Annotated in this window: 34 protein-coding genes and 8 pseudogenes; 16 read left to right on the plus strand and 26 right to left on the minus strand. The window is 70.6% G+C overall.

Annotated elements, in window-relative coordinates; translation table 11 throughout:
* Window positions 1-367: 367 nt before the first annotated feature.
* The 5 genes from AB0D08_RS21975 to AB0D08_RS21995 form a co-directional block, all read right to left on the minus strand.
* Window positions 368-712: a hypothetical protein gene (locus AB0D08_RS21975; RefSeq protein WP_359890847.1), complete on the minus strand. Its 345-nt coding sequence runs from the start codon at window positions 710-712 to the stop codon at window positions 368-370.
* 226 nt (window positions 713-938) lie between these two features.
* Window positions 939-1910, minus strand: a complete 972-nt coding sequence (yjfF, locus tag AB0D08_RS21980) for a galactofuranose ABC transporter, permease protein YjfF (protein WP_359890849.1) — start codon at window positions 1908-1910, stop codon at window positions 939-941.
* A complete protein-coding gene (locus AB0D08_RS21985) occupies window positions 1907-2992 on the minus strand; it encodes an ABC transporter permease (RefSeq protein ID WP_359890852.1) in 1086 nt (361 codons plus the stop codon). Before AB0D08_RS21985 ends, yjfF begins: the two co-directional genes overlap by 4 nt.
* A complete protein-coding gene (locus AB0D08_RS21990) occupies window positions 2989-4512 on the minus strand; it encodes a sugar ABC transporter ATP-binding protein (RefSeq protein WP_359890854.1) in 1524 nt (507 codons plus the stop codon). The genes AB0D08_RS21985 and AB0D08_RS21990 overlap by 4 nt, the downstream gene beginning before the upstream one ends.
* A gap of 78 nt (window positions 4513-4590) precedes the next feature.
* Window positions 4591-5574 (minus strand): ABC transporter substrate-binding protein, encoded by a 984-nt coding sequence (locus AB0D08_RS21995; protein WP_359890856.1) that lies wholly within the window; start codon window positions 5572-5574, stop codon window positions 4591-4593.
* A gap of 440 nt (window positions 5575-6014) precedes the next feature.
* On the opposite strand from AB0D08_RS21995, the gene AB0D08_RS22000 reads away from it, so the two are divergent.
* From AB0D08_RS22000 to AB0D08_RS22010, 3 genes and pseudogenes are all read left to right on the plus strand, one after another.
* On the plus strand, window positions 6015-6833 hold the full coding sequence (locus AB0D08_RS22000; RefSeq protein WP_359890859.1) for a glycoside hydrolase family 36 N-terminal domain-containing protein: 819 nt from the start codon (window positions 6015-6017) through the stop codon (window positions 6831-6833).
* Window positions 6722-7645: an alpha-galactosidase gene (locus tag AB0D08_RS22005; RefSeq protein ID WP_359890861.1), complete on the plus strand. Its 924-nt coding sequence runs from the start codon at window positions 6722-6724 to the stop codon at window positions 7643-7645. The genes AB0D08_RS22000 and AB0D08_RS22005 overlap by 112 nt, the downstream gene beginning before the upstream one ends.
* Before the next feature lie 314 nt (window positions 7646-7959).
* A pseudogene (locus AB0D08_RS22010) lies at window positions 7960-8208 on the plus strand (universal stress protein); the annotation flags it as partial.
* Window positions 8209-8350: 142 nt separating this feature from the next.
* Here AB0D08_RS22010 and AB0D08_RS22015 read toward each other — a convergent pair.
* The 3 genes and pseudogenes from AB0D08_RS22015 to AB0D08_RS22025 all read right to left on the minus strand — a co-directional run.
* Window positions 8351-8734, minus strand: a pseudogene (locus tag AB0D08_RS22015) (glycoside hydrolase family 3 N-terminal domain-containing protein); the annotation flags it as partial.
* Between the two features lie 188 nt (window positions 8735-8922).
* Window positions 8923-10476, minus strand: coding sequence for an alpha-L-arabinofuranosidase B (locus tag AB0D08_RS22020; RefSeq protein WP_359890864.1), 1554 nt, complete (start codon window positions 10474-10476; stop codon window positions 8923-8925).
* Between the two features lie 147 nt (window positions 10477-10623).
* Entirely contained in the window at window positions 10624-12177 is a 1554-nt protein-coding gene (locus AB0D08_RS22025) for an alpha-L-arabinofuranosidase B (RefSeq protein WP_359890867.1), read from the minus strand.
* Between the two features lie 282 nt (window positions 12178-12459).
* Here AB0D08_RS22025 and AB0D08_RS22030 point away from each other — a divergent pair.
* Window positions 12460-13544, plus strand: a pseudogene (locus AB0D08_RS22030) (beta-galactosidase); the annotation flags it as partial.
* 121 nt (window positions 13545-13665) lie between these two features.
* Here the strand turns inward: AB0D08_RS22030 and AB0D08_RS22035 are convergent.
* The 5 genes from AB0D08_RS22035 to AB0D08_RS22055 form a co-directional block, all read right to left on the minus strand.
* Window positions 13666-14754, minus strand: coding sequence for an aldose epimerase family protein (locus tag AB0D08_RS22035; protein WP_359890870.1), 1089 nt, complete (start codon window positions 14752-14754; stop codon window positions 13666-13668).
* Window positions 14755-14880: 126 nt separating this feature from the next.
* Window positions 14881-16389, minus strand: coding sequence for an L-arabinose isomerase (gene araA, locus AB0D08_RS22040; RefSeq protein WP_359890873.1), 1509 nt, complete (start codon window positions 16387-16389; stop codon window positions 14881-14883).
* 11 nt (window positions 16390-16400) lie between these two features.
* Window positions 16401-17069 carry an L-ribulose-5-phosphate 4-epimerase gene (locus tag AB0D08_RS22045; RefSeq protein WP_359890876.1) on the minus strand — a complete coding sequence of 223 codons (669 nt, stop codon included), beginning with the start codon at window positions 17067-17069 and terminating at the stop codon, window positions 16401-16403.
* The gene (locus AB0D08_RS22050) at window positions 17066-18763 is read right to left on the minus strand and encodes a ribulokinase (RefSeq protein ID WP_359890879.1); all 1698 of its coding nucleotides are present in this window, start codon (window positions 18761-18763) and stop codon (window positions 17066-17068) included. Before AB0D08_RS22050 ends, AB0D08_RS22045 begins: the two co-directional genes overlap by 4 nt.
* Before the next feature lie 334 nt (window positions 18764-19097).
* Entirely contained in the window at window positions 19098-20129 is a 1032-nt protein-coding gene (locus tag AB0D08_RS22055) for a LacI family DNA-binding transcriptional regulator (RefSeq protein WP_359890882.1), read from the minus strand.
* A gap of 731 nt (window positions 20130-20860) precedes the next feature.
* Between AB0D08_RS22055 and chvE the strand changes: the two genes are divergently transcribed.
* The 3 genes from chvE to mmsB all read left to right on the plus strand — a co-directional run bounded on the left by chvE (window position 20861) and on the right by mmsB (window position 24858).
* The gene (gene chvE, locus AB0D08_RS22060) at window positions 20861-21955 is read left to right on the plus strand and encodes a multiple monosaccharide ABC transporter substrate-binding protein (protein WP_359890884.1); all 1095 of its coding nucleotides are present in this window, start codon (window positions 20861-20863) and stop codon (window positions 21953-21955) included.
* Between the two features lie 116 nt (window positions 21956-22071).
* Window positions 22072-23619 (plus strand): multiple monosaccharide ABC transporter ATP-binding protein, encoded by a 1548-nt coding sequence (mmsA, locus tag AB0D08_RS22065; RefSeq protein ID WP_359890887.1) that lies wholly within the window; start codon window positions 22072-22074, stop codon window positions 23617-23619.
* Between the two features lie 3 nt (window positions 23620-23622).
* Window positions 23623-24858 (plus strand): multiple monosaccharide ABC transporter permease, encoded by a 1236-nt coding sequence (gene mmsB / locus AB0D08_RS22070; RefSeq protein WP_359890889.1) that lies wholly within the window; start codon window positions 23623-23625, stop codon window positions 24856-24858.
* A gap of 84 nt (window positions 24859-24942) precedes the next feature.
* On the opposite strand, the pseudogene AB0D08_RS22075 reads toward mmsB, so the two are convergent.
* Window positions 24943-25309 (minus strand): annotated as a pseudogene (locus AB0D08_RS22075) (DUF1304 domain-containing protein).
* Window positions 25310-25515: 206 nt separating this feature from the next.
* Between AB0D08_RS22075 and AB0D08_RS22080 the strand changes: the two are divergent.
* The 3 genes from AB0D08_RS22080 to AB0D08_RS22090 all read left to right on the plus strand — a co-directional run bounded on the left by AB0D08_RS22080 (window position 25516) and on the right by AB0D08_RS22090 (window position 27934).
* A complete protein-coding gene (locus AB0D08_RS22080) occupies window positions 25516-26487 on the plus strand; it encodes an expansin EXLX1 family cellulose-binding protein (protein WP_359890892.1) in 972 nt (323 codons plus the stop codon).
* A 131-nt stretch (window positions 26488-26618) separates the two neighbouring features.
* Window positions 26619-27152, plus strand: coding sequence for a SigE family RNA polymerase sigma factor (locus tag AB0D08_RS22085; protein ID WP_359890894.1), 534 nt, complete (start codon window positions 26619-26621; stop codon window positions 27150-27152).
* Window positions 27149-27934 (plus strand): hypothetical protein, encoded by a 786-nt coding sequence (locus AB0D08_RS22090; protein WP_359890897.1) that lies wholly within the window; start codon window positions 27149-27151, stop codon window positions 27932-27934. Before AB0D08_RS22085 ends, AB0D08_RS22090 begins: the two co-directional genes overlap by 4 nt.
* Before the next feature lie 292 nt (window positions 27935-28226).
* Here AB0D08_RS22090 and AB0D08_RS22095 read toward each other — a convergent pair whose 3' ends face one another.
* Complete coding sequence (locus tag AB0D08_RS22095) at window positions 28227-30332, minus strand: alpha-L-fucosidase (protein ID WP_359890900.1); 2106 nt, start codon at window positions 30330-30332, stop codon at window positions 28227-28229.
* 38 nt (window positions 30333-30370) lie between these two features.
* Between AB0D08_RS22095 and AB0D08_RS22100 the strand changes: the two genes are divergently transcribed.
* Window positions 30371-30622: a hypothetical protein gene (locus tag AB0D08_RS22100; RefSeq protein ID WP_359890903.1), complete on the plus strand. Its 252-nt coding sequence runs from the start codon at window positions 30371-30373 to the stop codon at window positions 30620-30622.
* A gap of 86 nt (window positions 30623-30708) precedes the next feature.
* Here the strand turns inward: AB0D08_RS22100 and AB0D08_RS22105 are convergent, their stop codons facing one another.
* Both AB0D08_RS22105 and AB0D08_RS22110 read right to left on the minus strand, forming a co-directional pair.
* Complete coding sequence (locus AB0D08_RS22105; RefSeq protein ID WP_359890905.1) at window positions 30709-32073, minus strand: RICIN domain-containing protein; 1365 nt, start codon at window positions 32071-32073, stop codon at window positions 30709-30711.
* A gap of 577 nt (window positions 32074-32650) precedes the next feature.
* Window positions 32651-33124 carry a hypothetical protein gene (locus tag AB0D08_RS22110; protein ID WP_359890908.1) on the minus strand — a complete coding sequence of 158 codons (474 nt, stop codon included), beginning with the start codon at window positions 33122-33124 and terminating at the stop codon, window positions 32651-32653.
* A 388-nt stretch (window positions 33125-33512) separates the two neighbouring features.
* Between AB0D08_RS22110 and AB0D08_RS22115 the strand changes: the two genes are divergently transcribed.
* Complete coding sequence (locus tag AB0D08_RS22115) at window positions 33513-36236, plus strand: beta-L-arabinofuranosidase domain-containing protein (protein WP_359890911.1); 2724 nt, start codon at window positions 33513-33515, stop codon at window positions 36234-36236.
* Window positions 36237-36542: 306 nt separating this feature from the next.
* Entirely contained in the window at window positions 36543-37961 is a 1419-nt protein-coding gene (locus tag AB0D08_RS22120; RefSeq protein WP_359890914.1) for a non-reducing end alpha-L-arabinofuranosidase family hydrolase, read from the plus strand.
* Between the two features lie 195 nt (window positions 37962-38156).
* Here the strand turns inward: AB0D08_RS22120 and AB0D08_RS22125 are convergent.
* The 4 genes and pseudogenes from AB0D08_RS22125 to AB0D08_RS22140 form a co-directional block, all read right to left on the minus strand.
* Window positions 38157-39663: pseudogene (locus tag AB0D08_RS22125) on the minus strand (ISL3 family transposase).
* A gap of 212 nt (window positions 39664-39875) precedes the next feature.
* Complete coding sequence (locus AB0D08_RS22130; protein WP_359890917.1) at window positions 39876-40730, minus strand: hypothetical protein; 855 nt, start codon at window positions 40728-40730, stop codon at window positions 39876-39878.
* 432 nt (window positions 40731-41162) lie between these two features.
* Complete coding sequence (locus AB0D08_RS22135; protein WP_359890920.1) at window positions 41163-41555, minus strand: Imm7 family immunity protein; 393 nt, start codon at window positions 41553-41555, stop codon at window positions 41163-41165.
* A 272-nt stretch (window positions 41556-41827) separates the two neighbouring features.
* Window positions 41828-41922: pseudogene (locus AB0D08_RS22140) on the minus strand.
* A 347-nt stretch (window positions 41923-42269) separates the two neighbouring features.
* Here AB0D08_RS22140 and AB0D08_RS22145 point away from each other — a divergent pair.
* Entirely contained in the window at window positions 42270-43610 is a 1341-nt protein-coding gene (locus AB0D08_RS22145) for a hypothetical protein (protein ID WP_359890922.1), read from the plus strand.
* A gap of 108 nt (window positions 43611-43718) precedes the next feature.
* Here the strand turns inward: AB0D08_RS22145 and AB0D08_RS22150 are convergent, their stop codons facing one another.
* On the minus strand, window positions 43719-44042 hold the full coding sequence (locus AB0D08_RS22150; protein ID WP_033822627.1) for a hypothetical protein: 324 nt from the start codon (window positions 44040-44042) through the stop codon (window positions 43719-43721).
* Window positions 44043-44643: 601 nt separating this feature from the next.
* On the opposite strand from AB0D08_RS22150, the gene AB0D08_RS22155 reads away from it, so the two are divergent.
* Complete coding sequence (locus tag AB0D08_RS22155; RefSeq protein ID WP_033822626.1) at window positions 44644-45924, plus strand: GNAT family N-acetyltransferase; 1281 nt, start codon at window positions 44644-44646, stop codon at window positions 45922-45924.
* Between the two features lie 165 nt (window positions 45925-46089).
* Here the strand turns inward: AB0D08_RS22155 and AB0D08_RS22160 are convergent, their stop codons facing one another.
* From AB0D08_RS22160 to AB0D08_RS22175, 4 genes and pseudogenes are all read right to left on the minus strand, one after another.
* The gene (locus AB0D08_RS22160) at window positions 46090-46653 is read right to left on the minus strand and encodes a M12 family metallopeptidase (protein WP_082526828.1); all 564 of its coding nucleotides are present in this window, start codon (window positions 46651-46653) and stop codon (window positions 46090-46092) included.
* 1290 nt (window positions 46654-47943) lie between these two features.
* On the minus strand, window positions 47944-49794 hold the full coding sequence (locus AB0D08_RS22165; protein ID WP_149038375.1) for a hypothetical protein: 1851 nt from the start codon (window positions 49792-49794) through the stop codon (window positions 47944-47946).
* Window positions 49795-50083: 289 nt separating this feature from the next.
* Window positions 50084-50713 (minus strand): hypothetical protein, encoded by a 630-nt coding sequence (locus AB0D08_RS22170; protein ID WP_359890926.1) that lies wholly within the window; start codon window positions 50711-50713, stop codon window positions 50084-50086.
* A 26-nt stretch (window positions 50714-50739) separates the two neighbouring features.
* Window positions 50740-50886: pseudogene (locus AB0D08_RS22175) on the minus strand (SMI1/KNR4 family protein); the annotation flags it as partial.
* A 186-nt stretch (window positions 50887-51072) separates the two neighbouring features.
* Between AB0D08_RS22175 and AB0D08_RS22180 the strand changes: the two are divergent.
* Window positions 51073-51546, plus strand: a pseudogene (locus tag AB0D08_RS22180) (transposase); the annotation flags it as partial.
* Between the last annotated feature and the right edge of the window lie 94 nt (window positions 51547-51640).

Raw genomic sequence — 51640 nt, forward strand, 5'->3', positions numbered from 1 at the left:
ACCTCGTCGGCGGTGCCCGTCAGCCCGGCCCGAAGCGCGGTGACCGTCGTCTCGTTCAGGACCAGCTCGCTGGCCCTCCGGATTACATGGCTCACGTTCTTGTTCCCTGCGAACAATTCGGCCGACCAGATTCACGTCCTACGGTCAGGACTTTACGCCCTGAGGCGCAGCAACCACGGAAACCGCGCGAGCACGCGGCCCGGCCCGCGACGCTCACCCGGTTTCCCTTCCCGGCGGGCCGGAGCCGGGCCGTCAGCCGGGAGGACGGTGCCGTGGCGCGATGCCCGGGGGTCGGCACCGGGCCAGTGCGCGGTGCCGGGTTCGAGTGACTGCCGTCGCGGCCCGGACCGGGCTCGGTCCGCGGGCACTATTCCCAGGGACCATGTCGAACCCCGATGCGCAGCTCCGGGGCGACGTGGGCTCGCGCCGGGTCGTCCGGGGTGAGGGTGCGCGCGGAATGCAGGTGCGCGGTGACGTCGTGCGTGCCCTTCTTGTCCTGCCACCGGCTGACCGAGTCGAGCTGTTCGAAGACTCCCTCCGTGCCGAAGTAGCGGAAACGGGCCTCCTTGCTCCGGGCCGCGGCCCCGCACCAGTTGGTGTCGAGCCGGGCGAGCCACGTCCACTGGCTGCACGTGCCCTTCGACCGGTTCCGGGGCTGGGGGTTGCCCCAATCGCTCCTCACCCGGGTGCTCTCGGGCACGCCGGTGGTCACTCCCGCGGACCGTGCCGACGCGAGCGATCCGGCGAAGTCCACCCAGGGGGCAACGGATCTGGCCGCGGGCGACGACGACCGACAGGAGCCCGTTCGTCGAGGCGGCGGGGGCGCACAGCCGGGCGATGCCGGACTCCCGGCGGCCGAGTGATTCCGCCGCCGGCGGTCCGACACGAAGCTCGCCCCGGCACGGCCCGGGCGGGCCGTGCCGGGGCGGCGCGGTGCGCTACCGACGGCGGGCGGTGATCAGGCGCTGCAGGACGATGAAGACGAACAGCAGCCCGCCGATCACGATCCTGGTCCACCACGAGCTGAGGGTGCCCTGGAAGCTGATGACGGTCTGGATCAGGCCCAGCACGAGCACGCCCAGCAAGGTGCCCAGCAGGTAGCCGGAGCCGCCGGTGAGCAGGGTGCCGCCGATCACCACGGCGGCGATCGCGTCCAGTTCCAGGCCGACCGCGTGCAGGCCGTAGCCGGAGAGCATGTAGAAGGTGAGCAGCACACCGCCGAGCGCCGAGCAGAAGCCGCTGATCGCGTACACGGTGGTCTTGGTCCGCCCCACCGGCAGGCCCATCAGCAGAGCGGACTGCTCGCTGCCGCCGAGCGCGTACACGTTCCGCCCGAGCCGGGTGTAGTGCAGCACGACGAACCCGGCTGCCAGCACCAGCAGCGCGATCAGCACACTCGGCGAGACGAACAGGTCGCCGAGCGGGATCCGGGTCTGGGCCATCGCGGTGTACGACGGATCCGTGATGGAGATCGACTCGATGCTGATCGTGTAGCACAGGCCCCGGGCCAGGAACATGCCCGCCAGGGTCACGATGAAGGGCTGGATCTCGAAGACGTGGATCACCCACCCCATCACCCAGCCGCCGGCCGTGCCCATCAGCAGCACCAGCGGGATGACCACCAGCGGCGGCCAGCCGTGCCGCTCCACCAGCCAGGCGGAGACCATGGTGGACAGCGCCACCACCGCACCGACCGACAGGTCGATGCCACCGGTCAGCACGACGAAGGTCATCCCGACCGCGACCACGAGCAGGAAGGCGTTGTCGATCAGCAGGTTGAGCAGCACCTGCCCGGAGAAAAACCCGTCGTACTGCACCGAGCCGACGGTGAACATCGACACCAGCAGGACGGAGGTGACCAGCAGCGGGATCTGCTCGCGGACTCTGGTCAGCAGGGTGTTGGCGTTCACGCGCCGACCTCCCGGTTGGTCGTGGCGGCGGCGGGACTCGGCCGGACACCGCTCCGGCGACCGGCGCCGCGCCGGACGAGCTTGGCACGGAAGTTCGGCGACTGGACCAGGCAGACCGTGATCACCACGAAGGCCTTGAAGACCAGCGTGGTCTCCGGCGGAATGCCCATGGTGTAGACGGTGGTGGAGAGGGTCTGGATGATCAGCGCGCCGAGGACGGTGCCGCCGATCGAGAACCGGCCGCCGTTGAGCGAGGTCCCGCCGATCACCACCGCGAGAATGGCATCGAGTTCGATCCACAGCCCGGCGTTGTTGCCGTCCGCCGCCGAGACGTTCGAGGAGACCATCAGTCCGGCGACCGCCGCGCACAGCGCACTGAACACGTACACCAGGCCGACCAGGCGCATCGCCCGGATCCCGACCAGCCGGCTGGCCACGGGATTGCCGCCGACCGACTCCAGCAGCAGGCCGAGCGCGGTGGAGCGGGTGAGCAGCGCGGTGAGCAGCGCGACGAGTCCGCTGAGCAGGATCGCGAACGGCATCGCCAGCCAGTAGCCGCCGCCGATCAGCTTGTACGGCTCGCTGGTGATCGTGATGATCTGGCCGTCGGTGATCAGCTGGGCGACGCCGCGGCCGGCGACCATCAGGATCAGGGTGGCGATGATCGGCTGCACCCCGACCCGGGCCACCAGCACCCCGTTCGCGATGCCCAGCAGTACCGCCGTACCGAGCGCGAGACCGACCGCGCCGAGCACCGTGCCAAGGCTCCCCGGGTCGGTGGCCTCACTGATGTGCAGGCAGGCCAGCGCACCGGCGATGGCGACCGTGGAGCCGACCGAGAGGTCGATCCCACCGGTGGCGATCACCAGAGTCATGCCGAGCGACACCAGGATCAGCGGCGCGCCGAAGTGCAGGATGTCGATCGTACTGCCGTACAAGTGACCGCCCTTGAGGTGGAGGGCGAAGAAGTCCGAGGTGAAGGCGAGGTTGGCGAGCAGCAGCACGGCCAGCACCGCGGCCGGCCAGAACAGCCGGTGCCGGGTCACCGCCCTGATCCTCGGGGTGGTCGGCGCCGTGGTCATTGTTCCGCTCCGCTCGCGATGGTGGCCAGGACGCGCTCCGGGGTGAGCTCGCCGTCGTTGTCGAGTTGGGCGACCATCCGGCGGTCGCGCAGCACGCCGACGCGATGGCTGAGCCGCAGCACCTCCTCCAGTTCGGCGGAGATGAACAGCACCGCCATGCCCTTCTCGGCGAGGTCCGCGACCAGCTTCTGGATCTCGGCCTTGGCACCGATGTCGATTCCGCGGGTGGGCTCGTCCAGGATCAGCAGCTTGGGGTCGGTGATCAGCCAGCGGGCCAGCAGCACCTTCTGCTGGTTCCCGCCGCTGAGGTTGCGGACCAGCGCCTCCGGGTCGCCCGGGCGGATGTCCAGGGCACGGATCCAGCGCAGCGCCAGCGCGTCCTGCGTGGTGCGCGACAGCGGACGGGCCCAGCCGCGGGCCGCCTGTAGCGCCAGCACGATGTTCTCCCGGACGGTCAGCTCGCCGACCAGGCCCTCGGTCTTGCGGTTCTCCGAGCAGAACGCGACGCCGTGGGCGATCGCGTCGCGCGGGCTGCGCAGGTCCGTCTCGGTGCCGTTGATCCGCACGGTGCCGCGGTCCTTGTGGTCGGCGCCGAACAGCAGCCGGGCGGCCTCGGTCCGGCCGGAACCCAACAGGCCTGCGAGGCCGATCACTTCACCGGGACCGATGGCGAGGTCGTACGGTTCGACACCGCCCTGCCGGGCCAGGCCCTCGGCCTGCAGGAAGGGCCGGTCGGTGGCCGGTGCGGAGCGCTCGTGCCGTGTGCCGCCGACGAGTTGGTCGAGTCCGGCGAGTTCGGAGCCGATCATCCGGGAGACCAGCTCGACCTGGTTGAGCTCACTGGTCAGGTACTCGCCCTCCAACCGGCCGTTGCGCAGGACGGTCATCCGGTCGCAGATCTCGTAGATCTGGTCGAGGAAGTGCGAGACGAACAGGATGGCGACCCCCTGGTCGCGCAACCGTCGCATCACGGTGAAGAGCTGGCGCACCTCGTCGCGGTCCAGGCTGGAGGTCGGCTCGTCCAGGATCAGCGCCTTGGCCGAGACGTCCACGGCGCGGACGATGGCCACCAGCTGCTGGACGGCGATGGAGTGGCTGCCCAGCGGCGCGCTTACGTCGATGTCGAGCTCCAGCGTGCGGACCAACTCGGCGGCCCGGCGGCGCGTTTCGGCCCAGTCGATCAGACCCAGGCGCCGCGGTTCGCGGCCGATGAAGATGTTCTCCGCGACCGACAGGTTCGGGCAGAGGTTCACCTCCTGGTAGACAGTGCTGATGCCCGCCTGCTGGGCCTGCAGCGGCCCGGCGATCCGCACCCGCCGGCCGGCCAGCACCACCTCGCCGCCGTCCGCCGGGTGCACCCCGGTCAGCACCTTGATCAGCGTGGACTTGCCGGCGCCGTTCTCCCCCATCAGGGCGTGCACCTCGCCGGGGAAGAGCCGGAAGTCGACCCCGTCCAGCGCCACCACCCCGGGGAACTCCTTGCGGATCCCCCGCACTTCCAGGACCGGTTGCTGACGCACCCCGGTTCTCCTCTCCTTTTGCGACCCGGCCCGCCCGGGGAGCGGTCCGCCGATCGCTCCCCGTGCGGGCGGGCCCGTTCAGTACTGGCGGGTCGGCAGCGCTGCGGCGGCCTGGTCCTGGGTGAAGACGCTCTCCTGCGTCTTGATCCGCTTCGGCACCTGCTCGCCGGCCTTGACCTTCTTCGCCAGGTCCATCAGCTGGTCGCCGAGGAGCGGGTTGCACTCCACATCGACGTTGATCTTGCCCTGGCTCATGGCGGTGAAGGCGTCCTTGACGCCGTCCACCGAGATGATCTTGATGTCGGTGCCCGGCTTCTTGCCGGCCTCCTCGATGGCCTGGATCGCACCCAGTGCCATGTCATCGTTGTGCGCGTACAGCACGTCGACCTTCGATTGGGCCTTCAGGAAGGCCTGCATGACCTCCTTGCCCTTCGCGCGGGTGAAGTCACCGGTCTGCGAGGCCACCACCTTGAACTTCGCGTCAGCCTTGATCACGTCACCGAAGCCCGCCTTGCGGTCGTTGGCCGGCGCCGAACCGGTGGTGCCCTGCAGTTCGACGATGTTCACCTCGTCGGACTTGCCCTGGTACTCCTTCACCAGCCAGTCGCCGGCCTTCTTGCCCTCCTCGACGAAGTCCGAGCCCAGGAAGGAGACGTAGAGCGAGTCGTCCTTGGAGTCCACCGCGCGGTCGGTGAGGATCACCGGGATCTTGGCGTCCTTCGCTTCCTTCAGCACGGTGTCCCAACCCGACTCCACCACCGGCGAGAAGGCGATCACGTCCACCTTCTGCTGGATGAACGAGCGGATCGCCTTGATCTGGTTCTCCTGCTTCTGCTGCGCGTCGGAGAACTTCAGCTCGATGCCCGCCTTCTTCGCGGAGTCCTGGATCGACTTCGTGTTCGCGGTGCGCCAGCCACTCTCCGCGCCGACCTGCGAGAAGCCCACCACAAGCTTGTGGCCGGCCCCCTTGTCGGCCGAGCCCCCACCTCCGCCGGAACCGCACGCGGTGAGGACGGTGACCATCGCACCGGCGACCAGGACCGACGCAACTCTCTTGGACATGTGGGGACTTCCTCTCGGGATCGTCGATCGCGCGAACGGCACCGGCTGCGTGAACGTGAGGTATCGACGCCGTTTCGCTCGAGACCGATTGTTAACGCTAACAATTGACACCGGCAAGGCCCTCGCGCCGCGTTACCCAATCTTGACCAGCCCGCCGCCAGCGCCGGAGGTGCCGTCAGTCCAGCTGTGCGAGGGCCAGTTGACGCGCTCGGAAAGGGCCACGTGCCATCCCTAGGGGTGCACTCCGTCGGCCGGGGGCCCGGAACCAACGCGCCGACGGGGGAGCCCGCACCGGCGAAGGCGCCCGGCAAGGGGCATTTCGTGAGCGCTGACAGATCCACCCCCGGACAGAACCACACGGGCCTGTGGCCGTGCCGCCTCGGTTTCGGCCCGGCGCCCGCCGGACAGACTGGACCAAGCCACCCCTGAACGAGGACGAAATGACTGGGGCGAACCTCGTCGTGGTGTCGGCCGGTGACGCGGCCGTCGCGCTCGACGCCATGGGCCGAACCCCGCGCCACCAGGCCGGGAGCCTGATGCCCTCCCAGGGGCAGGGCTGGGGCTGGTTCGGACGTCCGGCCCTGGCCGGGCACCGCGACGGCCGGGTCCGCCCCCTGCGGTTCGAACTCGCCGAGCCGGTCGCCGTGCGCGCCCAGGACGGCCGGGGCGGCACCGTCCACGTCCGGGCCCTGGACCCCGGCGCTGGGCTCGTGCTGGACACCGAGCTGCAGATGACGGAGCAGGGCGTGGTGCTGCTGCGCCACACCCTGACCAACACGGCGCCGGACACCTACACCCTGGACGCGCTGGCATGCGTACTGCCGGTACCCGCCCACGCCGCGGAACTGCTGGACTTCACCAGCCGCTGGGCCCGTGAGCGCTCCCCGCAACGCTCCCCGCTGCGGCACGGCGTCTGGTCGAGGGAGAACCGCCGCGGCCGCACCGGCTTCGACGCCGGCCTGCTGCTCACCGGCACCGAGGGCTTCGGCTTCCGGCACGGCGAGGTCTGGGGCGTGCACCCCGCCTGGAGCGGCAACCACGTCCAGTACGCGGAGCGGCTGGCCGCCGGGACGACGGTCCTCGGCGGCGGCGAGCTGCTGGACGCCGGTGAGATCCGGCTGGCGCAGGGCGAGTTCTACCGGACCCCGTGGGTGTACTTCGCGACCTCCGGCACGGGTCTGGACGGGATCAGCCGCGGATTCCACGACATGCTCCGAGCCCGGCCGCAGCACCCGAACACCGCCGGCCCGTCACCCTGAACATCTGGGAGGCGGTCTACTTCGACCACGGCGCCGAGCGGGTACGCGCCCTCGCGAACACCGCGGCGGCGGTCGGCGTGGAACGGTTCGTCGTGGACGACGGCTGGTTCCGCCACCGCCGCCACGACCGGGCCGGCCTCGGCGACTGGTACGTCGACGAGAAGGTGTGGCCCGAGGGACTCCGCCCGCTCGCCGACCACGTCCACGGGCTCGGCATGCAGTTCGGCCTCTGGTTCGAGCCCGAGATGGTCAACCCCGACTCCGACCTGGCCCGCGCCCATCCCGACTGGCTCCTCGCCGACCCCGAACGCCTCCCGTTCGAGCAGCGCAGCCAGCACGTCCTGGACGTCGCGCACCCCGACGCCCACGCCTACCTGCTGCAGCGGATCAGCACCCTCGTCCGGGAGGTGGGCATCGACTACATCAAGTGGGATCACAACCGCGACCTCGCCGACGCCGTCCACGACGGCCGACCCGGCGTGCACACCCAGACGACGGCGGTCTACCGACTCCTGGACGAACTGCGCAGCCGCCACCCCGGGCTGGAGATCGAGTCCTGCTCCTCCGGCGGGGCCCGCGCCGACCTCGGCATCCTCGAACGCACCGACCGGATCTGGGGATCGGACAACATCGACCCGATCGAACACCAGGCCATCCAGCGCTGGACCAGCCTGCTCCTGCCCCACGAGCTGATCGGCTCCCACGTCGGCTCCGCCCCCGCCCACATCAGCCACCGCCACACCGCGCTCGTCCTCCGCTGCGCCACCGTCCTGTTCGGACACGCCGGCACGGCCTCGCAGCCCCGGGCCTGACCAACCGCCCCGGCCACGCGCTGGTGGTCGAGGCACGGGCGCAGCCGTCGGCCTCGCAGGAGTGACCTCCCGCCCTGACCGCGGCGCTCCCCGCTTCGCCTCGGGAGCGGGGCCCTGCGGCCGGGGCCCCGGGGCGCCGGTCTGTGCGGTGGTACGGCCGTGGGGGAAGCCGGAAGAGGTGGTCACCGTCCCCGCCGCGGGGTGGTGGTCGGCACCGGTGCAATCTCCTCCGCCCACGCGGCGGCCGAGGCCGAACGGCTCGGACCGTGATCGGGTTCCTGGCGGCCGTGCTGGTACCGGCACAGCTGTGCAACGCCGAGGCCGCGCTACGGCTCGGATGGCCCTGCACCCGCCCGGGGCGCACCGGCCGTACCGAGCACGAGGTCGTCTCGGCGGCGGAGGGGGCCGAGTTGCTCGTGCCCGCCCGCGACGGTGCCCGCACCCGGTTCGGGCCGCACAGACTCGGCCCCGCCACCCGCTTCGTCGTCGACCCCGCTCCCTGCTCCGTGCTGCTGGTCTGGCCGGACCCCGAGCCGGGCACCGACTCCCTCCCTGCCCCGTGACGTGTCGGCGGGTCAGTGGGCCACGTCCGGCTGGGGACAGCCGAGCCGAAGGCGGCTGCCCGCCGCCAGACTCAGCCGCAGACGCCATGCGGCGCCCGCGACCAGGTTGTCCTCCTCGTCTCGGGGGCCGGGCCCGCCGGACCTCCTCGGCCACGCCGTGCAGGGTCTTGAGGAAGGCGATGCCGAAGTAGTCGGCGACGACCGTTCCGGTGAATCCCCAGGTGTCCCGGAGCAGTCCGGTGAGCAGGTTCTGGTCGGCGGAGGAGGGCAGGCCGTCGGTGTCGGTGCAGCCGGGCATGACCGAGCGGGGGCGCCCTTCGCGCACGGCCATCTCGAAGGGCGGCAGGATGACGTCAGCGCGCTCACGCGGGCCCATGGAGACGGGGGCGAGGTTGCGGCCGGCGCGGGAGGCGGAGTACCCGGCGAAGTGCTTGAGGGTGGCGACGACCCCGGCCGGCTCCAGGCCCTGGACGTAGGCGGTGGCGACGGTGCCGACCGGGTACGGGTCTTCGCCGATCGTCTCCTCCCCCGAGCCAGAGATTCCATCCGGCGCTTGGCCCAGCGAGACGCCGGCGGCCTCGTGCAGGCCCCGGCCGCGCTGGCTGCCCGAGCTCAGGGGCGGTCTCGCCCCTGAGCTCGGCACCCGTCAGGACCATCGGCACCATGACCCGCCCGCAGCATCGCACTGCGGCCGAGCGCTGGTGCGCCGACGGCTCAGCCCCAGGGCTGGGCGACCAGCCAGCTGGTGTCGGCAGCCCAATTGGTGGGGCTGTCCCAGCTGTTGGAGCCGCCGTTGCTGGCTATGTAGGCCGTGTAGTTGTAGTGGCGGAGGTACTTCGTCGGGAAGTTGACGGACTGGAAGGAGGTGCCGACCCCGTTGTTGCCCCTGGTGGGGCAGAAGGTGGCGTCCTGTGCGAAGGGGCCGGCGCCGCTGTCGAAGTCCAGGTAGAGCTCGTAGTTGTAGTGGTGCAGGAACTGCCCGGGGTTGTTGGCGGACTCGAAGGACAGGCAGGAGCTGTTGGCCAGGCCGGCGCGGACGATCCAGGTGGCGTCGGCCTTGTCGGTGGCCGAGCTGGAGGAGGTGGTGTCGGAGATGACGACCTTGGAGTCGGTGTCGTTGTGGCGGAGGTAGTGGGAGGTGCAGCAGGGCGCGGTGGTGGCCTGCAGGGAGATCCGGGAGCCGGGGGTCAGCATGCCGGTGCCGGTGGAGCCGCCGTTGTAGCCGACGGCGGTGATGTTGGCCTGGACGGCGTTCTCGGTGACGTCCGACGGGTAGCCCTGGGTCATGACCCCTTCGTAGAAGGTGCCTTGGGCCCACTTGCTGTTGTCACCGCCGATGCCGAGGATGATCGCGCCTTCCTTGTGCATCGGGTTGTAGCCGGTGGCGTTGGGGCGTACGCCGTTGTAGAAGGTGGACAGGCCGCCCGACTGGGCGTCGCCGCCGCGGAGGGCCCACTGGTTCGGGCCACCCTTGAGCATGGCGGTCAGGAAACGGTTGTTGATGCTGGGGTCATTGGCGTTGAATCCGCGGTTGACCCCGGAGAACAGGCCGTTCTCCAGGTCGGCCATGACCCAGGGGCCGTTGCCGCTGCCCGAGCCCCAGCTCTTGTTGTTGCCGAAGTAGAGGGCCTCCATGTGGCCGTTGCCGGTGTCAAGGTTGTTGGTCTCGGCGTTGCCGTAGTCGAAGCAGCAGCCACCGTTGAAGTGCGTGCCGTCGAAGATGGCGTACATGCCCTCGGGCTGGTCGCCGGTGGCGATGCCGTTGGTGTTGTTGTTGCGGTAGCCGGTCCCGGGGGCCACGTAAACGCCGTATGCCTTGTGGCCGGCGACGGTGACCGGCGCCTCGAAGGCGTTGGCGAGGTTGTCCGGCCCGCCGGCCGCGCCGCCGGCGGGCGCCTGGGTGAGGTGGTTCCCCTTGCCGGACTGGTCGTAGAGGACGGTGATGACGCAGCTGGTGCCGGCGCAGAAGGAGTCCTGTGCGGCGGCGTCGGCGTATCCGCCGGTGCTGAGCAGGCCGATGTCCCTGGTCGCGTTGTCGGAGGCGCGCCTGACTTGGTACAGCGGGCCGTTGTACGTCCCGTACAGGGCTCGGGTGGTGCTGTGCGCGGCGACGCACGGGGTGCTGCCCGCGGCGTAGATGTCGCACGGCCCCTGGGTGGCGGCCTGCGAGGTGGTGGCCGTGGCGGTGAGCAGGCCGGCGGCGAGCGCAGCGGTGGTACCGGCTGCGAGGAACGCGTGTCGGAGGCGGTGCATCCACGGTTTGATCATGAGGAGTTCCTTCACTGGGTGGGATGGGATGGGCGCCGACGACCCTCCCGGCGTCCGGCTGTGCGGACGGCGCGGGTGGCGCCGACGCCCCCGGGTCCGGTACGGCTTCGGCCCTCTTCGGAACGGGACCCGGCACGGGGCTGCTGGTCAGCTCCAGGGGACGGCGGCGAGCCAGCTGGTGTCCTGGGCCCACGACGAGGGGTTGTCCCAGGCGTTGGCGCCGCCGTTGGTCGCGATGTAGCCGGCGAAGCGGTAGTGACGGACGTACCTCTCCGGGGAGTTGGAGGACCGGAGGGAGTAGCCGGTGCCGCTGTTCCCGGGCTGCGCACAGAAGGTGGCGTCGGCGGCGAACTGGCTGGTGCCCGCATTGGACTGGAGGTGGAGCTGGAACGCGTAGTGCCTGAGGTAACTGCCGGGCGAGTTGGCCGACTCGAAGGAGACGCAGCCGCTGTCGGCCAGGCCGGCGCGGACGATCCAGGTGGCGTTGCCCTTGTCGGTGGCGGAACTGCCGGAGGTCACCGGCGCGATCACGACCCTGTCGTCGCTCGTGTCGTGCTGCAGGTAGTCGTTGGTGCAGCAGGAGGTGGTGGCCCGCAGCGACACCTTCGCGCCTGGGGTGAAAGGGGTGGTGACGCCGGTGCGGTAGCCGGCCGCGGCGATGTCGGCCTGGACCGCGGCGTCGGTGGCGTCGGAGGGGTAGCCCCTCACCATGGCGCCCTCGTAGAAGGTGCCGGCGCTCGCGTTGCGGTTGGTCTGGCAGCAGTCGCCGCCGCTGCCGAGGATGACGGCGCCCTGCTTGTGCATCGGGCTCCATCCACCGGGAAGTGAGCCGCTGTAGAGCTCGGTCAGGCTGCCGGACTGGGCGTCGGCACCCTTGAGTGCCATCTGGCTGGTGCCGTTGTTCTTGAGCATCGCGGTGACGAAACGGCTGGTCTGCGGGACCTGGTGGGGGTTCCACGTCTTGCTGCCGCCGGAGAACAGGCCGTTCTCCAGGTCCGCCTGCACCCACGGCCCGGTTACGCTGCAGCCGCCGAACCAGCATTCCGTGCTGAAGTTGATCGCGTCCATGGCGCCGTTGCCGTCGGCCTTGTGGTCGATCTCCGTGTTGCCGTAGTCGAAGCAGCAGCCCTGGTTGACGTGGGTGCCGCTGGTGACCATGTACTCGCCCTCGGGCAAGCTGCCGGTCGGCACGCCCCCGGCGGAGTTGTGGGCGAAATAGCTGTTGCCGGGGTTGATGTGGAGCGCGTACGCCTTGCGGCCGCCCACGCTCAGCGGCTCCGCGTTCGCGACGGCCGCCGTGTCGGCGCCGCCGGTCCCGCCGAGCCCTTGGTAGACCAGGGTGTTGCCGCCCCCGGTCTGGTCGTAGACGCGGGTGATGGTGCAGGTGGTGGCCGCGCAGAAGGAGTCCTGCGCCGCGGCGTCGGCGACGCCCCCGGCGGACAGCACCCCGACGTCCTGCAGCGTGCCGTCCGAGACCCGCTGCACCTGGTACAGCGGGCCCCCATAGGTAGCGAACAGCGCGCGGGTGGTGCTGTGCGCCGCGACGCACGGCGTTCCGCCGCCGGCGTAGATGTCGCACGGCCCCTCGGCGGCGGCCTGAGCGGTGCCCGTGCCGGTGAGCAGACCGGCGGCGAGCACCGCGGTCGTTCCGACCGCCGTCAACGCCCGCCGGGCGCGGCACAGCCACGATCGCATGGTCATGAACGAACTCCTTCGCGGGTGGGGAAGGAAGAAAGCGTCCAATATTGTTAGCGCTAACAATTATGGGCCGAGAATTGGCGCACCCAGGGCGGCGAGGAAACTCCCGGCCGGGCTGCACCGACCATCACTATGACCAGACGCTGAGGCAGCGTCAAGACGTCCGAATGTTAACGCACACATTGCGCACACTGCCCGTCCTGCTTGCCCGGTCAGCGCCCACCCGTGAACCGTCGGGACCGCGACGTTGCGGCGCTCGGGCATCGGACGACGGCGCCGTCGGGCGTCATCCGGGTCGGCGAGTCGGTCTGGCCCACCTGGGAGCCTACGAGCGGCAGGTTCGAGCTGGACTGGCTCACCTCGGTGCTCGACGGCGCCCACGAGGGCGGCATCGCGGTCGTCCTCGGCACGCCCACCTACGCCGTGCCGCCGTGGATGGCCCGGCAGTACCCGGAGATCGCCACCGACCGGGCAACCGGCCGCCGGATGGGCTGGGGCGCCCGGCGCCGACCGGATCTTCTCCTCCCGCCAGGAGCCGTTCCTGGTCACCGAGACCAACGCCCAGGCCATCAGCGGCACTTCGGAGAACCGGCCCGCCTTCGACGGCCAGTGGCGGCAGGCCGCCTGGGCCCTGGTCTCGCGCGGCGCGCGGATGATCGAGTACTGGCACTGGCACACCCTGCACATCGGCGCCGAGACGTACTGGGGTGGCGTCCTGCCGCACAGTGGCAGGCCCGGCCGGGTGTACGCCGAACTCGCCTGGCTGGGAGCCGAGTTCGAGACCGCGGGCGGGCCGGTCGCCGGCATCGATCCCGATGCCGACCTCGCGATGGTCTACTCGATGCCCAGCAAGTGGCTGGTGCAGAAGTACCCGCCGCTGGCGAAGCCGGACGGCGGCCCGGATCCGGCCTCCTACCACCGCGTCTTCGACCCGTTCTACCGCGGCGCCTTCGAGACCGGCCGCCAGGTGCGGATCCTGCACGCCCGCCAACTGCACGACGCCCGCGGCATGGGGGGTCCCCCCGGCCGGAGGCTGAGGGAGCGAGGGTCTGGTGTCCGAGGCGGCCGCCCGACGCCACCCGGTGCTGGTCGTCCCCGCGCTCTACCTCGCCGAGGACTCCCTGCTCGACTGGCTGGAGGCCTACGCCGAGGCCGGTGGCCACCTCGTGCTCGGCCCCCGCACCGGCTACGCCGATCAGGAGGCCCGGGCGCGCCACGAGACCGCTCCGCCACGGCTCGCCACCGCCGCGGGCGCCTGGTACGACGAGTTCAGCAACCTGCCCTCGGACCTCCCACTGCGTAGCGTCCCGGGCAGCCCGCTGGACCTTCCGGCGGGCGCGACCGCGACCCGCTGGGTCGAGGGCCTCACCGCCACCGACGGACCGTGCTGGCCTGGGACGTGCGGATCTTCGCCGCCGCTGAGGAACGATGTGAAGGGGGCGGCGGGCCCCTGCCGGCCCACCGCCCCCGTTCCCCTCAGTGGAACGTCCGCTACTCCGCCGAGAAGCAGTAGACCGTCATCGAGTGGAACTCCTCACCGGGGAGCAGGACGGTGGAGGGGTACTCGGAACGGTTCGGCGAGTCCGGGAAGTGCTGCGTCTCCAACGCGATGCCCGCGTACGCGTGGTAGGGACGGCCGGAGCGGCCGGTCAGCGAGCCGTCGAAGTGGTTGCCGGTGTAGACCTGGAGCCCCGGTTCCGTCGTCAGGCACTCGACGCGCCGGCCGCTGCCCGGATGGCTCAGCACGGCTACCCTGCGGAACCCGTTCCCGCCGAGCACCCAGTTGTGGTCGAAGCCCGCACCGGCCCGGCGGATCTGCGGGTCCGCGAAGGCGACGCGCTCGCCGATCACCGCCGCCTCGCGCAGGTCGAAGGGCGTGTCGGCGACCCGGGCGATCGGGCCGATCGGGATCAGCTCCCCGTCGACTGGCAGGTACTCGGGGGCCTCGACCCGGAGCAGGTGGTCGAGCACCGTCCCGCTGCCCTCGCCGGCCAGGTTGAAGTACGCGTGGTTGGCGAGGTTGACCACCGTCGGGGCGTCCGTGGTCGCCCGGTAACCGATCCACAGTGCACCGGCCGGGTCGAGCAGGTACGTCATCTCGGCGGTGAGCGCCCCCGGGAACCCCTGGTCGCCGGCGGGACTGTGCACGCGCAGGCGCACTCCGGCCCGCCTTCCCTCCCGGACGGGAACACCGTCCCAGAGCCGGGTGGCGAAGCCGTCCGGTCCCCCGTGCAGGGTGTGGCCGTCGGGCTGGGTCGCCAGCCGGTGCGTCGTGCCGTCGAGCGGCAGCAGGCCGTCGGCGATCCGGTTGGCGTACCGGCCGACCGTGGCACCGAGGTAGGCGGCCTCGCCGAGCAGGTCCTCGACGCCCTCGCAGCCGAGGACGACGTTCGCCCGCCGACCGTGCCGGTCCGGCGCGTGCAGAGCCTGGAGGCGGGCGCCCAGGTCTAGCACCTCCGCCGTCACGCCCTCCGGCGAGCTGATGGTCCAGCGGGTGACGGGCCGCCCGTCCGGGAGGGTGGCGGCGCCCTCCTGGCAGACCGTCAGCTTGCTCTGTGAAACGACTGTGTCTTTCGGCACGGGGCTACTCCGTTCCTTGCAACACTGCGGGACTGCGGGACTGCGGGACTGCGGGAGTCGGGCGAGTGGGAAGGCGGTGACGCCCGCCCGGGGGGGCGGGCGTCACCGATGCCGCCGGCGGTGGGGTCAGAATCCCTGAGCCAGCCGGTGGTAGGCCTGGTTCCAGCGCAGTTCCTTGGTGAACCGGCGGATGTTCGTGTCGTCGTCGATCACCAGCAGCTCCACGCCGAGCATCTCGGCGAGGTCCTCGAGTTCCTCGGTGCCGAGCGCGCCGGAGAGCACGGTGTGGTGCGGCGCGCCGGCCGTCAGCCAGGCCTCGGTGGAGGTGGGCAGGTCCGGACGCGGCTTCCAGACGGCGCGGGCGACGGGCAGGTGGGGCAGCGGGGCCGGCGGCTCGACCACGTCGACCTCGTTGGCGACCAGCCGGAAGCGGTCGCCCAGATCGGCGAGGCCGACCACCACCGCAGGGCCGGGCTCGGCGTCGAAGACCAGACGGACCGGGTCCTCGCGCCCGCCGATGGCGAGCGGATGGATCTCGCAGGAGGGCGTGGCGGCCGCGATGCTGGGGCAGACCTCCAGCATGTGCGCGCCGAGGATCAGCTCGCGGCCGAACTCCAGGTGGTACGTGTAGTCCTCCATGAAGGAGGTGCCGCCGGGCAGTCCGGTGGCGGCCACCTTGAGGGTGCGCAGCAGGGTGGCGGTCTTCCAGTCGCCCTCGCCGCCGAAGCCGTAGCCGTCGGCCATCAGCCGCTGCACGGCGAGGCCGGGCAGCTGGCGCAGTCCGCCGAGGTCCTCGAAGTTGGTGGTGAAGGCCTTGAAACCGCCCTGATCCAGGAAGCCCCGCAGGCCGAGTTCGATCCGCGCCGCGTAGCGCAGCGACTCGTGCCGCTCCCCGCCGGCCCGCAGCTCGGCCGCGAGGCGGTAGCCGTCCTCGTACTCCTTGACCAGCGCGGTGACGTCGCTCTCCGCCGCCGCGTCCACGGCGGCGACGAGGTCGTTGACGCCGTAGGTGTTGACGGAGACGCCGAAGCGGAGTTGGGCCTCGACCTTGTCGCCCTCGGTGACGGCGACGTCGCGCATGTTGTCGCCGAAGCGGGCGAGCTTCAGCCCGCGCAGCTCGGCGCGGCCGGCGGCGGCGCGGGCCCAGGTGGCGACCCTGGCGGAGACGGCCGGGTCGCTGACGTGTCCGGCGACGGTCTTGCGCGGGACGCCGAGGCGGGACTGGATGTAGCCGAACTCGCGGTCGCCGTGGGCGGCCTGGTTCAGGTTCATGAAGTCCATGTCGATGGTCTGCCAGGGCAGTTCGACGTTGGCCTGGGTGTGCAGGTGGAGCAGCGGCTTCTGCAGCGCGTCCAGACCCGCGATCCACATCTTCGCCGGGGAGAAGGTGTGCATCCAGGCGATCAGGCCGATGCAGTCGTCGGTGGAGTTGGCTTCCAGGCAGATCCGGCGGATCGCGGCGGCGTCGGTGAGGACCGGCTTCCAGACGACCTCGACCGGCAGGAGGAGGTTACGGTTCAGTGCTTCGGCGATCCGCTGGGACTGTTCCGCGACCTGGCGCAGCGTGTCCTCGCCGTAGAGCCCTTGGCTGCCGGTCAGGAACCAGACCTGGCGGTCCTCCAGTGGCTTCTTCATGGGGTGGCTCCTCACCGGGCCTGGGGCTGGCCGTAGACGTTCTGGTAGCGGAAGTTGAGACTGTCGATGTCCGTCTGCGCGATCGGCAGGGGCTCGCCGAGCTGGCGGGAGAGGTGGACGGTGCGGGCGACGTCCTCGCACATCACGGCGGCCTTGACGGCCGCCTTGGCGTCCTTGCCGATGGTGAAGACGCCGTGGTTCTGCATCAGGACGGCGGGCGAGCGGTGGCTCTGGAGGGTGTCCACGATGCCCCGGCCGATCGAGTCGTCGCCGATCAGGGCGAAGGGGCCGACAGGGATCTCGGCGCCGAACTCGTCGGCCATCGCGGTGAGGACGCAGGGGACGGCCTCGCCGCGGGCGGCCCAGGCGCAGGCGTAGGTGGAGTGGGTGTGGACCACCCCGCCGACCTCGGGGAGGTGGCGGTAGACGTAGGCGTGCGCGGCGGTGTCGGAGGACGGTGCGTGGCCGCCTTCGACGACGTTGCCGTCCAGATCGCAGACGATCATGTTCTGCGGCGTGAGCTCCTCGTAGGAGACGCCGCTGGGCTTGATGACCAGCAGGTCCGCGCCGGGGACGCGGGCGGAGACGTTGCCGGCGGTCCAGACCACCAGGTTGTAGCGGACCAGTTCCTGGTGCAGGTCGCTGACCTGGCGGCGGACGGCGTCGATGGTCGGATTCACAAGGCCTCGTTCGGTGTGGTGAGGGCGGCGTTCCGGATGTCGCGCAGGCGGTGCAGGAGCTTGTCGGCCCCGAGACCGAAGTGGTCGTGCAGGGCGCGGTACTCGGCGAAGAGCCGGTCGTACACGTCGGCGGCGGCCGGGTCCGGCCGGTAGGCGCCCCTCTGCACCCGGCCCATGGCGTCGGCCGCGGTCCGTACGTCCGGGTACGCCCCGGCGGCGACCGCGGCATGGATCGCCGAGCCGAGCGCGGGACCCTGCTCCGACTCGGCCACCGAGACCGGCCGACGCAGCACGTCGGCGTAGATCTGCATCAGCAGGGCGTTCTTCTTGAGGCCGCCGGTGACGATGAACTCGGCCACCGGGACCCCGCCTCGTTCCAAGGCCTCGACGATGACCCGGGTGCCGAAGGCGGTGGCCTCCAGCAGGGCCCGGTAGATCTCCTCGGGGCGGGTGGCGAGGGTGAGTCCGACGATCACGCCGGACAGGTGGTGGTCGACCAGGGTGGAGCGGTTGCCGTTCATCCAGTCGAGCGCCACCAGGCCGTGGGCGCCGACGGGTTGGGCGGCGGCCTTGCGGCTGAGCAGCCGGTGCAGGTCCTCGCCGTCGGCCTCGGCCTCGGCCAGGTAGTCGGCGGGCACGCCCTGGCGCAGCCACCAGGCGAAGATGTCGCCGACGGCGCTCTGGCCGGCCTCGTAGCCGTAGGAGCCGGCGACGATGCCGTTCTCGACCACGCCGCAGATGCCGGGGACCTCGGCGAGGGACGCGCCGTTGACGACGTGACAGGTGGACGTGCCCATGATGGCGAGGAGCCGGCCGTTGTCGACGGCGCGGGCGGCCGGGGCGGCGACGTGGGCGTCGACGTTACCGGCGGCGACCGCGATGCCCTCGTGCAGGCCGGTCCACTGCGCCGCCCGTGCGGTGAGGGAACCGACCCGGGAGCCGAGCGGAGAGAGCGGGTGCTCCAGTCGGGTGCGGGCGAAGTCCGCGAAGTCCGGGTGGAGCGCGGCGAGGTAGTCCTCGCTCGGGTAACTCCCGTCTTGGTGGATGCCCTTGTAGCCGGCTGTGCAGGCGTTGCGGCTCTCGGCGCCGGTCAGCTGCCAGACGATCCAGTCGGCGGCCTCGATCCAGCGGGCGGTCGCGGCGTAGACGGCCGGGTCCTCCTCCAGGACCTGGAGCGCCTTGGCGTACTGCCACTCGGCGGAGATCCGGCCACCGTAGCGGGAGATCCACTTCTCGCCCCGGGCGTGGGCCAGGGCGTTGATCCGGTCGGCCTGGCCCTGGGCGGCGTGGTGCTTCCAGAGCTTGGGCCAGGCATGCGGGCGGGTCGCCCACGCGGACGTCTCGGCGAGCGGGGTGCCGTCGGCGAGTACCGGCAGGACGGTGCAGGCCGTGAAGTCGGTGGCGATCCCGATGACGTGCGCCGGGTCGACCCCGGCGGCGGCGAGTGCGGCCGGGACGGCGGTGTGCAGCACCTCGCGCCAGTCACCGGGGTGCTGCAGCGCCCAGTCGGGCGGGAGCGGCCGGCCGGCGCCGGGCAGTTCGCGCTCGATGACGGCGTGCGGGTAGTCGTGGACGGCGGCTCCCACCTCCTCGCCGTCCCGCACCCGGACGACCACGGCGCGGCCGGAGAGAGTGCCGAAGTCGATTCCGACCACGTAGCGGTCCGGATCTGGAACGGCGGGATTGACGGTCACGTGTGCTCATCCTTCGTACGGGGGGAACGGCGTTGGCGCCGTGAGCAACTGTTGTCGCCTGTCGCCGGTGCGGTCCATGACCGGGGCGGGGGGGGGAGCGCACCGGCGACAGGCGCCGTTCCGCTACCTCTCCCTCATAAAGGGCGGAACGCGGGGCCACCGGCCGAGCACTCAGAAGCGGGATGTCAGTGCTCGGCCGGTGGAGCTGGAGGCGCCTGTTAACGCTCACAGGAATTGTGAACGCTAACAAAATCCGTGTCAAGAGAAGTTCCCTGGTCGGCAGCTACGTGCGGAACGAGAGAAACGGGGGCGTTACAGCGAACCTGTCAGCGCTTCAACGCCGGGCAGCGGGGCCCACACTGCGGCGCAGCACCAGCTCCGGGGAGATCTGCACATGGGCCGGAGAGGGCGTGGTGCCCTCCAGCTCCTCGACGAGCAGTTCCAGGGCCCGCCTGCCGAGTTCGCCGAAGTCCTGCCGCACGGTGGTCAGCGGCGGGATGAAGTAGGCGGCCTCCGGGATGTCGTCGAAGCCGACCACGCTGATCTCCGCCGGGACCGACCGGCCGGCCTCGTTCAGGGCGCGCAGCAGGCCGAGGGCCATGTGATCGTTGGCGCAGAAGACGGCGGTGACATCGGACAGTTCGGCGATCCGCAGCCCCGCCTGGTAGCCCGAGCGGGCACTCCAGTCGCCACGCTCCACGTCCGGCACGGGGGCTCCCGCCGCCTGCAGCGTGAGGCGCCACCCTTCCTCTCGGTCCTGGCTCTCCAGCCAGTTGGCCGGTCCCGCCACGTGGTGCACGGTGCGGTGGCCCAGGTCGAGCAGGTGCCCGGTGGCCTCTCCGGCACCGAAGCGGTTGCCCACCGACACCATCGGCACCTGCGTCTGCTTGCCCGATCCGACCGCGACGACCGGCACCGAGCTGGAGAGCCGGGCCACCGCGCTGACGGCGGAGGTCTGCGGCGCGATCACCACGACGCCCTCCACCCCCTGATGGCGCAGCCGGTCGACGGCCTCCTGGACCGATCGGCCGTCCAGCGAGTGCAGGCTGGTCACGCTGACGAAGTACCCGGCGCTGCGTGCGGCCTGCTCGATTCCGTCCAGCATCGAGGCGGGCCCGTAGAGCGTCGAGTCGAAGCTGACGACGCCAAGGGTCTGCGAGCGACGGGTGACCAGGGCGCGGGCGGCGGAGTTGGGCCGGTAGTCCAGCTCCCGGATGGCCGCCAGCACCCGGTCCCGGGTGTCCGGCCGGACGTGCGGGGCACCGTTGAGCACCCGGGACACCGTCTGGTGGGACACACCCGCCAGTTTCGCCACGTCCGCCATCACGGGCTGGCGCTGTTCCGTCCCGGCACTCTCGGTTCCCACTCGCAGTCCCCTCCTCGGCTGTTACCACAGTACGCGACCGGGTCCACCCCGATCCGTCACCCTCGGTCCATCGGGCGGCTCTCTTCTTACCAGCCGCGCGGGCCGCCCACGTGTGGCCCGCGGAGGGTGGGCGTTCACGGCTTCACCCCAACCGCAGCGCCCGATCGGGCGCGGCGAGGCGGACGGGATCCAGGCACCCGGACGCCTTCCCGGTGCGCGGTCGAGTCACACATCCGACCGTCCGGGCCGAGGAACCGCCGCCATCGTCGGGCGCCGTCCCGGGGCGCCACCCGGAACGCGAGCCGGGCCGGGGCTCCGTCCTGGGAGCCCGGGCCCAGGTCACCACCTTGGTGGTGACCTGGCCCTAGCCATCACGGGCCGACCGACTGCGTGCCCGGCGGGTGGGCGATGATGTCCTGACCCTGCACGAGGAGCGGCAGCTCACCGACAATTCACCGAACCCTCACTCTTCGAACTCCGGTGGGACCGCCCGCTCCAGTGGAGCGCGTCCAGCCCGGACCTGGCGGCGGCGCACCGCGATCCAACGGTGATCCCATGCCCCTTGACGCCACCGTTGTGAGCGTTAACACTTCATTTCACGCCAGGCCAGAGCCATTGCCACCCCGACGTTCCACAGCGCGAGGGACCGCTCCGGCCGGCCCCGCTCGACCGCTCCCAGTCGCCCAGCAGGGGCGCCCTGTGCCCGGTCGCGGAACATCACTGGAGGAACTGTGCGGAAGATTTCGGCGGGTCTGGTCGCCGCGGGCCTGGTGCTCTCGCTGGCGGCCTGCGGCCAGAGCGCCAACGGTGCCGGTGACGCCCCCGCCAAGGGCGACGCCAAGGGGGGCCTGGTCGGCATCGCGATGCCGACCAAGTCGTCGGAACGCTGGATCAACGACGGCAACAACATGGTCAAGGAGTTCCAGGCCAAGGGCTACAAGACCGACCTGCAGTACGGCGACAACGTGGTGGAGAACCAGGTCTCCCAGGTCGAGAACATGATCACCAAGGGTGCCAAGCTGCTGGTGATCGCCGCCATCGACGGCTCCTCCCTCACCAACGTGCTGCAGAAAGCCGCCGACGCCCACATCCCGGTGATCTCCTACGACCGGCTGATCCGCGGCACGGCGAACGTCGACTACTACGCGACCTTCGACAACACGAAGGTCGGTGTCCTCCAGGGCAGCTACATCGTCGACAAGCTCGGCCTCAAGGACGGCAAGGGGCCGTTCAACATCGAGCTGTTCGCCGGTTCGCCGGACGACAACAACGCCACCTTCTTCTTCAACGGCGCGATGAGCGTCCTCAAGCCGTACATCGACCAGAAGAAGCTGGTCGTGCAGAGCGGCCAGACCGACTTCAACCAGGTCGCAACGCTGCGCTGGGACGGCGGTGTCGCCCAGTCCCGGATGGACAACCTGCTGAGCAAGGCCTACACCTCCGCCCACGTCGACGCCGTGCTCTCGCCGTACGACGGCATCTCGATCGGTATCCTGTCCTCCCTCAAGGGCGTCGGCTACGGCACCGCCAAGTCGCTGCCCGTCGTCACGGGCCAGGACGGCGAGCTGGCCTCGGTGAAGTCGATCATCGCGGGCGAGCAGACCCAGACCGTCTACAAGGACACCCGCCAGCTAGCCAAGGCCGCCGTCCAGATGGGCGACGCACTGCTGACCGGCGGAAAGCCCGAGGTCAACGACACCAGCCAGTACAACAACGGCGTGAAGACCGTCCCGGCCCAGCTGCTCCAGCCGGTCAGTGTCGACAAGGACAACTACCAGAAGGTCCTGGTCGACAGCGGTCAGTACACCGCGGACCAGCTCAAGTAGCCCGCGGGGCCCGGCCGAACGGGCCCCACCGAAACCGGCGGTGCGGGACCCGGGCTCCCCGGGGCCCGGGCCCTCCTCCCCCACCGCACCGCCCCGAACGATACGGACGCATACCCATGGCTGGACCCGTTCTCGAGATGCGGTCGATCAGCAAGTCGTTCCCCGGCGTCAAGGCGCTCTCCGAGGTCAACCTCAGCGTCGCCGCCGGCGAGGTGCACGCCATCTGCGGCGAGAACGGCGCTGGCAAGTCCACCCTGATGAAGGTGCTCAGCGGCGTCTACCCGCACGGCGCCTACGAGGGCGAGATCCTCTTCGAGGGCGAGCCCTGCCGGTTCAGGGACATCCGGGCCAGCGAGCAGCGCGGCATCGTCATCATCCACCAGGAACTGGCGCTGGTGCCGTACCTCTCCATCGCCGAGAACGTCTTCCTCGGCAACGAGCACGCCTCCCGCGGCATCATCAGCTGGCACCGGACGCTCACCCACGCCGCCGAACTGCTCCGCCAGGTCGGCCTCGACGAGAGCCCGCACACCCGGATCGCCGACCTCGGCGTGGGCAAGCAGCAGCTGGTCGAGATCGCCAAGGCGCTGGCCAAGAAGGTCAAGCTGCTCATCCTGGACGAGCCGACCGCGGCGCTGAACGACGAGGACAGCCGCAAGCTGCTCGACCTGATCCTCGAACTCAAGGCGCAGGGCATCTCCTGCATCATCATCTCGCACAAGCTGAACGAGATCGCCCGGGTCGCGGACGCCGTGACCATCCTGCGCGACGGGCAGACCATCGAGACCATCGCGATCGGCCCCGGGGGCATCTCCGAAGACCGGATCATCCGCGGCATGGTCGGCCGCGACCTGGAGCACCGCTACCCCGAGCGCACCCCCGACATCGGCGAGGTCGCCTTCGAGGTCGAGGATTGGAGCGTCCGACACCCGATCGACCAGCAGCGCATGGTGGTGGACGGCGCCTCGCTGAAGGTGCGGCGCGGTGAGATCGTCGGCATCGCCGGCCTGATGGGCGCCGGCCGTACCGAGCTGGCGATGAGCGTCTTCGGCCGCTCGTACGGGCGGTGGGCCGCCGGCCGGGTGCGGCTGCACGGCCGGGAGATCCGCACCCGGACGGTGCCCGAGGCGATCGGGCACGGCATCGCGTACGTCACCGAGGACCGCAAGCAGCTCGGCCTCAATCTCATCGACGACATCAGCCGGAACATCTCGCTGAGCGCGCTCGGCAAGGTCGCCCGGCACGGCCGGGTCGACCGGCACGAGGAGGCCAAGGTCGCCGAGTCCTTCCGGCGCACCATGAACATCAAGGCCCCGACGGTGTTCACCCGGACCGGCACGCTCAGCGGCGGCAACCAGCAGAAGGTCGTCCTCAGCAAGTGGATCTTCGCCGAGCCGGAGGTGCTGATCCTCGACGAGCCCACCCGCGGCATCGACATCGGCGCGAAGGCGGAGATCTACACGGTTATCGCCGAGTTGGCCGCCCAGGGCAAGGCCGTGCTCGTCATTTCGTCCGAACTCCCCGAACTCCTGGGCCTGTGCGACCGGATCTACACCATGGCCGAAGGCCGGATCACCGGCGAGGTGGCCCGTGCCGACGCCACCCAGGAATCCCTCATGCGGCTCATGACCATGAGCGCCGCATCCAGCAACGAGCAGGTGTGAGGCATGGCCCAGACCGAGATCATCCCGGATTCGTCCCCGAAGGCACCGCAGGCCGGCCCCGGCCCCTCGCTCGGCGGCGTGCTGGCCCGCGCGCTGCGCGGCAACGTGCGCCAGTACGGCATGCTGCTCGCCCTCGCGCTGATCGTGCTGCTGTTCCAGGTCTGGACGGACGGCATCCTGCTCCAGCCGCTCAACATCACCAACCTGATCCAGCAGAACGGCTACATCCTCATTCTGGCGATCGGGATGATGATCGTCATCATCGCCGGGCACATCGACCTCTCGGTCGGCTCGCTGGCCGCCTTCGTGGGGGCCGCCGCCGCGGTGATGATGGTCAAGCACCACCTGCCGTGGCCCGTGGCGGTGCTGGCCGCGCTGGTGATCGGCGCCCTCGCCGGCGCCTGGCAGGGCTTCTGGATCGCCTACCTGGGGATCCCGTCCTTCATCGTCACCCTGGCGGGCATGCTGCTGTTCCGTGGCGGCACCCAGATCCTGCTCCAGGGCCAGTCGGTGGCGCCGTTCCCCAAGGGCTTCCAGAGCATCAGCAGCGGCTTCCTCCCCGAAGTCGGACCGCGCACCAACTACCACAACCTCACCCTGCTGCTGGGCCTCGCGGTGCTGGCCGTCGCGATCCTGCAGGAGGTGCGCGGCCGGCGGCAGACCGTCTCGTACGGGCTGGATCCGCTCCCCCTCGCGCTGTTCCTGGCCAAGCTCGCCGTGATCACCGCGGCCGTGGTCGTCTTCACCCTGCTGCTGGCCAGCTACCACGGCGTGCCGATCGTGCTGCTGATCCTCGGCGCGCTGCTGGTCGGCTTCGGCTACCTGATGCGCAACTCCATCATCGGGCGGCACACCTACGCCATCGGCGGCAACGAGCCGGCGGCCAAGCTGTCCGGGGTGAAGAGCAAGCGGGTCGTCTTCCTCGCCTTCACCAACATGGGCGTCCTCGCGGCGCTGGCCGGGCTGGTCTTCGCCGCACGCCTCAACGCCGGCACCCCGCAGGCCGGCATCAACTTCGAGCTGGAGGCCATCGCCGCCGCGTTCATCGGCGGCGCCTCGGCCAGCGGCGGCGTGGGCACCGTCCTCGGCGCGATCATCGGCGGCCTGGTGCTCGGCGTGCTGAACAACGGCATGTCACTGGTCGGCGTCGGCACCGACTACCAGCAGGTCATCAAGGGCCTGGTACTGCTCGCGGCCGTCGGCTTCGACGTCTACAACAAACGCCGGGCCGGTTCCTGACCCCGGAACCACCCCGAACGCCCTCGCCCTCGGCCGTCCTCCATCGGACGGCCGAGGGCGACATGCGTTCGCTCCCCGGCGGACTCAACGGGCCAGAAGCACCAAGGCGAGTACGCAAGGGCGGGCACGGTCTGCACGAAGAGGATCTTGCGGGAGGACGCCACGGCGCCGAACAGGCCGGCGGCGGCGACGCAGGACGCGAAGAAGACCCGCGCCGGGAACCCGACCGGGTCGGAGGCGAGAGCGCCCCAGAGGAGACCCGCCGCCAGGAAGCCGTTGTACAGGCCCTGGTTGGCGGCCATCGCCTTGGTCGAGACCGCGAACTCCTCGGACGTGCCGAAGGAGGCCCGGCCCGGGCCCGAGGAGTGGTCCACAGGAACATCTCCAGGACCAGGATGTAGACGTGCAGGAGGGCGAGAACGACGACCGCGATCACGGCAACTGTGGACATTCCGGGCATGTTACGCCGCAGCCGGGGCCCCGACCGGCCGTGGCGTGACCTGCCGTGACCAGGTGAACCGGGCATTTGTTCAGGCCCGTGCCCGATCGTCAAGGCCGGGCGTGGGCCACGAGAATCTTCGACTGGGCGGCAACCTTTTCGCTCCCCGGCGCCCACTGCGCAGTGCAACGTCGAGTCGATCTACCGAATGGATGGGAATGAGGGCAACGAAGCACGCCGCCCCGCAGTCGAACCGCGGGCGTGGGCTGGTCATGGGCATTCCGTTGGCGCTGGCGGCGGTCGGTGTGCTGGTGTGCCTGGCCTTCGCACTCCTGCCGGGCCGCGGGGGTGCCGCCGACTCCGCGGCGGCCACCGAGTCGAGCGCTCCGCCCTCCTCCGGCGTCCCGACCGGTTCCACGCCCTCGGCGGCGGCGCCGTCGGTGACCAGCCCCGCGCCCGCGGCCAGTCCCACGCCGCGGCCGTCGGCCACCACGGCCACCCCCGTCTCGGCCGCCCCGTCACCGTCGGCCGCCACCAGCGGTACCGGCGCCGCACCGGCCGCGGCGTCGCCGGCCGGGCGGATCAAGCCCGGGACGAGCTACCAGGGCGTCGCGACCTCCTACGACGCCGCCGACGGCAACGGCGCCTGCTCGTTCGGTCCGTCCGGCGATCTCATGATCGCGGCGATGAACCACACCGACTACGAGTCGTCCAAGGCGTGCGGGGCGTCGGTGCTCGTCCGCGCCGCCAACGGGGCCAGCATCACGGTGCGGATCGTCAACGAGTGCCCCTTGCCCTGCGCGCCCGGGCAGCTCGACCTCAGCCACGAGGCCTTCGCCAAGCTCGCCGAACTCTCGGTGGGCCGCCTACCGATCACCTGGACGGTGCTGAGCCCCGGCACGGCGCCGGACACGATGTCGATCCGGTACAAGAGCGGGTCCAGCCAGTGGTGGTGCGGGATCCAGGTAATCGGCCACCGGAACCCGGTGGCGGCACTGGAGGTCAGGACTGCCACCGGCTGGCGGCAGCTCGCCCGCACCGACTACAACTACTTCCTCTCCCCCGACGGTAGCGGGTGCGGCGGGCCGATCAGGGTCACCGACGTCTACGGGGAGCAACTGACCGTCGACGGGATCGCGGTGAAGCCGGACGTCGTCCAGCCGACCCGAGTCCAGTTCGCCCGGCATTGACCGCGCCGCTCGCCCGCCGGCCGGCGGTGGTCCCCCGCCGGGGCGACCACCGCCCCGGCCTGGAGACGGGCACTGCTAGGCTAACGCCTGTTGTTAGCGCTCACATTGCAGGGAGAGGGCGACCGGGGGAAATGCTCCTCGATGCCGCATCCGCGGAGTTCCACGACTTCTTCGAACGCCACTACGCCGAACTCGCCCGTCTCGCCCACCTCCTGACCGGCGAGACGGACGCGGCCGACGACCTCGCCGCAGACGCCCTGCTCGCCCTGTGGCAGCGCTGGGACCGGCTCCGCACCGCCGACCACCCGCTCGCCTACGCGCGAGGGGTGGTCGCCAACATGGCCCGGGCCCGGATTCGCAGCGCGGTCCGCGAGCGGCGCCGGGTCCTGCTGTTCTGGTCCCGCGCCCCGGAAAGAACGGACGGCCCGGACATGGCTGCCGTGCTGGACGTCCGTTCGGCGCTCGCCCGGCTGCCGTTCCGCAAGCGGGCGTGCGTGGTGCTGCGCCACGCCTTCGACCTGTCGGAGAAGGACACCGCCGCGGCCCTGGGCGTCTCGGTCGGTACGGTGAAGAGCCAGACCTCGAAGGGCATGGCCGAGCTGGAACGCGCACTCGGCGCACGAGCGGTCGGCGAACTGGCGACAGGAAGGAGGAACGAACGGTGAACGACCACATCACCCGACGGCTGCGCGAGGCCGCCGAAGCCCACCAGCCCGACCGCGCACGGATCCTGGCCCGCGTCGAACGCGGCGCGGCCGGCCCTCCCGCCCGCCACCGAACACCGCCGTTCGCGAGGTCGTGGCCCAAGGCCTCCCTCGCAGGCCTCGCCGTCGCCGGCATCCTGGCGACCGGCGGCCTCGCCGTCGCCGGCATCGTCCGGACGCCACCGCCGTCGGACACCGCCACCACCGCTCCGGCCGCCCCGTCTCCGACGGTCACCCCTTCGCCGATGCCATCGGCCGCCCCGGGCAGCGTCGCCGCGGCACCCGCGCCGGCCCCGGCCACCATCACACCGACCGGTCCGCGGCCGACCCCCTCGGCGAGCAGCCACCCCCAGGACGGATCGCTGTGGTCGGAGGGATCGGTCGACTCGCACAGCACGGTCTACTGGGCCCAGAACAATCTCGTCCTCAAGACCGCCCAGCCGCTCACCTCACTCACCGTCGAGCTGCGCATCGCCCAGACCGGCGGCGTACGGGACACCGGCAACTGGCGGACCCTGCCGAGCGAGGACTTCACCGTCACCGCTCAGGAGTCCGGCGGCGTGCTGGTCTACCGCTGGGTCCTGAAGCCGGGCCGCACGGTGCCGGCCGGACAACACGAGTTCGCCGGCCAGTTCAACCACGCCACCGGCACGCGCAGCGCCGCGAACGACAGCTACCGGGTCGAAGCCCAGTCGTCCAGCGGGCCCACCTCGGTCTGGGGAGGGTTCGGCCCGGCACGGTGAAGGCAGGCCAGCCTCCCCAAAGGCCGGAACCACTGGCCCTGGCCCCGCGGTACCCGCCGGTTTGCGCCCCGGACCCGCGATTCGCCGGGCGGTGGCCGGAGGCGCGGCAGGGGCCCGTCCCGAGCCCCCGTACTGACGTCACGGGGTGCCCGCTCGAACGAGCGGGCACCCCGCCCGGCGGCAGCAGCATCCTCGCCCCGCCATCCGGTCGGGGTGGGCGGATAGCACCCCGACGGCCGAACGGGCCGGGCGGGGCGGAGCCGTCGTTGTACTCCGAGGCCGGGAGAGCCGGTCACATGGGGATTCGTCGTCGACCACGCACCCTGTCCCGTGCTGCTGGTCTGGCCGGGACCGGCACCGCGACGATCCCGCCCCCACCCGAGCTTCCTCGCTGCCCCTGCGCCACCGCGCCCCCGTTCAGTGCCCGATGTCCGGGCCCAGGTAGGAGAGCCGGTACCGGCCGCCCGCCGACAGCCGGACCCGGAAGCGCCGCGCGTCGCCGGGGGGGTGCGGCGGCCGCGACCAGCCGGCCGTCGTGGTCGGTCAGGACGGGCCCGCCTTCGCGCGCGGGCAGGCGCAGGTCGACCGTCACGTCCCGGGCGGCCCGCAGTTCGGCCCCGGTCAGCAGGCCCCGGCGCCAGCTCAGGCCGACGGTGAGCCCGCCCCGGGCGCGCAGGCCGCGGACGTCACCGGAGGGCCAGGACGGGGGTAGGGCGGGCAGCAGCCGTAGGACACTGTTGTGGCTCTGGAGCAGTGCCTCGGCGATGGCGGCGGTGATGCCGAAGTTGCCGTCGATCTGGAAGAGCTGCAGGGGGTGCAGGTCGAGAAGGTTGGGGGCGCTCGACGGCCTGCCCGGCGAGGGCGCCGTCGCCTGGACCTGGCTGGTGCCGGTCATCGCGGTGAGGTCGGCCAACCTGGTCCAGCCGGCGTTGTCGGTGGAGCCCTCGATCTTGTACCGGTAATTGGTCTTGTCCAGCTCCCAGGCGATCCGGGTGCCGGTCAGGGAGCGGGTCGAGCCGAGGTCGACGTTCAGCCAGTGGCCGGTACTGCCGTCGTTCGCGCACCAGCGGGTGGCGGTGGCCCCGTCGATCGCCTTGGCCGCGGTGTTGCCCTTGGAGCTCTCCTCGCTGTCGGCGGTCGCGGTCCTGCCGGCGGCGATGTCGGCCGGCTGCACGCTCCGGTCCAGGACGACGCCGACGACGCTGTCCTGACGGTGGGTGGTGCGGTCGATGCCGGTGACCCGGCCGTCCGCGCTGACGCTGTAGGAGAGGTTGCCGCCGGACCGTACGTCGAACACGCGGGTGACCTGTGCGTCGCCGACCGCCGGGGTGGTGAACGAGGTGCCGTTGTAGCCGGACAGCAGGTGGACGTAGAAGGTGCTGTCCTTGTACGTGAAGCCGTACTGGCCGTCGACCGGGTTCCACGGGCCGCCGCGGGTGCCGTAGACGGCCTGGCCGCACGCGGTCATGAAGGTGCCGATCTGCCGCAGCAGGTTGGCCTGGGCGTCGGGGACGGTGCCGTGCCGGTCCGGGCCGACGTTGACCATCACGGTCATGTTCCGCACCCAGCAGTTGACCAGGATGTCCATCGCGTTGCCGTAGCTCATGACAGGGGAGTTGGAGTAGCCCCACGGGCCGCCGACGCTGAAGACCTTCTCGACGAGCCTGCCCGTGCGGATCGAGCCGCTCGGGACCCCTGGGCCCTCGTCGCTGTCGTAGTCACCCTTCCAGCTGGAGCGCGAGGTGGCGACGATGTCGGGCTGGTGCTTGCGGACCATGCCCATCAGGCCCAGCGGCTTGCCACTGGTGTCGGTCTCGCCGTACGTGGCGTCCACCTGCCACTGGTTGGCGCTGTCGCGGTACTGGCCGGGTTCCCAGAAGAACGCGCCGGACGCGTCGGTGCCCTGCTCCGCGATCCAGCCGCCGTCCCACCACAGGTCGTCGATCACACTGTACTGGGTGACCAGCTCCTTGACCGACTGGTACACCTCGGTCTTCGTGATCCGCGCGTTCTCCCTGTGCGCGGGATCGGTGGTGTAACCCCAGGGGTTGGTCGCGCAGTTGGTGCCGGTCACGTCGTAGTAGCCGGGGTAGCGCCAGTCGATCGGCGAGTAGTACAGGCCCACCCTCAGACCGGCCGCCCGCACCGCCGCGACGTAGTCCTTGACGAAGTCACGGTTGAGCGGTGCCTGCCCGGAGTGCCAGGCGTTGGGGTGGTTCAACGGCCACAGCGCGAAGCCGTCGTGGTGGCGGGTGGTGAGCGTCGCGTACTTCGCCCCGAAGTCCTTCGCCGGCTGGGCCCAGGCCGCCGGGTTGTAGGCATCGGCGGTGAACTGCTGGCTGGTCGCGTCGGTGACGTACTTCTGGTAGTTCGCCGGGGTGATCGCGGCATTGTGCATGTACCACTCGCCGTTGGCCGGGCCCGCGTACGGCCCCAGTGGATGAACATGCCCAGCTTGGCGTCCATCAGCCACTGGATCTTGGAGTCCGGCTGCTGTTCGAGGCCCAGGTCGGTCTGCGGATACGCAGGGGAGGCAGCGGCAGCGGGTCGGCGGACGCCGCCGCGTACGCGGGCGTCGTCATGGCGGCGGAGCCGACCGTGGCGGCAACCGTCATGGCCGCCATGCCGGCGAGAACCGACCTGCGCGAGATGAAATCCGGCACCGCAAGTCCTTCTGTTCGACCTTGAACGATGGTGTTGAGGCCGTCGGCGTCTGTGGCCCGGCGAGGTGACGACGGGCCCGGTCGCGGGGCGGGCCCGTTGCTGTCAGCCGGTCAGGACAGGGTCCAGTTCTCGCTGGCAGCACTCGCACTGCCGGCGTTCTCCTGGTCCACGGCCACTCCCTGTGTGGTCGAGCCGCCGGTGCCAAGGGTCAGGCCGCTGCCGATGCCGACCAGCACGTACCTGCCGCCGGTGAGGCTGCCGGTGAGGTCCAGTGCCCACTGCTGGTTGGTGCCGCCGTTGCAGGTCCACTGCTGCGCCTGCACGCCGGTGGTGGCCGAGTAGCCGGGGACGTCCAGGCACAGTCCACTGTTGACGCTGGTCAGGGTGTAGATGTTGTCCGCCACCTTGGTGAGCGTCCATTTCTGGTTGGCACCGCCGGTCTGCGGCCATTGGATGACCCCGCCTCCGTTGGAGGTGGAGGCACCGGACACATCCAGCAGCATCGAACTGGCCGCGTTGGTAGGGGTGTAGGTGCCGGCGGCGGGGATTCCACCGCCAGCCGACCAGGTGCCCGCGGACGTGTCGAGGGACCAGGTGGGGTACTGGCCGAGGTTCACAGTCGTCCCCCTGATGGTCAGCGGGAGCCAGATCAGCTTGGAGTTGCCCAGGTCGCGGGTGTTCCAGCGGTCACCGGCGTAGATGTACGTGGTGCCCGAGGAGCCCTGGACGGTAATGATGTTGGCCGTCTGGCTGTCGTACGTGTTGGTGCCGGGGGCGGCCAGGCCCCGCCAGGGCGACCACGGTCCGCTCGGGGACGTGGCGGTGGCGTACACGTTGTCGTTGGTGTACCAGCCCGACAGATGCGACCCCAACAGGTAGTAGGCGCCGCCCACCTTCACCATGGCTGGTGACTCGATGCTGCCGCCGCCCAGGAGCGCGACCGAGCTGTCCGCCGAGAGGTAGTCGGCGGAGAGCCTGTCGATCCGCAGGCCGCCGCTGCTGCGGTCCTCGGTCAGCAGGTAGCCGGTGCCGTCGGTCTCCTGGAACAGACCCAGGTCACGGCTGACGTTGCCCAGCGGCCGGAAGCTGCCCCGGTAGGTGTACGGGCCGCAGGGGGTGCTGCTGGTGGCCACGCCGGCCTTCGCGTCGGAGTAGTCGGCGTTGTCGATGTGCACGTACATCACGTACGTGCTGGTCGACGCGTTGTAGATGACCTTCGGCCGCTCGACGATCCGATTCGGCCCCAGATCGCCGCTGCTCTGCTTGGCCAGTGCCATGCCCATGTAGGTCCAGGTGCCGAGGTCGCCGGAGGTGTAGCAGGGGATGTCCTGGAACGAGGTGTTCGCCGACGTCTCGCCGGTCTTGTCCTCGCCGAAGCCGTACCAGGTGCTCCCCGCCTTGACGATGCCCAGCCCGTGCAACTGGAGTGCGTTCCCGTTCTGGTCGGTGCGGGTGGCTCCCAGCGTGAATGCCACGGGGGCCGCCTGCGCTTGTGCGGCTGGAATCAGCACCGCCGCGAAAGCACCGAGCAGGGCGAGCAGCCCGGCGAGCGCGGTTCGCCACCGGCTGATCGGCCGGCTGTCGCGCGAAGGACTGGGGGACAAGGTTTCACCTCTCCTATGAGGACGTGTTTCAGCGCGGCACGCTCACGACCTGTTGCCGGCAGACGTGGGGGGCGCGGAGTGGGCCGGAAGTGCGGGCGCACCGGCCGGGCCGCTGCTGTGGCGAAGCACGCGGGGAGCCGCACAGCTGTTCAGGACTTGAACAGGTAGTCCGGGAGCTGGATTGCGCTGCGGTTCCGGGTGCTCCAGGCGGACGGAGTGGAGGAAGGGGCGCGCTGCTGGCCTTGTGGGCAGAAGCCGAGCAATAGGGGAACGGAACCGACCAGAACCGATCGAGATCAAACACCCTGCCTCGAGCAAACCGCCGAGCCCGCGGTCATGTCAAGCCTCTCGTACGGAGGTTGATCCGATGAATCTCTCGCCTCTTGTGAGGTTTGGCGAATTGCCGTCAGGGCGCGGAGGGGCCGTCGAGATCGGGGAAGTGGGCCTTTCAACGGAGTGGCCTGCAGTATTTTCTGGTGGTGCAAGAACTCGCTCGGCGAGGTGGCCGGACGAGAGACATCGGATATATCGCCGTCACTTCTCTTGGCGCGTCACTCCACGGCCGCGATACATGTACGGCCGTGGCGGGTCGGCGGGAGGTGAAGACCCGCCCGTCCCAGGCGCCGAGCCGGACTCGGGCGCCCTGGTCGAGCGCTCTGCCGTCCAGCGCGTCGTCCAGGCCCTCGGGTGTCCGGACCTCGGCCGGTTGCCAGCTCCAGTTGTGCACCACGTGGACCCAGCGCCCGTCGGGGGCGGTGCCGGTGGTGCCGGTGGCGGACCCCGGCAGGTCGTGCCGGCCACCGACGGCGACCGGCGCCAGCCAGGCGGCCGGGTCCCGGGCGAGGTCGCGGCCGAGCACGGTGCCGACGCAGGTCACCCGGCCCGCGCCGGTCTCGACCGCTCCCCCAGTCGCGATGTCCACGGTGGCACCGGCTTCACCGGTGACCCCGCCGTCTCGTAGGGCCCCGAGAGGAGCAGAGCAGGAGCGCACAGGGCGGTGGACGGCTTTGCCGGCACTGCCGTCGAAAGTATTGACACCCTAATTGTGAGCGTTAACACTCTTGCAACAAGCGGGCGTCGCACCAAGACCCCGGGGCGGCGACGCACGCCCACGCGAAGGACTACGGCTCCACCGTCGGCAGCTGCTCCGACGGCAGGACCGGTACCTGGAGGTCCACCCGACCACGTCGAACTCGGCAAGCTGTAGCGCCACCCCTGCGGTAGCCGGTTGGAGCCGAACAGCCCTTGTGCGCGGATCCCTTGGCCGCTGTACTCCCCGATTTCTTCTCTTACGCACCATGGAGTTCGCCATGCCGGCTCACGCCTTCAACCGCCGTGCCATGTTCAAGGCGACCGGCGTCGCGGCCGTGGCCGCGGCTGCCGGCCCCGTCCTCAGCCCCGGGTCCGCTGCGGCGGAGACGCCCCCGGCCAGGTCCGACGTCGGAGTGTCGACGGTGCCGTTCGAGCTGGGTCAGGTCCGGCTCACCAGCAGCCGATGGCTCGACAACCAGAACCGAACCCTGGCGTACCTCCGCTTCGTCGACGTCGACCGCCTGCTGTACAACTTCCGCGCCAACCACCGGCTCTCCACCAACGCCGCTGCCGCGAACGGGGGTTGGGACGACCCGGGATTCCCCTTCCGTACCCACGTGCAGGGCCACTTCCTCTCGGCGTGGGCCCAGGCCGCCGCCGCGCTCGGGGACACCACCTGCCGCGACAAGGCCAACCAGATGGTGGCCGAACTCGCCAAGTGCCAGGCCAACAATGCCGCCGCGGGCTTCTCCGCCGGCTACCTCTCGGGCTTCCCCGAGGCCGACTTCGCCAACCTTGAAGCGGGCAAGCTGAGCAACGGCAACGTCCCGTACTACTGCGTCCACAAGACCATGGCCGGTCTGCTCGACGTATGGCGCCTGCTGGGCAACACCCAGGCCCGCGACGTGCTCCTCGCGCTCGCCGGCTGGGTCGACCGCCGCACCGCCGCGCTCAGCTACGGCACGATGCAGTCGATGCTGGGCACCGAGTTCGGCGGCATGAACGAGGTGCTGGCCGAGCTCTACCAGCAGACCGGTGACGCCCGTTGGCTCACCACCGCACAGCGGTTCGACCACGCCGCGGTCTTCGACCCGCTCGCCGCAAACCTGGACCAGCTGGGCGGCATACACGCCAACACGCAGGTGCCCAAGTGGATCGGAGCCGTCCGCGAGTACAAGGCCACCGGGAGGACCCGCTACCGTGACATCGCCGCCAATGCCTGGGCGATCACCACCGGCTCGCACACCTACGCCATCGGCGGCAACAGCCAGGCGGAGCACTTCCGGGCGGCGAACGCCATCTCCGGCTACCTCACCGACGACACCTGCGAGCTCTGCAACTCTTACAACATGCTCAAGCTGACCCGGGAGCTGTGGCAGCTGAGCCCCGACCGGGCCTCGTACTTCGACTTCTACGAGAAGGCGCTGCTCAACCACATTATCGGCGCCCAGAATCCGGCCGACCCGCACGGCCACATCACGTACTTCAGCTCCCTCAACCCGGGCGGCCGCCGGGGCAAGGGCCCGGCCTGGGGCGGCGGCACTTGGAGCACCGACTACGGCACGTTCTGGTGCTGCCAGGGAACAGGCGTCGAGTCCAACACCAAGCTGATGGACTCCATCTACTTCCACGACGGCACCACCCTCACGGTGAACCTGTTCCTCCCGTCCGTCTTGGACTGGACCCAGCGGGGAATCACGGTCACCCAGACCACCGTGTACCCGGCCGAAGACACCACGACGGTCAAGGTCACCGGCAGCGTCGGCGGGACGTGGTCCATGCGCGTCCGCATCCCCGGCTGGACCTCGGGCGCCACGATCAGCGTCAACGGCGTCGCGCAGAGCGTCGCGGTCACCCCGGGCACGTACGCCACCCTCACCCGGTCCTGGGTCTCCGGTGACACCGTCACCGTGAAGCTCCCCATGCGGGTGGCCCTACAGGCCGCCAACGACAGCCCCGGTGTCGCGGCGGTCACCTACGGCCCCGCCGTCCTGGCCGGCAACTACGGCAGCACCGCGCTGTCCGCCCTCCCGGCCCTGGACGCCGCCACGATCACCCGGACCAGCAGCACCGCCCTCGCCTTCACGGCCACCGCCAACGGAGCGACGGTCAACCTCGTCCCGTTCCACGACGCCCAGGGCTTCAACTACACCGTCTACTGGCGGACCGACAGTTCGAGTTTCCGTCTGGTCAACGCGGCCAGCGGACTCGTCCTCGGCATCCAGAACATGTCCACCGCCGACGGCGGCCTCGCCCTGCAGTGGCCCGACACCGGCACCGCCGACCACAACTGGGCCCTCGTCGTCGACGGCACCGCACTGCGGCTGCGCAACGTCAACAGCGGCAAGGTCCTCGGCGTGAAGGACATGTCCACCGCCGACAACGCCCCGATCCTCCAGTGGGGCGACACCGGCACCGCCGACCACCGGTGGACCGTCGTCGACGCGGGCAACGGCTACCACAAGTTCCAGAACGTCCAAACCGGCAAGCTGCTCGGCATCGAAGGCGGCTCCACCGCCCAGGGAGCCGCAGCCGTACAGCTGCCCGACAGCGGCGCCGCCGCCGGCCAGTGGCAGTTCCTCCCCGTCGGTGCCAGGCGGATCCAGAACGTCGCCAGCGGACTCGTCCTCGGCATCCAGAACATGTCCACCGTCGACGGGGGCACCGCCCTGCAGTGGGGTGACAACGGCACCGCCGACCACCTCTGGACGGCCGTCCTCGACACCGGCGGCTACCTGCGCCTGCGCAACTCCAACAGCGACAAGGTCCTCGCCGTGGAGAACGGCGGCACCGCCAACGGCGCCCAGATCGTCCAGTGGGCCGACAACGGCGCGGCCGACCACCGCTGGCGCCTGCGCCACGGCGGCGGCGACGCCTTCAGGATCCAGTGCGCCAGCAGCGGCCGCGTCCTCGGTATCTCCGGCGGCTCCACCGCCCAGGGAGCCCAGGCCGTGCTCTGGGACGACCACGGCACCAGCGACCACCTGTGGCGGTTCATCTGATCCGGCGTCGGGTGCCGCGGCCGCCGCAGGGCGGTCGCGGCACCACCCAGGAAGCCGCTCCACCGCGTCTGTCACTGCGTCCGGCCTTCCGGGTCGGCGGGTGGAGCACTGGAACTTCAGGTGAGCTGAGCCGCGGGTGGGCACATTGCTCCGCCACATCCCCTCACCCCGCCGGGACCGCCACGAGCAGGAGGGGTGAAATACCCACCAGTACCGCAGCGCAACCTGACGAAGATCACGGCTGCCATGAATGTTAGCGATAACAAAGCCGTGTGACAGCTCCACCCATTCACACAGGAGATCCCTATGCGCACACCAAGTTCAAGCCGCAGGCCGCTGCCTGTGGTGCTCACCGCCATGGTTGCAGCCGTGGTGGCGTTGGCGGCGATGCTCGTCGCCAACCCGGCCCAGGCGGCCACCACCGGTGCCCTGCGCGGCGTGGGTTCCGGTCGGTGTCTCGATGTGCCGAACGCCAGCCAGACCGACGGCACGCTCATGCAGATCTGGGACTGCACGGGCGGGACCAACCAGCAGTGGACGCGGTCGGACAGCAACCAGCTGACCGTGTACGGCAACAAGTGCCTGGACGTCCCGGGCCACGCCACCACGGCCGGTACCCGGGTGGAGATCTGGGCCTGTAACGGCGGCGCGAACCAGCAGTGGCGGGTGAACACCGACGGCACGGTCGTCGGCGTGGAGTCCGGGCTGTGCCTGGACGTGTCGGGCGGCGCTACGGCCAACGGCACGGCGGTGCAGCTCTGGTCGTGCTCCGGCGGCAGCAACCAGAAGTGGACCGGCATGTCCGGGACGCCGACCACGTGTGCTCTCCCGTCGACCTACCGGTGGACCTCGAATGGTCCGCTGGCGCAGCCGGCGAACGGGTGGGTGGCCCTGAAGGACTTCACCACCGTGACGTACAGCGGCAAGCACCTGGTCTACGCGACCACCTCTGACGGATCGTCGTGGGGCACGATGGGGTTCAGTCCCTTCACGAACTGGTCGGACATGGCGACGGCCACCCAGACCGGGTTGCCCCAGTCCGCGGTGGCGCCCCAACTGTTCTACTTCGCGCCCAAGAACACCTGGGTGCTGGCCTCACTGGGGTGGGGTACCACCTGGCCCTTCACCTACCGCACGTCCAGCGACCCCACCAACCCCAACGGCTGGTCCGCGCCGCAGCCGCTGTTCACCGGCAGCCTCCCCACCGGCGGCGCGATCGACCCGACCCTGATCGCCGACGACCAGAACATGTACCTGTTCTTCGCCGGTGACAACGGCAGCATGTACCGGGCGAGCATGCCGATCGGGAACTTCCCGGGCAGCTTCGGCTCCTCCTACACCACGATCATGAGCGACACACCGGCCAACCTGTTCGAGGCGCCGCAGGTGTACAAGCTGCAGGGCCAGAACCAGTACCTGATGATCGTTGAGGCCCAGGGCGCGAACGGGCGCTTCTTCCGCTCGTTCACGGCCTCCAGCCTGAGCGGTTCGTGGACCCCGCAGGCCGCCACCGAGAGCAACCCCTTCGCGGGCAAGTCCAACAGCGGTGCCACCTGGACCAACGACATCAGCCACGGTGACCTGGTCCGCGACAACCCCGACCAGACCATGACCATCGACCCCTGCAACCTGCAGTTCCTCTACCAGGGCAGGTCCCCCAGCTCGGACGGACAGCCCTACGTGCAACTACCCTACCGGCCGGCCGTCCTTACCCTGCAGCGCTGACCTGCCCGATCCGCGGTGAACGCGATCGGGTGCGACCTACCGGGGCGTAGCCAAACGGGCTACGCCCCGGACAGCTCCACCCGCTGACCAATACTCACCGCTGTCACCCATCACCGACAGCAGCACCAACGGACCAGATTGGGTCTGTCCATTGAACGGCTCTGTCCCGTAATCGGTGGTAGCGCTGTGCAGTAATCACTGGAGGAGGATGCGGTGGCGGAGCAGGGGGAATCCGGCTCGGCCGTGCATCTGCCTCATGATCCGCTTGGTTCGTGTGTTGACGCCCTCGGTGCGGCCGTTGTGGAACGGGAGGGTGAGTCCGGCGTCGACGGCGGCCCGGTCGAGTTCCAGGCCGTTCGCGAAGGAGTGCAGGTGGGGCAGGTCGACGGAGCGAACTGATGTGATCCAGTCGGTGAGCTTGGCGTCGTTACCCTCGGCCGGCACCAGGTTGCGCGAACTCTCCGATGAGACGGGCGAGTTCGGTCATCTCGGAACAACTTTGGGTGAGCTCCCTCAGGAGGACGGTGTCCTTGTCCCGCAGGTTCTCGGGACGGGTGAGGAGGAGGCGGGTAAAGCGCCGCGGGGTGGTGACGGGCCTGTCACCATCGGCGCGGCCCTGGGTGATGTAGCGGACCAGGAGGTTCGCGCTCCCGGTGTAGCCGAGCTCCCTGATCTCGCGCAGGAGGTGGGTGACGGGTACCGCGGGGTCCTCAGCCCTGCGCCGGCGCAGGTGGTCACGGTAGGGATCGACCAGCGTGGGTTTGTAGCGGGGTGCGCGGCGGTCGGCGGTGGGCTCCTTCATGCGGGCGTACCGCTTGACAGTGTTCAGCGCGACGTCGAGGCGGCGGGCACATTCGAGCAGCCCGATGCCCTGGCCGAGCAGCTTGTGGACCCGGTGCCAGCGTTCGCGGGTGGTCTGCTCGCGTACGCCTCCGGGCCGGATTGGGTTCACGGCGGTGGCCCAGCAGGCGGCGTGGGAGCGAATCTCGGCCAGGACCTTGCCACACAGGTTGCTCCACAAGTGCCATCTGTCGCTGACCTGCACCGCTTCGGGGAGGGGCTGGCGGATCGCCTCGCCGTAGGAGCCGGAGCCGTCCCGGCAGACGTACTCGGCCCCGGGGTGCTCGCACAGCCACGCGACCAGAGTCTGGGTGGTGCGGTCGGGAAGCACGTCGATCCGCTCGCCGGTCTCGGCGTCGATGAGCACAGTGGCGTAACGCTGACGCCGGCGCAGGGCGAAGTCGTCGACCCCCAGCACGCGCGGGACGCGCAGCCGCGGCACCGACTGGCGCATGAGCACGCGCAGGGCGGTCGAGCGGGAGACCGTCGCAGCCAGGACACGGGAGAGGCGGGCGCCCGCCCGGCCCGCTAACTCCTCCACGATCTAACCGAGTTGGTCGGCGAGACGGCGCGTGCGCCGCTGGTAGCGTTCGATCAGGCCGGGGACCTGCTCACGGAACGTCTGGCGCGGGCAACCCAGAACCGGGCAGGTCAGGCGTCGGACTCGCACCGACACCACGACCCGCCGACCGTCCACCGGCACATCCGCGACCACTCGATGATGGAAGCCATGCACGTGCGGCGTCGGCTGCCCGCATGCTGGGCACGGCACAGGCTCGTCCTGGGTCCGGGCCGACACCCGGATGACCTCGCCCTCGTCCACCACGTCCTGGACGACCAGCGCCGACAGTCCCGAAAACACTATGCTCACAAGGTCGTTGGCATCTCGCACGTAACAACAACGACGACCGTCACCCTTCGTTACCACCGATTACGGGACAGAGCCGTTCTTTTTACAGACCCGGCCGTGGCAGCATCGGCGGCCGAAACGGCATCGGGCTCGGGGACAAAGCAGGCAGATGCCAGAGGGCAGAGATGAGGTGTCGGCACGGAGGGACCCGACCTCGGACTGGATCAGGTCCGCGAGATGGTGAGTCGCCCGCCCGGGCTGGCGTCTTGCGAGGCAGCTGGGTCCTGGAGGGGACGGGTCAAGCAGCGGTGCCGCACCAGGTCCGATCGCTCGGCCGGAGTCAGCCGCCTCGGTTTGCCGAGAATGTCCTGCTCCGAGTCGGGTTCCTCGTCGACGTTGAAGCGGAAGGCGGTATCGGTGAGGTAGTCGCGGCGGAAGTCGGTCTTCCACTGCGAGTTGTGGCCCCAGCCCAGCGACCCGTCGAACGTCTCCCGGTAACGGCGCATGAACACGTCGTGGAGCGGCGACCGGTCCGCGATGCCCGCGACCAGGTGCTGGGCGCCGGCACGCACCGTCACACCGGTGCGGCTGAACAGCATCTCCCCGAGCATCAGGCCCGGCCAGACCGTCCCGGTGATCTCAACCGGCGCCTCCGGGCGCTCGTGCTGCGCAACGTGGACGACCTCATGGAAGAACGGTTCGAATGCGACGTCGCCGATCGGGGCCATTCCGAGCCGGGAGAACGCAGCCAGGTACTGGTCCCGGGTGCCATGCGGCCAGCGCTCAGGCTCGTGGATCTCGTGCGCCCAGGGAATCCCGGAGCCCGGAGGCAGCCGCGGCTGGAACTTGTAGATCAGTGCGTCGCTGACGCGGCTGAGCGCATACAACGTCTCCAGAGGATCGCCGAACTCGTACTCGGTCCGTGTCCATCCCCCGAAGGCGGCCAGCGGCGCGAGGGCTTCCCGGACGGCACCGGCGTGCTCGTCCAGCCACGGATCCACTACGGTGAGGAAGACGTCCACACCCTGGTACTCCTCCACGGTGTGGAAGAGTCGGCGGACGCGCAGTGCGGGAATCACGCAGTGCAGCCTAGACAGCCTCGCCCACGCGGTCGACGGGGTTTCCCGTGAGGCGGCTCAGGATGCCTGGTCGGTCAGCGCGTACCGCACACCAACGCCAACAGCACCAGATCAAGTTCAGTGCCTCCCTCGCGGCACGGATTGCAGACAGATGGTCGCGGCGGCCGAGGGACTGCGGCGGACGGGGCGGGGCGGTGGCCCAGGCCTGGAGCAGCAGGCTGTCGCCCGGCCGCAAAACCCGTGGTGCGCCGCCCGCCGACGCGGCGGTAGCCTCGGCCGCGTCCATGCGAGTTCGCGCGGATCGGCGCCTTCGACCGGCACGGGTACGTGGCGTCGTCGCCCTGCCGGCCACTCCCGAAGCCGCCCGCCCGACCATCCCGCAACGGAGCACCAGCGTCGTCCGCCTGTGGCGGGTCCGAGCGCCTCGGATCCCTATCCCTCGAACGGATCTTCCAGCACAGGGATACAGGGCGACAGCAGCGGCTCCGAGTGCTCGCTCACCCGCCCTCGGGCCAACCTGACGACGAGGAGCTCGTTCCCCCGAGCGGGGTCCTCGTCGTCGCGCACATGCAGCAGGCCGTACGAACCCGGAGCCCGCTCACCGACCTCCTCGAAGAACTCCACGATCTCCGCGTGCCGGTGGTTGCAGAAGCCGCCGAAATGGACGAACGCCTGACCGTTCATCCATCGCAGGTCAAGCAGATACGGGCTGTCGATCTCCCGGATACGCCTCTCGATGCCCTCGACGATCCCCCGCAGACGGCCGTCTTCATCGTCGGCGCCGGCGCTCTCCTGAACGTTGATCCAGCCGTGATATTCGAACATGGCCGCAGCCTACTGACCCGCTCACCAGCGGCCCGGCCGATTCCCGCTCACCTGATTCCCCACATCGTTCGACCTGCTACAGAGTGGGGAGTTGGAACGCCACTGGCCGTTTTCGGAGCCCCATCACCATTCCTGACCACCCGCCGGACCCACCCAGGCCGGCCAGCCACAGCCGCGACGACGCCGGGCGCAGCCGGCCGGGCGGTGAGCAGGAGGACACACCACGGCGACGGCAGAGCACCGGCGACCGGGAGCATCGCGGCGGCGGAAGGCGGAGAGGGCAGGATTCGAACCTGCGCGGGCCCCGAAGGACCCTGCTCGGCCATCGCTGGCCAGGCACCCGATGAACCGCTCCGGGCACCTCTCCCGACCAGGGACCCACCGGCCCCCTGGCGTGCCACCAGCATGCCCCGACAGCCTGACCCGGCACTGACCCACCACTGACCGACCACTGACCCGGCGCCGGGGCCCCCGCCGCCCAGCGCCGCAATACGGGAGCCAGCCGGGCCGGGGGTGCCCGGTGGGAAGGCCTACCGGGCCGTCGGCGCGGCCGGGGCCGGCCGGCCGGGCCAGGGCCGGGCCACTCGGTCGGGTGGACGTCTCCGCACACGGCCGAACGGCCGCCGCCGAGCTCTTCGTGCACGGATATGCCTTGACCCGTGGCGGTCAGCCCCCGGCGCCCGGCCGGTCCCGCCCGTGACGAGAGGACCCGAGATGGCCCCCGACCCCAGCACTGCCAGGTTGGACAGGCTCCCCGACTCCACCGGCCCCGGCCCCGGCACCCGCACCAGCACCAGCACCAGCACCGACGGCCGACCGTCCGGTGGCCCCGCCCGGCTGCGCAGGTCGGGCGCGGCGGCCGGGGTGCTGTGTCTGTCGGCGGCGCTGCTGCCGGGCGCGGTGGCGCTGCCGGCCCGGGCCGCCGAGGCGGCCGAGGTGCGCAGCGTGCAGTTCGGTCCCGGTGAGCACACGTTCGCGGTCCCTTCGGACGTCGGGGAGATCACGCTGATGGTCTGGTCGGGTGGTGGCGGCGGAGGTGGGGGTGCCGGTGGGGGCGGGGGCTCGGGGGGCGGGGGCGGCGGCAACGGCGGCTCGATCGGGATCACCAGCAAGGACGACGGTGGTGGTGGCGGAGGAGGCGGGGGCGGTTCGGCCGGCGGCGGGGGCGGCGGGGGCGCCTCCGGCGGGTATGTCACCTGCACCGCCTTCGTCGACCCGGGGACCGTCCTGCGGATCACGGTGGGGCGGGGCGGTACGGGCGGCCGCGGGGGTGCGGCCGGCGAGGGCGGCGGTGATCCCGACGACGGCGGCAGCCTGGGCGGTGGCACCGCCTGGGGCGGCGGCACGGACGGCACGCGCGGCAGTGACGGACGGACGGCCACCGCGGGCGCCGACGGCACCTACACCTTCATCATGGATCCCCGCCTTCCGGGCGGGCCGCTCTACTACCTGCCGGGGCCGGCCGAGTTCCTGACCCTCGTGGACGGCGGCCGCGGCGGCGCTCCCGGCACCGCCGGCCACGCCGGACAGCCCGGCCGGGGCGGCGACAACGGCACCACCAGCAACGGCGCTCCCGGAGGCGGCGGCGCCGGGAGCAGCAGCCCCGGCAAGGGAGGCACCGGCGGACTGTGGCACGGCAAGTCGGTCTGCGGCTACAAGGAGGCGCAGCCCACGAAGGCCCCGGGCCTTGACGGCAGGAGCGGCGGAGCCGGCCGGGACGGAGCCGCGGGCAAGGGACGCAAGCCCGGTGCCGGAGGCCTGCGCGGGGAGCACGGCCCCGCCGGGCAGGGCGGCGCGGCCCAGCACGGCGCCGGAGGCAACGGCGGGCCGGGCGGAGCCGGAGGCTCGGGCGGTGAAGGCGGCAAGGGTGGCATCTTCGACAGCAACGCGGGCAACGCCGGCGACCCCTGGAACAAGGTCCGCCCCGGCGGCGACGGCACCTTCGGCGACAGGGCCGTCGCCGGAGCGGACGGTGCGAACGGAACCGACGGGGCCGTCACCATCACCTGGCGGCCGAATCAGCTCTGCCCGCCGCACATGCTGTGCCTGCCCTGACGGACGCCGCGCAGTGCTCGCACCACGGTAGGGGCGGGCGGGAACGGGCGGTGCAGGGGCCGCTCGCACCCGGGGGTTCGCCACCGGCCCGCCCGCCACCCGCAGGCGTCAGGTCGGCGGCTCCGCACACCCGCGGGCGGCCCTCCTCGCGCGCAGGCGGCGCCGAAAGGTGACGAACCAGCCGATGCCGAACACACCGGCCACCACCGGAAGTCCGAGGAGAACGGGACGTCGGGCGGCCCACGACCAGCCAGGTTCGAGGGAGACGTCCAGTGCCAGCGCCAGGCAGACGGCCACGAACAGCGGTCCGTAGCCGAAGATCTGCCACTTCTCCCAGCGCGACCCCTCGCCCCTGTCCCGGGTGATGAGGCCGATCAGCATGTCCGCCGCGAACAGGACGAACAGCAGGGCAGCGAGCACGTAGAAGACCATGCCCGCAGTATCCCCGGCCCCAGGTCCCCTGTCGGGCACTCCCCGAAAACCATCGGCGGCGGGCCACCGGGCAGCGGGACCCGACGCGAGAACTGGACCACGCCCGTAGAGCCCCGGCCAGGCGGCAGCACCACGCCGTCCTCCCGCGGCTGCTGTTCGTCCTGGCCGACACCGGCGAGCAGGCCGCCCGCCAGCGGACGTGACCATCCGCGATCTCCAGGCCTCGCAGACGGCCACCCGCCGATCGCCCGGATGCTCATGCGCGTGACGGCCGGCGCCCCCGCCTGGCCGACCCGAGGGACGGGACCACCGCTGCGCCGAGGGACGGGAGGGGACGGTGCGCCCCGACGGCTGCTCCACTGCTACGCCCCCGGCCCGCAGGTGTCGGGGCACGGTGCGGCTGTGGGCGTTCGTGGAGGCCGACCGCGGTACGACTGGCGCCGAGCGGCCGGCATCCAGGCTCAGGGCCTACGCCCGCCAATGGTCGACGAAGACGCTCCCCGCCGGGATGCGGGCCGGCCCCGGCGCCGGTCGTGGGGTCCGAGAGGAGGCGTTGCGGCCGGTGGCAGGCACACCATGGTTCCAGGACGAGGAGGCGGTCATGTCGGTGTGGCGCTTGCGGGACTTCCATGATGACGACCTGGACCAGGCGATCCGGTTGTGGGACCAGGGTCTGCAGGCCGACCTGTCCGTTGCCGTGTTCCCGGTCTCCGAGGTCGTGTCGGCCGCCCGTGCGGGCCAGCCCGCGGTGGTCGCGGTGGTGGACGGGGAACTGGTCGGGATGGCCGTGGCCCGCGTCGAGGGCGAGCGTGGCTGGATCTTGATCACGGCCCTGTCCGGTGCGTGGCGCAACCGCGGACTGGGCAGTGCCCTGATCGCCCAGGTCGAGTGGCAGCTGCGCGATCGCGGAGTACGCAGGATCAGCGCGGTCCTCACCCCAGGCTCGAGCGGGACCACCGCGTTGGAGAACTCCGGCTACCGCCGCCTGGACGGTCTGGTCTACTACGAGAAACTGGAGCCCGCCGGGGCGCAGGACGCGGGACTGCTCGCCCAGCTCGGCGGCCGGGTCCTGCCGCGCGGCCTGTGGGAGCAGCTGGCGGGCATGTTCGAGGCCAAGGACACCATCGAGAAACGCATCGTTCTGCCGCTCGCCGAGCCGGAGGTCGCCGAGCGTTACGGCGTCCGCCCCCCGAAGGCGGTCGTCCTGTTCGGGCCGCCCGGCACCGGCAAGACCACCTTCGCCAAGGCGATCGCCTCCCGCCTCGGCTGGCCGTTCGTGGAACTCTTCCCCTCCCGTCTGGCCGCCGATTCCGACGGGGCACTCGCCGCCTCGCTGCGCGACGCGTTCGCGGACCTGGCCGAGCTGGACAGCGTCCTGTTGTTCATCGACGAGGTCGAGGAGATCGCAGCCGCCCGCTCCGGCCACGCGGTCGACCCCGGACACGGCGTCACCAACGAACTCCTCAAACTCATCCCCGCGTTCCGCGACCACGACAACCGGCTGCTCGTCTGCGCCACCAACTCCCTGCGCACCCTGGACCCGGCGTTCCTGCGCCCGGGCAGGTTCGACTACATCATCCCGGTCGGCCCGCCCGACCCCGCTGCCCGCGAGGCGATCTGGCGCCGCTACCTCGGCCCCACCGCCCCGGTCATCGAGGTCGGCCAACTGGTCACCGCCAGCGAGATGTTCACCCCCGCCGACATCGAGTACGCCGCCCGCAAAGGCGCCCAACACGCCTTCGAACGCGAAATCACACACCGCACCGGGACCCCGGCCACCACCGACGACTTCCTCGCCGCGATCGCCGACACCCGCCCCACCCTCACCCCGAAGGCCCTGGACGACTTCCAGGAGGACATCGAGCACCACACCCGGACCTGATCACCGCCCGGCCTCCCGCGCCGTTCCCCGTGATGCTCACGGGGATCTCGCGGACCGGTGCCAGGGTGACGCCGGTATGGAAGACGTCGCCCCGGGTCAGGTCCGGGCGGACGTGCGCCGAGCCGGCGCTGCAGTGCCGGCGGTGGGGCGGGCGCGGCGCGGCCGCTACCGGTACATGGCGGCGACGGCCTGGATGTCACCCTCCGACAGGCCCTCGCGCTGGCCCATCACGGTACCGGGGGGAAGCGGCTTGAGCGGCGTGATCGTGTCCGCGCCGTTGCCGGAGAACGCCTTCGGCCCGTAGTGCATGATCGACCCGAAGTCGTAGGCGGTGTCAAAGGTGCCGTCGTCGCGCTTGGCGAAGTTGTGCCGCGAGGACTCCTTCACGGGTGTGAGGTCGATCTTGACGTTGCTGTCGCGGTCGGGCCGGGACTGCTCGTGCCACAGACCCACCGCGTGGCCGACCTCGTGGATGATGCTGCCGGTCGTGCACCAGGTGGGGATGTTGACGGCCTGCTCGCCGCCGATCCGCCCCACGTACGAGTTGCAGCTGCTCGCGTGGGCCGGAAGGACACGTAATCCGGGTAGAACCTGGCGTTGTCCGCCGTGCGGGCGACGAAGACCACGGGCGTCCGCGAACTCCAGTGCGCCATCGCCGCCCTGACCTCCTCCGACTTGTCGGCGGCCAGCGCCGGGTCGATCTCGTAGGGGATCACGGCCCGCTTCCACCGGTAACGGGTGTTGCTCCGCCCCAGCGAACGGCCCTCACGACCGACGTCGAACCCCTCCTCGGCGACCGGCTCCTCGTCGCCGGCCAGTGTGACGGACGCCCAGCCGACGGCCGGGTCGGTGAACTCGGCGCCGCCCTCGCTGCGCACCACATCGAGGGTGACGCTGCGGGTCAGCCCGTCGCAGACGACCTGGTCGGTCGTGGCGTTCCCGGCCGCCTCCAGGCCGTCGGCGCGCTCCTGCTCGAAGGCGACGGTCAGTGCGGTCCCGGAGTCCTCCACACAGCTGTAGGACACCCGCGCCCGAACCGAATCCGGGCCCAGGTAGGCCAGGGCGTCGAGCGCGACGACACCGAACTGCCCGGGCTCGGACACGGGCTCGGGCTCGGCGGCGCCGGCCGCCGGGCCGAACGGCCCGGCGAGCACATCGAGGAACAGGACACAGACGGCGCCCGGGTGAAGGGGCGGCGGACGGCCACGCGAAGTCATCCTTCCGGTCGGTGTACACAGGCACGGCAAGCCAGGGAAACCGACCGACCGGCCGTCACGGAGAGCACAATCGGTAACTCATTGTGCGTCCGGTGATGACGGATCACGAACCTCGACACGGCACCCCCGCCCGACCCGGACGAACCCAGCCAGCCGCCCCCGGCAGCTGAAACCCCGACAATGCGAAGGCCCTGACCCCGAGGGGACCAGGGCCTACCGCCGGGCCGGCGCCTCGGCTCAGGCGCCATCGCCCACCCTCGCTCCCGGCCTCCACTACAGGAAGCACACGCCCAGAACAGCGCCCGGCCAGGGCGCGCAGAGCGGCCAGACAGATCGAGACGCCGACGGCGCCGCAGGTGACCAGGAGAACCGGCACGGACCGGCCCTGTTCACCCGAGCAGTGCCACAGGTGACGGGCCGCAGGATCGCCCCTGCCGGGAACGGCAAGGCGGGCACCGGCCGCGCCGCCGTCCGACACTCCTTGAGCCCACCCAGCGGACGATCAGCAGCGCGGGCGCGCGCAGGGCGAGGACGTCGTCCGGTCCGCCTGGTCGTGTCGTTGCGGGTCCTGGACAAGCTGGACCGGCAGGTGCGGCACCGGACGGCGGTGAAGAAGATCGCCATCACGATCCGCTACCTGGATCGTGTCCTGGCCCCGGGTCGGTTCTTGTGTACCTGCGTGTGGAGTGAGTGTTGTGCGTCTACGCGTGGGGCGGGCCCTCCCGTGTGGGGAGGGCCCGCCTGGGGTGCCTTCTTGATCTCGGTGAGGAGTGCCGGGGATGCGTTGTGGTCTGTTGGTGGGTCAGTTGGTGGCGGTGGCGATGGTCTGGGTGGTGTTGTTGCCGGTGTCGGCGATGGCGACCTGGCCGGCCTTGAAGGTGCCGGTGTGGTTGAGGCCGGCCGGGGCGCCCCAGCCGGACCAGCTGCCGTCGCTGTGGGGGCTGCTGTTCGGGCCGTAGCGGATGTTGTGGTAGACGGTGCCGTTGCTGCTGGTGGCGATGAACTGGGCGTCGCCGTTGGTCATGCCGACGGCTGCGAGGTGGGTTGCGCCACCGGTGGGCTGGGCGGGCTTGGCCCATCCGGTGTAGGTGCCGTCGGGCTTGAGCATCTGGTGCCAGATCTGGCCCATGCTGTCGATGACGGCCATCTGGGTTCCGTTGCCGTTGGTGGTTCTGGTGCCGGCGAGGGCGATGTCACCGGTGGGGGAGTTGGTGGGGAGGCCGGCGAGTTGGCTGAAGGCGCCGAGGTTGCTGCTGAAGTAGGTGCTGGTGGTGGTGACTCCGCCGGCGGTGGTGGTGCCGGTCGCCATGATGTAGAAGCGGCTCAGGCCGTCCATGCTGGTGGCGACCTTGGTGGCGGTGGCTCCGTTGGGGAGGGAGAGTGAGGTCCAGCCGGACCAGTCGCCATTGTTGTGGGGGCTGCTGTTCGGGCCGTAGCGTTCGTTGTACCAGACCTTGCCGTCCAGGCCGACGGCGGTGACCACGGAGTTGCCGCTTCCGATGTTGGTGATGGCGGAGGCGGGGCCTCCGAAGTTGGGGCTGCCGCCGACACCGGGGAGGGCGTTCCAGCCGGACCAGGTTCCGTCGCTGTTGTGGAGGGCGAGGTAGAAGTTCCCGTCGGTGCCCTTGGCGACGTACTGGGTGGAGCCGTCGTCCATACCGGTGGCTGATACCTGGGTGGGCATGCCATTCTGGGGAAGACCGGTCAGAGGGGCTGCCGTCCAATCGCCCCACGTACCGTCGGCATTGCGGGTGACGGAGTAGGGCTTGTAGGTGTACGAGATAACCACCTGCGGCGCCTCGCGAGCGGTGTCGGTGGTGATACTGACGTTCTTGGCCGCGCTGCCCAGCGCGTAGCTCGAGCCGCCACCGCCACCACCACCACCGTCAATAACCCCGGAGCGGCCGCCGTCACCGCCGACCCAGCCGTCGCCTCCCGAGCCACCCGACAGACTGCTGCAGGTGCTGCCGGCGCCGCCTCGACCGGGGATCCCGGGCGAGCCGTTCGCCGTGCCGTCGCCGGTGGGGCGCTGGACCAACGGCCCGCCGCCACCCCCGTAAGGGGTGCAGCCCTCATTGAGATCGGCGCCGTTATTACCGCCAGCGCCATTCCCGTAGGTGCCGTCCCCGTAGGTTCCTGCTACGCCGTAGGTTGATTGAGGAGGAGTCGCCAGGCTGTTGATGCCCGCGTTTCCGCCGGCGCCTGGCCCGGCTGAGCCGGTGCCCGCCCCGCCACCGCCTCCGGCGACGATCACCCGCGGATCGACCGCACCGGCCGCCGGAGCCGAGGGGTACCCGTTCTGGTCGTAAGTCGCGTGGTAGTAGGAGTAGTTGTTACCCGTGGTCGTGGACGTGTTCTTGATGTTGGCGGCCCCGCCGCCTCCTCCCGCCACGGCGGCGCTCGGGACGTCGATGTAAAGCTTCTGCCCGACCGTGACCGGCATGACCGCGGTGACCTTCGCCCCTGTACCTCCGGAGGCGCCGGCCGAACCGCCACCCGGTCCGCCGATCGCGGTGACGTTGAGTTCGGCGATATTTGCCGGGACCGTGAACACCTGGTTCTGGCCAGGGTCGGCGAAAGTACAGGTGACGTTGCCGCTGCCACTGGGACCGGTGCACCCGCTGGTGGCGGCCATCGCCGGAGCCGCGGGCACCACGGCAGCGAAACCCGCCGCCGCCAGCACGGCCGCCGTACCCCCCGCCGCCAGCGACCTACGCCGCCGCCCTCGGCCCATCGGACCACGCGAACCAGACCTTGATGAAGTGGACATGACATACCTCCGGAAGTAGTCGACCAGGCCGAGCCCGTTGCTCAACCATCAAGACCAAGAACAAACAACGCAACACCCGCACCGCGGGCAAACCAGAGCGCTGAAATCCCGAACGGCACCGCACTCCAGACAATCCGCCTACCAGCAACAACTCCGGAAAGCGATTGGATGACTACCGTAGAACCCGGCCACCACACGCCATACGACCCACATCACACGTGATCCCCACCACCCATCCCACCCCCGCCCGCCCGACTCCCAAACAGGCCCTCGACCAGCAACAACACGCCAAAAAGGCAACACGAGAGGCAACCCACTGCCCGAAGGTCTGCCCCACAGAAACCAGAAAACCCCTTGAACTCAACCCGAAACCATAGAAATACACAGCCATACCCCGCCGGAAAACACCCACAGCTATCCGACATCCCCCCACCCCACCACCACCGACCCGCACAGCCGCGGCCCGCCGTTCCGGTGTGGTGAATTTCGGGTTGGTCGCACAGTCCCGGTCGCGCAGCTCCCCGCGGTGCGGGCCGACGATGATGAGCCAGCCGGTCATCCCGCAGCCATTGTCGCTGATGAGGATCGCCCCCCGGCCGCGTTCCAGGTACCAGGCCTCGTCACCGGCGTCGCCGAAGACGGTGCGGTAGTCGTCCAGGTAGTCGTCCTCATCGCGGGTCGTGGGCTCGTACCCGGCGGCGCGCAGGGTCGCCATCTGCCGGTCGGCCCAGCCTTCCGTCTCGACGAACGGCCCGCCGGAGTCCGGCAGCCAGTGGTACCCCCCGTCCCAGAGCCATCCCATGTCCCGTCGATCCGGCACAACGACGTGAGGTGGCGCGCCGGGCCGGGGCCGCCGGCCCCGACCTCCGCCACAAACGTGCGGTACTCGTCGGGGAGCGTGACGCCGAGCTGTGCTTCCACCTCCGCGATCTCGGCGGGTGTCAGGACAGGCTCGAACACCGGGAATCCAGACATCTCACAGCCACGCGCCCGCCGTTCGGCCTCCTCCACGGCGATGACGCGTTCCCGGACTCCGGACCAGTCCACATGCGTGTCCACAGCTCTCCTATCGACGGCGAGCACGGACACTAGAAGACTGATGAAGATGTTGGGTTCTGGCTCCGCCGCCTGTGCGGCGGAGCCAGACTGCGTCTCGTGGCGATGGGGGAATGGGCCGGGGACACAGTTGGGCCCGATGTCCGGGAGACGTGCCGGGAGTTGATCCCGGTGGGCAGCGTGTTCGCGTTCCTGGCCGAGCACCGTGGCGTGTTGTTCCCGGCGGCGTTGTTCGCGGACATGTATCCGTCCGCGAACGGCCGCCCGAGCATGCCCCCGCAGATCCTTGCGGCGGCGGTCACGCTGCAGGCCCTGCACGGGCTGTCGGACTTCGAGACAGTGCAGGAACTGCGGTGCGACCTGCGGTGAAAGGCCGCCTGCGGGCTGGGCCTCCACGACACCGCGTTCGCCCCCTCGCTGCTGGCCCACTTCCGTCGGCGGCTGGCCCGCTCCGCCCGGCCGGACCGGGTCTTCGAGGCCGTGCGGGAGGTCGTCAAGGCCACCGGTGTCCTCAAGGGCAAGCACCGCCGGGCGCTGGACTCCACCGTGCTGGACGACGCGGTCGCCACCCAGAACACTGAGCGTTTTCAGGGTGGGCACCGATCGGGTGATGGCCTGGCGGTCGGGGTGAGGGCAGAACGAACGAGGCTCCCGGGCGGTTGAGCGAGATGTC

The organism is Kitasatospora sp. NPDC048540 (genome assembly GCF_040651175.1).
Lineage (GTDB): Bacteria > Actinomycetota > Actinomycetes > Streptomycetales > Streptomycetaceae > Kitasatospora.

Excerpts from the sequence above, each read along its gene's own strand:
- AB0D08_RS22150 (WP_033822627.1), bottom strand. The coding sequence starts at position 44,042 with ATGGTCTTCTACGTGCTCGCTGCCCTGCTGTTCGTCCTGTTCGCGGCG.
- AB0D08_RS22145 (WP_359890922.1), top strand. The coding sequence starts at position 42,270 with ATGGCCCCCGACCCCAGCACTGCCAGGTTGGACAGGCTCCCCGACTCC.
- AB0D08_RS22020 (WP_359890864.1), bottom strand. The coding sequence starts at position 10,476 with ATGATCAAACCGTGGATGCACCGCCTCCGACACGCGTTCCTCGCAGCC.
- AB0D08_RS21985 (WP_359890852.1), bottom strand. The coding sequence starts at position 2,992 with ATGACCACGGCGCCGACCACCCCGAGGATCAGGGCGGTGACCCGGCAC.
- AB0D08_RS22080 (WP_359890892.1), top strand. The coding sequence starts at position 25,516 with ATGAGGGCAACGAAGCACGCCGCCCCGCAGTCGAACCGCGGGCGTGGG.
- AB0D08_RS22095 (WP_359890900.1), bottom strand. The coding sequence starts at position 30,332 with ATGCACAATGCCGCGATCACCCCGGCGAACTACCAGAAGTACGTCACC.
- AB0D08_RS22000 (WP_359890859.1), top strand. The coding sequence starts at position 6,015 with ATGACTGGGGCGAACCTCGTCGTGGTGTCGGCCGGTGACGCGGCCGTC.
- AB0D08_RS22155 (WP_033822626.1), top strand. The coding sequence starts at position 44,644 with ATGTCGGTGTGGCGCTTGCGGGACTTCCATGATGACGACCTGGACCAG.
- AB0D08_RS22025 (WP_359890867.1), bottom strand. The coding sequence starts at position 12,177 with ATGACCATGCGATCGTGGCTGTGCCGCGCCCGGCGGGCGTTGACGGCG.
- AB0D08_RS22085 (WP_359890894.1), top strand. The coding sequence starts at position 26,619 with ATGCTCCTCGATGCCGCATCCGCGGAGTTCCACGACTTCTTCGAACGC.
- mmsA (WP_359890887.1), top strand. The coding sequence starts at position 22,072 with ATGGCTGGACCCGTTCTCGAGATGCGGTCGATCAGCAAGTCGTTCCCC.
- AB0D08_RS22115 (WP_359890911.1), top strand. The coding sequence starts at position 33,513 with ATGCCGGCTCACGCCTTCAACCGCCGTGCCATGTTCAAGGCGACCGGC.
- AB0D08_RS22135 (WP_359890920.1), bottom strand. The coding sequence starts at position 41,555 with ATGTTCGAATATCACGGCTGGATCAACGTTCAGGAGAGCGCCGGCGCC.
- AB0D08_RS22170 (WP_359890926.1), bottom strand. The coding sequence starts at position 50,713 with ATGGGATGGCTCTGGGACGGGGGGTACCACTGGCTGCCGGACTCCGGC.
- araA (WP_359890873.1), bottom strand. The coding sequence starts at position 16,389 with ATGAAGAAGCCACTGGAGGACCGCCAGGTCTGGTTCCTGACCGGCAGC.
- AB0D08_RS22120 (WP_359890914.1), top strand. The coding sequence starts at position 36,543 with ATGCGCACACCAAGTTCAAGCCGCAGGCCGCTGCCTGTGGTGCTCACC.
- AB0D08_RS21995 (WP_359890856.1), bottom strand. The coding sequence starts at position 5,574 with ATGTCCAAGAGAGTTGCGTCGGTCCTGGTCGCCGGTGCGATGGTCACC.
- mmsB (WP_359890889.1), top strand. The coding sequence starts at position 23,623 with ATGGCCCAGACCGAGATCATCCCGGATTCGTCCCCGAAGGCACCGCAG.